The organism is Rhizobium sp. 05N430 (assembly GCF_056396985.1).
Genome location: NZ_JBFTMO010000011.1, coordinates 1 through 57,003, shown reverse-complemented (window position 1 = coordinate 57,003; position 57,003 = coordinate 1). Strand labels below are relative to the sequence as shown.

The window sequence follows — 57,003 nt, the reverse complement described above, 5'->3', positions numbered from 1 at the left end:
CGGATCGCGTTAGTGAACGCCAGCACGAAGGGGCACAGGAAGAGGATGAGCGCGAAGGAAATGGCGGCAAGCACCCACCAGCGCGATGATCCGTACATCGACCCGGTCGATGCCGCATGCGCCGGCCGGCTGGCCGTGTCGAGGGAGATCGCTGCTTCGCTCATCGATCGTTCTCCGTGTGACGCGACTGGATGCGGATGAAAATGAAGCAGATGACGAGGGTCATCAGCATCTGCGCCGTGGTGATGGCCGCACCATATCCAACGCGGTTGGTGGCGAAGAATTCGTGGTAGGACATCTGCGACGGCACCATCGTCGCGTTATCGGGCCCGCCCGAAGTCAGCACGAAGATCGGCGCGAAGACCTTGAGCGCAGCGATGGTCGTGGTCAGGCCGACGACGAAGATCTCAGGTTTCAAGAGAGGCACGGTGATCGTCCAGAAGCGCTGCAGCCAGGCAGCGCCATCGAGTTCTGCCGCCTCTTGCAGCGAAGGATCGACACGGGCCAGGCCCGACATGAAGACGACGAGGCAATAACCAAGCTGCAGCCAAACCATGACGACCATGATCGCCCAGAGCGCCAGCTGCGGTTCGCCGAGCCAGTTTTGCTTGAGGCTGCCCATGCCGGTTGCGTCGAGGATGGCGTTGATGATGCCGAACGGGTTCAGCATCCAGCCCCAGAGAATGCCGGCGGCCGAGACCGGCAGGATCTGCGGCAGATAGAAGCCGGCCCGGAAGAAGCTGGCAAGCGCGTTGGAAAAGCGCGAACTGATGTAATCGAACAGAAGCGCGGCAAGAAGAACGCCGATGGCGGTCGGGATGATGGCCATGGCGAAGACGAAGGCGGCGGTGTTGACCAGCGAATGCCAGAACGTATCGTCCGTCAGCAGCCGTTCGTAGTTGCGCAGGCCGGCGAATTTCGGAATGCCGATGCCCTTCCAGGTCGTGAAGCTGATCATCAGATTCATGACGAACGGGATGAGAATGATGGTCACGAAACCAAGCATTCCGGGTATCAGGTAAAACCAATAGACCCTGCCCGGCTGTGCGTCCGCGGATGCGCCCGACATATTTCCTCCGGCTTCATTTGAGAGGGGAAGCAGGGCGCCGGGGCGCCCTGCCGGTCAGGAGACTTACTGGTCGCCCTGCACTTCGTCGTAAGGCTCCTTCAGGCGCTCGGCGAACTCCTCGGGAGTGACCGAGCCGCCGATGACCGCCTGCGTGGCCTTCAGCATGACATCGTAGTAGCCGGGAACCGGCCAGTCCGGATAGAAGCCGAGGCCATTCTGGGCGACGAGCTTGTTGAAGAGCTCGACCTCGATCTTGCCGACCGGATCGGTGACCATGGCCGGATCTGCGGCGATCGGCAGACCGCCGGAATTGCCGAACAGCGCCTGGTTATCCTTCGACAGCGTGATGTCGATGAAGTCGTAGGCGAGATTCTTGTTCTTGGCGTTCTTCGGCACGACCCAGATATTGCCGGTCGAGGCGGGCGAAATGACATTGCCCGGGAACAGGAACTGGCTGGCCTTGAAGTTCTTGATGGCGCCGAACTGGGCACCGTACCACGTACCGGTCACAACCATCGGAGACTTGCCGGTTTCGAAGAGGTTCGCCATGTCAGGCGCCTTGAGGCCGGTCGAATCCTTGGAAATATAGCCCTTCTTGACCCATTCCTGCAGTTTCTGGCCAGCATAGACGAAGGGGGCCGTATCGAGTGGCGTACGGATCGCCTGGAAGTCGTTGACCCACTTCGGATCGGCCTTCGACAGCGCGAAGAGATACATCAGATGCTGGGCCGGGTAATCGTTGGCAGCCTCTGCGATCGGCGTGACGCCCTTCTTGACGAAGACGTCCATCACCTTTTCCATCTCTTCGAGGGTCTTGGGAACCTCGACGCCGGCTTCCTTGAACATGTTCTCGTTGTAGAACACCGAGACGAATTCGCCGTAATTGGCAACGCCGATCAGCGGACCGTTGCCGTAAATGCCCTTCTCGTCATAACGGCTCAGCTGGTTGCTGGCATCGGAGAGAACCTTGTCCCAGCCGCGCTGCTTGGCAACGTCGCCGAGATCGGTCAGCAGGCCCTGCGATGCGGCGAGACCGGCAACGGCATTGCCCTTGTTATATTCCATCAGATCCGGCGCTTCGGCCGAATTCAGGATCATGGTGCCGGATTTGGTGATCTGGTCAAACGTCTTCAGCTCGAACTGAACTTTGACGTCGGGATGCTTTTCCTGGAAGGTTTCAAGCGCCTTCTTCCAGGTGATACCGGCAGCACTTGCCGCGTCTTCATACCACCAGATCTTGAAGGTCTTGTCCTCGGCATGGACGGTCGTGGACAGCAGCATCGAAACGCCGAGCGCCAACGCAAGTTTTGATATCGCTTTCATACTTTCCTCCCAAAAGCGGCCATGCCGCGAAAGCTTAAATGATCGCGTTGCACGCCTGGCCTCCTCCGCCCGCGCACGCCGCACGATAGGTCAGTCAAACCGGATCGGCAACAAAATCACCGCCCCGGGCATGCTTTAGGTGGTTCAGCGCATGAACCTGGCCGGTCATCTCCAGCGCATCACGATAGACCGGGTCATGCCAGCCTTCGATATCGATCGAACCGGACCATCCGGCGAGGCGCAGTTCGGAGATGATATCGGTCCAGTTGCTGTCGCCGAAGCCCGGCGTGCGCATGAAGACGAACTTCTCCTTGCCGAAAATGCCGTGCTCCTTGATCACATCCCAGCGGATCGTCGCGTCCTTGCCGTGAACGTGGAAGATCTTCGAGGCCCATTTGCGGATCTGCGGCAGCGGCTCGATCAGATAAACCATCTGATGGCAGGGTTCCCATTCGAGGCCGATATTGTCATCGGGTGTCTCGTTGAACATCAGTTCCCAGGCATCGGGGTTATGAGCGATGTTCCAGTCGCCGGTCGCCCAGTTGCCGTCCATTGCGCAGTTTTCGAAGGCGATCTTGACGCCCTTGTCGGCTGCCCGCTTGGCGAGCTCGCTCCAGATTTGCTTGTAGCGCGGCAGGCTGTCGGTCAGCACCTTGCCGCGGATACGGCCAGTAAAGCCGGCAACGCAGGTAGCGCCGAAATGATGGGCGTTGTCGATGCAATCCTTCCAGCCCTGCAGCGTCTGCAGGTCCATGTCGGTTTCTTCAAGCGGATTGCCGAACATGCCGAGCGTCGAAATGGTGATGTCGCGATCGCCAATCGCATCCAGCGAGCGCTTGCCGAGTTCGGCGAGATCTTGGCCGTTGGTCGTCTGCCAGAAGAACGGCTCAAAACTTTCGAAACCCATATCGGCGATCTGGCCGATGCGCTTGTCGGCGCCGCCCTTCGAAGCGCTGATCATGGTGCCGATACGGATGGACTTTGCGGGGTTGCTCACGATCTCATTCCCTATGCTGAAATTTCAATGCGCTTGCCTGTTTTGGCGCTTTCAATGGCGCCGAAAACCATGGCAAGACTTCTGATATTGTCGGAACTGACGGTCTCCGGCCGCTTGCCGGAGCGGATGGCCTCAACGAAACTGGCGATCACGCTGGCATGGCCATGCGTCTCGTCGTCATGCTCGGGCTGCGGAACCTCGACAGCGCTGAAGCCATGAAGCAGGCCCGGCTCCGCGCCGGAAACGGCGGCGCTGAAATTCTCCGCGCCGTCCCAGGTCAGCATGCCCTTCGAGCCGACCAGCCGCCACTCGCTTTCCCAGCTGGTGCGCTCGCCTTCGGCGCACCACGAGCCGCGATAGGTGAAGATCACATCATCGGCGAATTCGAATGTGGCATTGGCTGAGGCGCCATGACGGTACCACGAGCCCTTCGGGTTCTTCTCGACGCAATAGACGGCCAGCGGCTTCTTGCCTGCCACATAGCGGGCGGCGTCGAAGGTATGGATCGCCATATCGAGCAAAAGGACATTGTCCATCTCCTCGCGGAAGCCGCCGAAATGCGGGGCGATGAAGAAGTCGCAATGGATGCCGGTCAGATCGCCGATCGCCCCGCTCTCGACGAAGCGGCGCATGCGGCGCACGCCCGAGATGAAGCGGCGGTTCTGGATGATGGCGTGGATCTTGCCGGTATCGGCGGCCAGATCGATCAGCGCGGCACCTTCGGCAAGCGAGGTCGCCATCGGCTTTTCACTGAGCACGTGGCAACCAGCCTTCAGGGCCGTGGAGACCACATTGAAACGGGCGGCGGGAACGACGACGTCGAAGACGATGTCGGCCTTCGCCTGCTTGATCACATCGCCAAGGTCGGTGCCGATGACAGCATCGCTCAAGCCGAACTCGGCAGCGAGCGCTTCGGCGACAGCAGGGTTCAGGTCCACGAGGCCCTTGACCTCGATAGTACCAGCAAGCGCCGGCGTGTCCTTGATCGCTCGCAGCCAGCCTTTCGACATGGCTCCGCACCCGCATAAAACGGCATTCAATGTCACGATTTCCTCCCGTGGCGCGCTTCCCGTATTCCTCCGGAAACGCATCCCGTAAACGTTTACGATACTATTCGGAAACGTTTCCTGCTGTCAAGACGCCGATAAATTAGAAAAAATGCTGCGGAAAACATCAGCGAAAGCGAGCCCTTAGGCAGATTTGCGCCGCAGTGCAGCACAGAAATATCGAGGGTGTCATCTGGCTGTTAAGCAAACATTCTACTAAGCTCCAGATCGGATTGCACAGCCGTGCAATGGGAGGAGACATGATGAACCAGGACGCGTTTCTGGAACTGAGTTCTGTTGCCTGCAGATATGGCAGCACAAAGGTTCTGAACGATATCAACCTCAGCATTCAGCGCGGCGAATTCGTGGCCCTTCTCGGCTCTTCCGGCTGTGGAAAGACGACGCTGCTGCGGGTGCTGGCTGGTTTCATCGCGCCCTCCTCCGGCACGGTTTCCGTGCGCCATCGCGACGTTACTCACCTGCCGCCCGACAAGCGCGGCATGGCACTGGTCTTCCAATCCTATGCGCTCTGGCCGCATATGACGGTTGCGCAGAATATCGGCTACGGCCTGAAGCTGCGCGGCGTTGCGAAGGCGGAGATCGCCACGCGCGTCGCCGCCATGCAGAGCCTGCTCGGCCTCGACGGGCTTGGCGCGCGCAAACCGGCGGCACTGTCAGGCGGCCAGCGCCAGCGTGTCGCCCTCGGCCGCGCATTGGCCATCGACCCTGAGATCCTGCTGCTCGATGAGCCGCTTTCCAATCTCGACGCCCGCATTCGCCTCACGGTCCGCCACGAGCTGCGCGCGCTGCAGAAGCGCCTCGGCATCACCGCCGTCCACGTCACCCACGATCGCGAGGAGGCCATGGTGATGGCCGATCGCATCGTCATCCTCAATGCCGGAGAGATCGCCCAGCAGGGAACGCCCGAGGATGTCTACAACCGCCCGGCATCCGCCTTCGTCGCTGCCTTCATGGGCGCCGAGAACGTGCTGCCGCTGGAAGGCGTGCCGCAGGGCGACAGTTTCCACATCGCCGCAGGTCCTGCCAATGCCGCAGGCAGCGTGCCGCTGCTCGGCCGCAAGCTTACGCCCGGCGCCATCGAGGCGCGGTTCCGGCCGGAAGCCGCCCAGCTGCTGCCGATGGACACGCCGATCGCGGCACCCGGCATGACCTTCGAGGGCGAGGTGACCGCCGTCAGCTATCCAGGCGGCCATTGGCGCCATTCCGTCAGGCTCGGCGAGCGCGACATCATGGCCGATGCGCCACGCGCCTTCGAGCCCGGTGACCGCGTGCAGGTCCATATCGGACCGGACGCGCTGTTTCTTTTCAATTCGCCGGAGTCCACCCCGGCCATTGCCATTTCCCGGTCCGCGGCCGGGAAAGCTCACGCATGACTTTATCTTTTTGAACCCATGGAGACATACTCATGAAGAGACTGACCTATGCAGCTTTCGCCGTCGCTCTCGCCGCCTTTCCGCTGAAGGCCGAAGAACTGACCGTTGCGACCGCTGGCGACCAGAACATGGTCGATTACATCAACCAGTATCTCGGACCGCTTTTTGAAAAGGCCTATCCGGGCAACACGGTTCGCGCCGTCGGCACCGGCCCCGGCGACGCCGGTTCACAGAAAATCCTCGAGCGCTTCGACGCCCAGCAGGCTGCCAACACGGCAAACTGGGATATCGACGTTGCCGTCGTCCACGAGAAGTTCGCTGGCCCGATGGTCCAGAAGGGTTATCTCGAAAAGTATCGCGGCGCGATCGACACCGGCAAGCTGGTCTCGCGCGACAACGCCAAGAACGCCCTCGGCTCCGACGTCGACGGCTATGTCATGCCGATGTTCAACAGCCAGACGGCAATCGCATACAACCCGGCTCTCGTTCCGAACCCGCCAAAGAGCTACACCGAGCTCGCAGCTTGGGCCAAGGAACATCCGAAGCAGTTCGGCTATAACGGCATCAAGGGCGGCGCTTCGGGCGTCAGCTTCGTCATGGGCTGGATCTACGCCTTCGGCGGCGGCGATGCTGCCAACCTGATGACCGGCCCGTTCAAGCAGGACGAGACCACCAAGTGGGGCGATGCCTTCAAGAGCCTCGCCGACTTCACCAAGAACGCAACGCTGACGCCTGGCAACGCCGGCACGCTTGACCTCCTGTCGCGCGGCGAAATCGCGATGGGTCCGGTCTGGGTCGACATGTTCTACTCCTGGCAGGCCAATGGCCAGCTGCCGCCGGAACTGAAGCTGGTTCTGCCGGCTCCGGGCATGCCGGGCCAGCCAATGCACTATGTCGTTCCGGCCAAGGCATCGCATAAGGACCTCGCCGAGAAGTTCATCGCGCTCGCCACCAGCCCTGAAGTTCAGGCCGACGGCATCGTGAAGAAGTTCAACTGGTATCCGGGCATCGACGCCCAGTTCGTCAAGCCGAAGCTCGACGACGCCACCTGGAACAAGCTGTTCGTCGACATCACGCCTGAAGACCTCGCCACCAAGGGCAAGCCTTTCCCGATCGCGCCTTACAACACCGCGATCCTCGAAGCCTACGAGCAGTCTGTGAAGTAAGCCAAACCGCTCCCTGCCGGAAACGGCGGGGAGCATCTTTCCGAAGCGAGGTCAAACGATGTCCAGACGCCTGCTCGGTCTCTTGCTCGTGCTTCCGGCACTTGCGGTGATTGCCTTTCTCTTCATCCTGCCGCTGGTGATGTCGGCGGTTGGCGCCTTTCGTATCGAAGGCGGCGGGTTCGGCTGGGACAATTTCTACAAGACCTTCGATCTCTACACCAAGGACATCATCTTTTCGGTGGTGATCATCACCATCTCGACCATCCTGATCGGCCTCGCCTCGATCGCCATCGGCGGCTATCTGACGCTCGGCGAACATCCGGTCGCCGTTGCCATTTTGCGCTGGCTCTATCGCTGGCCGATGTTCATTCCCTTCATCGTCGTCGGCCAGATCCTGCGCACCTTCCTTGCCAAGAGCGGGCTGATGAACAGCACGCTGATCAGCCTCGGGCTGCTGACGCCGATCGACGCCCAAAGCTATCTTGACTGGCGCGGCATCGTCATTGCCTTCGTCTGGAAACAGACGCCGTTCGTGACGCTGCTGGTTGCCGGCGCCATGGCCTCGGTCAACCGCGATACGATCGAGGCCGCCCGCAATCTCGGCGCTTCGCGTCTGCGCCTGCTCTTCGAAATCTTGGTGCCGCAGGTGTCGGTGACGCTGACCGTCGGCCTGATCCTGTCTTTCGTCACCATGATGTCCGTTCTCTCGGTACCGCTGATGATCAACGCGCAGTCGCCGACGATGCTGACGGCCGACATCGCCTTCCGCGTCAACGCCTATGGTGATTATGGCGTCGCCAACGCCCTCGGCCTCGTCTCGCTGGTGCTCGCCTCGTCGGTCGCCTGGATCTACCTGCGCCAGAGCCTGAAGGAGCGCGCATGACCCTCGCCACGCTTTCCCCTTCGCAATCGCAAGCGAGCCCGCTCTCTGCACTCTGGTGGATCCCGCGCGGCATCATCTTCGGCCTGATGGCCTTCTTCATCTTCGGGCCGCTGGCAAACCTGCTGCTCTGGACCGTCGCCGAGAAATGGTACTTCCCGCACAGCCTGCCGCTGCAATATGGCTTCAGCAGCTGGGCCAAGGTGTTCGCGCCGCGCGGCGGAGCGCTGGAATCGCTGACCAATTCGCTCATCGTCGCGGTGTTGACCGTCGTCGTTTCGCTGCTGCTGGCGATCCCTGCCGGTTACGCGCTGGCGCGGCTGAAACTACCTTTCCGGGCTCTGATCCTGCTGGCCTTCCTCATTCCTCAGGCGTTTCCGAACCTGACAGTCTATGTGAACGTCGCCCGCATCTTCTACGAGATCCGCCTCAATGGCACGATCCTTGGCGTCGTTCTCGTCCATGCCTCGCATGGTCTGGTCTACGCCGTCTGGATTGCCACGGCCGCCTTCTCGGCGATCGACGAGGAGCTGGAACAGGCGGCGCGCTCGGCCGGCGCGAGTGCCATGCGTGCCTTCATGGATATCACCTTGCCGCTCGCCGCACCCGGCCTGATGGCCAGCGCCATCTTCGTCTTCCTCGAAAGTCTCGATGAATTTACCGGAAGCTATTTCGTCGGCGCACCGGATGTGAACATGCTGCCGCTTCTGCTGTATACTGCAGGTTCGGGCGGTAATTATCAGATCGCCTCGATCACTGCCCTCTTGCTGCTCATTCCTTCCTTGGTCTTTATGTTTATCGTCGAGCGATTCCTGAAGGCAGACGTCCTTTCACGCGTGGGGCATTGAGAGATTGTCATGAATGACGGCCCGATCAACGACACCAAGAACCAGCGCAAGGAGCGGATGCGCTTCGTCAGCGCCGAGCAAGTGGCACAGCTTGCCGGCGTTTCGCGGTCGGCGGTCTCGCGCACCTTCACGCCGGGCGCCAGCGTCGCACCGCTGACGCGCGAGAAGGTGCTGAAGGCTGCCGACGAGCTCGGTTATCAGGTCAACGATCTGGCGCGCGGCGTGCTTGCCAACCAGAGCCGGCTTGTCGGCATCGTCGCGACACGGCCGGAAGTCGGCTTCCGGGCCCACCTTGCGGCAGCCCTGTCGAAGGCGCTGATCCAGCGCGGCAGCATTCCGATCCTTATCAACACCGGTCAGACCGAGGAGGAAATGCTTGCCGCCCAGAAGATGCTGATCGGCCACCGCGCCGAGGCGACGATCATCCTCTCCGGCTCGCCGCCGGCCAATTTCGTCGAGCTGGCGCATCGCAACGGCCAGCCACTGGTGGTGATCGGCCGCTCCGAGCCGGATGCCGACCACGTGCGCGCCGGCAACTCCGAAGCATCGCGAAAAGCGGCCAACGCCTTCTTCGAAAAGGGCCGCCGGAAGCTTGCCGTCGCCGCATCCTTCTCCGCGACCTCGAGCATCGCCGAACGCGAGAACGCCTTCAAAACCGCCGCCGAAGCGCTGGGGGCGACTGTCACCATCGGCCGCGGCAAGGATTCCGACTATGACAGCGGCATCGCCGCCGCCAGTCAGCTTTTCGCTCGTCCGGACGACCATCCCGACGCCGTTTATTGCGCCAACGACCAGATCGCCTTCGGGCTGATGGACTATGTGCGCACCACACTCGGCCTGCGCATCCCCGAAGACGTCGCCGTCATCGGCTTCGACGATGTTCCCGAAGCCGCCTGGCTGAGCTACCGGCTGACGACCTTCCGCCAGGACCCTGTCGTCATGGCGCAGCGCGCTGTCGAGCTGGTGGAAAAACGGCTGGCCAATCCCGACCTTCCCCCCGCCTATGAGCGGGTCATTCCGGAGCTGATCGTCCGCGACAGCTTCGTTCCCTGACCCAGAAAGATCCCCATGCTCTGCGAATTCCCTGATGATCCGCGCTTCGTGCTGGCGCGGGAGGTGATCCTCGAAGCCGCGGCAAAGGCGCTCGCCTACTTTGCCGACCTCGCTTCGCTGGAAAGCAGCCAGAAGCTCAACGGCCAGGATATCGTCAGCGAGGCCGACAAGGCGGTCGAAGCGCTGATCCGCACACGCATCGCCGCCGCCTTTGCCGATGATGGCGTGCTCGGCGAGGAAGAGGGCCTGAGCGAAGGCCCATCGGGCTATCTCTGGGTGGTCGATCCGATCGACGGCACCAGCTGTTTCGTCAACGGCCTGGACCAGTGGTGCATCTCGATCGCCGTCATGAAGGGCGCCGAGACAGTGCTCGGACTGATCTGCCAGCCATCGACAGGCGATCTATTCACTGCCAAGCAAGGCGCAGGCGCGCAGCTCAACGGGCGGTCCATGCAAGTGACCGGTACCTGCAGCATCTCGACTGGCCTGCTCGGCGTCGGCGCCAATTTCCGCATTCCGCTCCGGCAGGTGTCCGCTTTCATCGAACTGCTTCTGGAAGCGGGCGGCATGTTCATCCGCAATGGTTCGGGTGCGCTCATGCTGGCGCAGGTCGCCAGCGGGCGGCTGGCTGGCTATTACGAGCCGCATATCAACGCCTGGGACTGCGCAGCCGGCCTATTGATGATCCGCGAAGCCGGTGGCTGGACCGCGGACTTTCCGGGGGAAGGCGGAACGCTGCTGACCGGCGGCCCGGTCATCGCCGCAGCGCCGCAGATGCGCGACGAACTGCTTTCGCTTATCGCCCATTCGCTTGCAAATGCCGAGGCTGCCGCATGAAGCTCATCCACATTTCCGATTTCCACCTGGTTTCCGCCGGTGAGACATTGCTCGGACTCGATCCGGCCGCCCGCATGGATGCGTGTCTTTCCGACGTCGAACAGTTTCACCCGGACGCCTCGCTCGTCGTCGTATCAGGCGATCTTTCGGAGACCGGTGGCGCCGATACCTACGAAATCCTGAAGGCCCGCGTTCAGCGCTCGCCGCTGACCATCCGGCTGATGCTCGGCAATCACGATATCCGGGAGAATTTTGCTGCAGCTTTCCCGGATCAGATGGTCGAAAACGGCTTTGCCCAGGCAGCGATCGATCTCCCCGAGGGCCGGGTGATCACGCTTGATACACTCGACGACGGCAAGGTGACCGGCAGGCTCTGCGCTGCTAGACTGGCCTGGCTCAAGGACAAGCTCGACGAAGCCCGCGGCCGGCCGGTCTATCTCTTCATGCACCATCCGCCGGCCAAGGTGCATCTGCCTGCCCTCGACCTTTTCGGACTTGCCGAACCGGAGCCGTTCTTCGATCTCCTGAAGAGCCATGGCAATGTGCGCCACATCTTTGCAGGCCACCTGCACCGGCTGATCACCGGCAACTGGCAGGGCATCCCTTTCACCATCCTGCGCAGTACCAACCACCAGACGGCGCTCGACTTCGTTTCACCGAAGACGACGAACTGCTTCGAGCCGCCTGTCTATTCGATCATCCTCGCCGACCCGGATTCGCTCATTATTCATATCCACCAATTCGCCGATTGACGGCGGTAACGCTTTCCGGAAACGTTTTCCTGTGGCAAGAAGAGGGCTCTACGGGCTTTGATCGAGGAGGAAGATCGCCTGATATGAAAGGGATCCGACAACTTGCAAAGCATCTCGACATTTCGATCGGAACGGTTTCCCGCGCGCTGAACGGCAAGCCCGATGTGAACGAGGAAACCCGCAAGCGCGTGCTCGCCGCCGCCGAGGAGCTTGGCTATGTCGCCAACCAGTCCGGCCGCAGCCTGCGTCAGGGAACGACCAACGCGATCGGCTTGATGATCGAATCCAGCAAGGAGACCGTCGAAAATAGCGACGACTTCTTCCTCGGCGTCACCGGCGGTCTGCAGAGCGTCCTGGCACGGCACAAGCTCGACCTCGTCATGCTGCCCTGCCCCAATGACGAAGACCCCTACGAATATCTGAAGCGCATGGTGGCGCGCCGCGTCGTCGATGCAATGATCATCTCGGCAACACAGCGGATCGACAAGCGCATCGATTTGYTGGTCAAGGCCAAGATCCCCTTTGTCAGCCTCGGGCGCAGCTCGTCGGGCGGCAACTACCCGTGGATCGACCTTGATTTCGAGGGCGTCGCGACGTCGGCCGTCGACCGGCTTGTTGCCAAGGGTCACCGCAAGATCGCTATCGCCGCACCGTCGAACGACATCAACCTCGGCTACATCTTCGTCGATTCCTACCGGCGGGCGCTGGAGCGGCATGGCATCAAATACGATCCGAACCTCGTCATCCGGGTGAAATCGAGCGAACAGGGCGGCTATCAGGCGGGCCATGAGCTCTTGCTGCTCGACAGCAAACCGACAGCCATCATCCTGATCTATGAGCTAATGGCATTCGGGCTCTATCGCCGGCTGGTCGAAGCGGGTGTGATTCCCGGCCGCAACCTCGCCATCATCGGCTTCCGCGAAGAGCCGCGCGGACGGTTCCTGCAGCCGTCGCTGACCTGCTTCCGCATGTCGCTGCGCGATCTCGGCGTCGAACTCGCCGAGACCCTGCTTGCGACCATGCCGGCCTATGCGGAATCCTATCCGGAGGGAGCCCGCAACACGATCTGGCCACTGGAGCTGGTGCCCGGCGAAAGTGACGCGTTCTCGCTCACGTCCTGACCGTAGCCTGCGTATTCTCGTGGTCCTTGCGGGCGATCAGCTGCGTCACGAGGAAGACGAGCAGACCGCCTGCCGCCAGGCAGATCGCGAGGAAAATCATCGGTGCGATCGTGCTGCCCGTGCTGTCCTTGATCCAGGGCACGACGTTCTGGGCCACGAAGCCGCCGAGATTGCCGACCGAGTTAATCGCGGCGAGGCCTGCCGCAGCTCCCGCTCCCTTCAGGAAGCGCGACGGCAGGCTCCAGAATACCGGCTGCGGCGCAAAGATACCGGCTGCGGCAACGCATAGGAAGGCGAATTGCAGCGTGTTGTTGGGGATCAGCGCCGAGAGCAGCAGGCAGGCCGCACCGATAAAGGCCGGGATGACGATATAGGGCGTTTTCGAGGACGCCTTGTCGGCCATCGCAGGCACGGCATAAAGCGCGACCGCAACCAGGATCCACGGGATGACATTGATGAAACCGTTGACCGTGTTGGTGACGCCGAAACCATGGACGATGGTCGGCAGCCAGTAGCTGAGACCATAGGCGGCCAGCGGGAACGCCACGTAGCAGAGCGACATCAACAGCACGCGCGGATCGATCAGCGCCTTGAAGCCGTTCTCGGCATTCTTGTCCATGCCGGCATTTTCGCTGTCGAGCCGGTTCTGCAGCCAGCTCTTTTCGTCGTTGCTCAGGAACGTCGCGGTCTGCGGGTTACCCGGCAGGTAAAAGAAGGTGACGATACCGGCGATCACGGCCGGAATGCCTGTCGCCAGGAACACCCATTCCCAGCCCGCATAGCCATAGAGGCCATCGAGATCGAGCAGCATGCCGCCGAGCGGCGCGCCGACGGCGTTTGCCAGCGCACTGAAGATCATGAACAGACCAACCATGCGGCCGCGATAATCCGCCGGGAACCAAAGCGTCAGTAGATAGAGCACGCCCGGGAAGAAGCCCGCCTCGCAGACGCCGAGCAGAAAGCGCAGGATGTAGAACATCGTCGCGTTCTGCGTATAGGCGAGCGCGATGGTGACGATACCCCAGGAAACAAGAATGCGCGCGAACCAGATGCGGGCGCCGAGCTTGTTCAGAAACAGGTTGCTGGGAACTTCGAACAGGAAATAGCCGATGAAGAACAGCGAGGCACCGAGGCCATAGGCATATTCGCTCATGCCGAGATCGCCGACCATCTGCAGCTTGGCGAAACTGACATTCTGYCGGTCGATATAGGCGATGAGATAGAGGATGCCGAGGAACGGCATCAGGCGCCAGGTGATCTTGGAGATCAATTCCCGTTCGCTGACCATGCTTGCTTCTCCGAAATGATATTGCTCAGCAGGTACTTATGGCCCGGCCTGGGATTATCAATCGAACGTTGCACATATCGGTGCTGCCGCGCCGCCGGAGCGTCGCGGCAATGGTTCATTCGGCGGCCGCGACCGCGGCACGGCGGCCGATGGTTGCCTGCGTCACGGCAAAAGCCAGGAAAGCACAGATGGCGATACCGCCGGCCATCGGCAGCGCGGTGCCATCGGCAACCACGCTTGAGAAGACCATGGCGACCGCCGAGATGACGAAATGCAGTGTGCCCATCAGTGACGACGCGGTGCCGGCGATCTCGCCGTGATCCTCCAGCGCCAGGACGGCGCTGGTCGGAATGACGAGGCCGAGGAAGCCGTATCCGGCGAACAGGAATACCGCCATGACAGGAAGCTGGTCGAGGCCGGCCGCCATGACGGCGACCATGGCGATCATGACAAGCGCGTAGGAGGTGACGGCGATGCGCATAACGCGGACAAGGCCGAACTTCTCACCGAGCCAGCCGGTTGCCTGCGACACGGCGAAGAACGACACGGCGTTGATCGAGAAGGCGAAGCTGTATTGCGTCGGCGTCAGCCCGTAATGCTCGATGAGCACGAAGGGTGAATTGGCGAGATAGACGAGGAAGCTCGAGATGCCCAGGCCGCCGATGAAAGTCAGCGTTATGAAGTTGCGGTCGCGCAAAAGCATGCCGTAGGCGCGCATGGCGCCGGCGATGCTGCTTTCCTTGCGCTGGTGGGCAGGCCGCGTTTCGTCGAGCTGGGTTGCCAGCAGAAGGATACCGATGAAAGCCGCAATGGTGACGGCCCAGAACACGCCCCGCCAGCCGTAAAAGGCGATGACGGCGCTGCCGGTCAGCGGCGCAAGGATCGGCGAGATCGAGAAAACCAGCATCAGCAGCGACATAAGCCGCGCGGCCTGGACGCCGGTATGCATGTCGCGGACGACTGCGCGCGGAATGACCATGCCGGCAGCACCACCGATGCCCTGGATAAAGCGGAAGGCGATCAGCGTTTCGATATTCTGTGCCAGCGCGCAGCCGACACTGGCGACGACGAAGACGCTGATACCAATATAGAGCGGCAGCTTTCTGCCCCACATGTCGGACAGCGGCCCATAGAGAAGCTGTGCCAGGGCAAACGAGATGAAGAAGGCAAGCAGGCTCAGCTGTGTCACGCTGTTATCGGAGTGAAGGTCCGCCCCGATGGACGGCAGCGCCGGCAGATACATGTCGATGGCAAACGGCCCGATGGCCGACAGCAGGCCGAGAATGAGCGCAGTGCGAAAGAATGGAGCGTTCATGGCGGTGATCTTTCATAAAAACGCAGCGGAAGAGGCGGAAATTCACACCACCGCTTTGCTTTCGAAGGGGTTCAATTTGGGTGTCCGGAGCGGTCCGTCGGCGCCTTGGGAGAAGCTTCAACGAATACGCATCGGTATGTCAATTATTTTGGACACTGGTGTAAAATTAGACAGCATTGTCTAAAACGTCAAGACGCATTACATTTACGAATATGAAAAATTCCGCGACACCCGAAAAGCGATCCGAAGGACCGACCCAGCGCGGCCAGTTCAAGAAGCGTGCATCGATCCTGGAGGCCGCGGCCGAGGTTTTCTGCCGCGAGGGTTTCGCCGGAGCGAGTGTCGACGAGATCGCCATCGAGGCCAATGTCTCGCGACAGACTGTCTATAATCACTACTGCGAGAAGGAAACGCTGTTCGTCGCCGTCGTCGAGGACGTCATGAGCCGCGCGGACCAGATGCTGTTCTCGATGCTTTCGACCTTCCCGGTCAATGCCGACAATCTGGAAGACGATCTCGTTGCCTTTTCAATTCGCATCAACAAGAACTGCTTCTGCAATCAGGACGGAAAATTCCTGCGCCGTCTGATCCAGAACGAAGGCGAGCGCTATCCGCATCTCTTCGAGACCTGGCGCCAGCAGGGGCCGGGCCGGATCATCTCGGCGCTCGGGGCGCTGTTTGCGCGGCTGAGTGCCGGAGGGGCTCTGAAGATCGATGATTTCGATGTGGCAGCCCGCCAGTTTCTGGCGCTCGGCAATGCCGATCTGCAATTGATGCTGCTCTTCGGACAATTGCCGACGGAATCACAACTCGAAAGCGCAGCACGCAACGCGGTGCGGACGTTCCTTCGTGCCTACGGCACCGAAAAGCTAGCCGAACGGCCGCAACTTGCGGCCGTCAGCGGCTAATTCAGGCAAACACCATCATCTGCGGCGGCACCGACGCCAACATGCCTGCGCGGCGCGCGACGGCATATTTCAGCGACTGTTCGACCACCGCAGGCATGACGGGCTTGCTGACGACACCTAGCGCACCCTTGACGCCGTTTGCGACGGCCTCCGGGTTGCCGGTCATGAAAACGACCGTGATGCCATGCTCTTCGGCAAGGCGGCGGCCGATTTCCGGACCTGTCGCGCCATCGGACAGGTTGATGTCGACGAAAGCCACGTCCGCCAAGTGCGCAAGCTGCAACGCCTGCTCCTTGTTGGTCGCAAGTCCCGCGACTTCCATTCCCAAGTTTTCGACTGTCGCCTCGAGGTCGAGGGCGATCAGAAACTCGTCTTCTACAATCAATACTCTCTGGTTCATAACGTTATCCCGCAGCCATTTACGCACAACATTGATGGCCATGACGCCCTCTTCCGTTAACCCAAGCACGCGAAAGAACTTCATTCCGGAAGGTTGTGAGCCTCTGGAACTTGAGCAGATAACGGTGCTGAACAGGATATGTTCCGGGCCGGGACGTATTTTTTTGAGTTTAACCCGTTGTTAACATTGATAAAATGTTAAAATTAGCTAAGCCTTTGAAATGATAGGCGGCTCAGGATGCCGCCTGCGTGGTTATCCACAGGGCGGGATAATAAATAGGCGCCTTACATTTGTCCACTGGGCCAGAGATTTGTCAGTTTGGCCTAATGATTGACGTCCACGCAGATTTTTCCACGCAGATTTTCAATGCAGAAGCATTAACTCGTTCCCAGGTTTCTTCCGATTTGTTAGAAAGTTAGTTGATCTCTCTAACGCTACTAGATGTGGTCTAAGAGCGGTCGCCTCCCTCAGCGATTTGGCCTGACATGGGCACCCATATCATCCAGTATATAACATCTGAAATCGTCGTCTGTTCGTTGAGGCACACCACAGCCATTCGTTCCAGTTAGCACCCTTCCCGTGGAGTTGCCCCATAAAAACCGGACAGGATCAGATTTCTGTTTGACGGTCTAAGAACTCGCGCGGTGAGCGATATCCCAAAGCTTTATGCGGGTGAAGCGTGTTGTAGTGCTCGAACCACAATGGCAGTTGGGCGATGACAGTTTTAGCGTCCGGAATGGAATTGACCGAGACATAATYGCGCTTGAACGTCTTTACGAAGGCTTCGGCCATTCCGTTGGACTGAGGGCTGCGGACCGGGGTCGTACGAGGCTCCATCCCGATGTCCAGCAGCAGCGATCTCGTGTCTGACGCAATAAAGCACGATCCATTGTCAGTCAGCCATTCGATGGGCTTAGGAAGGATATTGATGCGGCCGAAGCGGTTTTCGACGGCCGTGATGACAAGGTCCTGAACATCGTCGCTTTTGATGCCTTCCGTAGTGGCGACATGGGCAATTGCCTCGCGATCACAGCAGTCGAGCGCAAAGGCAACGCGGACCTTTTCTTTGTTATCGCAGCCGATTTCGAAACCGTCCGAGCACCAACGCAAATTCGATTGAGCGACAGCGACACGACCATCGTGGCGACGGCTATCAATGGCTCCAGTATGGCGTTCGAGAAGCAGGCCATGCACCTTCATCACCCGATAAACGCGTTTGACGTTCGGCCATGAGCGGCTTTCGTTACGGGCTTTACGGCGTAAGAGCGCATGAACCCGGCGGTATCCATAGGTTGGCATCTCGGAGATGATCGCTTTGATTTCGTCGACGAGATCATCATCCGCGAASGGCGGCCGACCACGGGCTTTTGGAAGGACGCTGTCTCACTYGCTCCSCCATGTTTGACCGGGCAACACCAAAAGTCTCGCACACAGCCGTCATCGGGAACTTCCCTTCGGCAATGACATCGAGCGCAACAGGTGTTTTTTTGGGCCGGTGGCGATCTCAAGCGCCGGCAAGCTTCTCTGCCGTCGACCAGCGACGGCGGCGCTCAGGGCCGGACAGGACTTCTATCTTAGGACTGTGACTGGTCATAATGGGCACATTACCTCGCACACTTGTTAAGTGGGAGATCGTGTCCGGATATTTATGGGGCCATTACATTACCTCAGGTGGCCTAGAGATGATCGATTGTCAGGGTGATGCAATTGCTAAGGCAGAATTCTTGCTCGCCGTCGCCAGTCCGCACCGACTTAGGATCCTCCAAGCACTTGAGACCGGCGAGTTGCCAGCAGGAGGCCTTGCCGACCTTCTTGGGCTGAGCAAGGCTGCAATATCGCAACATCTTGCCCGATTGAAACTCGCAGGATTGGTGAAGGCGCGACGGGACGCCCAGAACATCTTCTACTCGATCAAGGCGGATAGCGCGTATGTTATCCTAGAGATGCTGTCCAACCTCTTTGCGGGTCGCGAGGCTGGTACCGTCACATCGCTCAAGACGCGCGACCATCCTTAAGCGGTACAGTGGCCGCAGGCACGGGTGGAACCTTGCGCGTGTGCGGCTGTCGCTCCTGTAGGCTGTCATATACCGCTTGCTTGGGCAAAAAGGGCCCGCCAAGCAAATCGAAACAGCGAGCCCTCCTCAAGCGCGGCAGGGCCGCTGTCCACTACAAATCACCTCAAGGAGCCTTATTCAATGGAACTCTAATATTAACGTTACCTGCTGAGGGTAAGGACCGATACTAGAGCAACCTGCAGAGCACCAGCTTCAAACTTCCAAAGCGGACCTGCACTGAAACGTCGACTAACGGCTTAACTCGCAACGACGTTTCAATTGAAAGCTGACGGGTAGGCCAGTCGTGCCTTAGCCACCTTGGAAAGGTAGGCTTGAAAGAAGCCGCCCGCAACCGCATCTAGATCTGAGCAACTCAGCTCTGAGCTGTCGGCCCTCGCCACGGTGCTCGTCGCCGCCCCTGAGGATGTGTCTGCGGCCAAGGAGATTTTAAACATGGGATTCATAGATCGGGAGATCCAACCCGGAAGTGAAGCATTGCTTCTGGATGCGTACTCGAACTCCGTCGCAACTGCGGTTGATGCGGTTGGGCCGGCGGTCAACCGCATCGAACGAGTCGGAGAACGGACAGGTCATGGGTCGGGCTTTGCCATTTCGCCCGACGGTATCGTCGTCACGAACAATCACGTCGTCGATGATGCCAAACGCGTTCGAATTACGACACCGGACGGTGTTGAGGTGGAGGGGAGGGTGCTAGGGCGAGATCCTGATACTGACCTCGCCTTGATCCGAGCCAACCATTGGTCAGGTGCCTGGGCGAAGCTCGGGGACTCCAAAAGTTTGAAGAGGGGCCACATTGCGATCGCTATAGGGAACCCGCTTGGCTTCGAGTGGACGGTGACGGCGGGAATAGTATCGGCCCTTGGTCGCTCGATGCGTGCCGCAAGCGGCCGCCTCATTGAGGACGTTATTCAGACAGACGCAGCGCTGAATCCGGGGAACTCGGGCGGGCCGCTCGTTTCTTCAGCAGGAGAGGTAATCGGCGTCAATACGGCTGTCATTCAGGGTGCGCAGAGCATCGCGTTCGCAGTAGCATCCAACACAGCTCAGTACGTGGTATCGGAACTCTTGCAGTTTGGTCACGTGCGACGTGCAGCCATTGGCATAGCCGCGGATACGGTGGAGTTGCACCGCAGAATTGCCCTAGAAGCCGGACTAACACAGAGCACTGCTGTGCGGCTGCGGCGAGTGGAACGATCGAGCCCTGCAGACCACGCGAACTTGCAAGAGGGAGACTACCTGCTTTCGATCGACGGAAGTCCCGTTACCGGTATCGACGATATCGTTCGTTTGCTCGACGCTAGTAGAATCGGCGTGGAGGTCGAGGTTCTGATTTACTCTGTGGCACGGAAGCTCGAACGGCGAACATTGACCCCGATCAGTCGCGTTCATTAGTATGCTACCGTTCAACTTTCCCAATTCGCACATCGACGCAAGAAATCTGACAGGTATAGGCCGCGATCGTCGACCGCGGCCTGGTGGCGTTAGAGCGCCCTGATGTTCTCCGCCGCAGCCTTACCGGAACGGCGGTCCTGGACAATCTCGTAGCTGACTTTCTGCCCCTCGCGAAGAGTGCTCAAGCCTGATCGCTCGACCGCCGAGATATGGACAAAGGTGTCAGTACCGCCGCCGTCGGGGCTGATGAAACCAAAGCCTTTGTCGCTATTGAAGAATTTTACGGTTCCGTTCGGCAATGTCATTTCCCTTGCTAAAAAACACCCCAGCTTGCCCACTTGTAATTCGGCGTTCTTAGAATGCAACCAGCAAGACGCAAATTTGAGCGCACCTGAGCTCTATGCCTCTGCAGGCGTAGCGTCCCGCCGCTGTGACTACTTGGTCCGAACAGACTTGGATCTCTCGTCGGTGGCGGCCTGGAATGTCTGCCGGGCGCGGCGAAGGCCCGACCCTCGCGGGATCGGACCTTCCCTTGCGCCGCCTCGTAACTTTTGAGCGCAGCGCCGGGTGGATATGCAGTTGCTGGGACAGCGGTCAACCTGAAATCCGACGTACCTCGTTCCTCCTCGTTGGCAGCTTCTGTTGAGACCATCTGGGACGACCATCAGCTATGCAGTCTGGGGAGGCTTGCTGGATGGCATCCGCGTAGCCATCTAAGCGTCAAATGTACTGCAGGCGAATCGTGTTACCGTTTAGACGTAAGCGAGTTCGCGCGTCTAATCGCACTCTGAACGAACAGGATTTCCTTTGGAAAACTTCGCTATGCCCACTTTGGGTCTTATCGTCGGCTTCATCACCGGCGCATCATTAGCGGCCGCCACTTTACTTAGCCTAATTGCCTGGAGCGGGACACGGGGACAGCAGCGATCTGCCGTGGGGCGCACCGCGCTCAGAGCCCTCCTTATCCTCGATGACTTTGCGACAGCATGCCACGCCGCGGCCTTCGATATTCCGGAATACGACGAGGATGACCCGGGGCACTACTTTATGCATACGGATGAGCCCATCTTCGCACTTCCGGACGATGTCGATTGGTCGGTCCTTGGCGCGGATGTCGAAGAGGCTCTTGTAAGGATGCCCGGTGCCAGCCGGAACGTCAGTCGAGCTTTGGAGCATCTGGATTCTGCCCCCAAATTAGACAACTCATTCTTCGAGAAGCGAAGTGCAGAGTACGTTCGGCTTGGACTCCAGGCCTTCGAACTGGCAGATCGCATTGAGCGCGAGTTCGCGATAGCTTCGGTGGATAGGCCAGACTTCTATCAGCCTCGAGAGAGTTTGCTGCGGGAGCAACGTGATCGTCTTTCTGCTGATCTGGGGCGGCAGGCAGCCTTACGCGCTCAGGTATCAGGCGGGTCCAACGTGACGTCAATCTTCGCTGCTCGAACAGTTAGGCAGCCCGACTGATCAGCGAGACAGCATCGACAACCAGCTATGTTGTGACTGTAGTCGGTTGCGCTGAGGCTAGCGGCAATCGACCGAAGAACGAGACCCAGACTGCAAGGAACGGTTATCGATTGTGGTTCGTCACCACAAACTTCAGGTAGCTGCCGGCATCGGAAACGTCGCGAAAGAGGTGCCTCGCAGAGCCTTTAGGTTCCGTCGTCCAGCCTCCCACTGGATAGTCGCGGAACAAGTGCCCAGTTGCCGGATCGCGCTTGACCCAGCCATGATCGATGGGGCCGCCGTCCAAGCGGCAACAGACGACCAGAGCTGGTTCCGGACCCGAGAACGTCTTCACGAGGTAATGCTCGGCGAAGCCATCAATGCCGTGCAGCACCTCGGTGATTGCTCCGAAGACGTCTGTCGGGGATGTTGCCTTGGCTGGGGAATGGGCGGTTCGTCGCGAACGGTACGTATTCATCTGCATGCCATTGAATCTCAACACCGGTCATGTCGATGCAAGTCTTGGATGTCAACAGCGAACAGTGAGTTAGGGTTCTTCATCGCCACTGGCACTGTCGCGGGTCTCCATCGCAAGGTCGTGGAGCGCTTGTGTGTCCTCGGGATCGAACTCCGCCGACAAGATCACAGTCAGGAAGGCCGCGCGAGCAATCTCCTTCTTGGAAGCTTTCGGGTGACGTTCCTTGACGGCGTCTATTAGCGCCCTTGGCATCATACCGGGCACCGCGAGTTCCCGGATTGTCGCGGCAATCGCCTCCATCTCACGGAGCTTCTTTTCGCGCATGGATGCCTGCCAGCGCAGAAGACTTCCACATAAATATAATAGTTTTGTGATCGGGTTAGGCGAATGCAGTTACTCAGTTGAAGCGTCGGAGCTTCGTTAGAAATGGGCAAAACGCCTCGAAGGCGACCTTTCTCCTGACCTGCAGGACAGCAAGCGGCCCGTGACTGCCGCTTAGAGCTCGATATCTTCGGCTATCGGGGATTTGTCTGGAATGGCGCTGTTGAGACGCACTTCCACATTGCGTAAAACGCCGAACTACTGCGTCCGGCTTCCCGGCCGCAATTGGTCGGAACACGAGGCTGCCTTTGCAGCGCCCTTGAGGCATCACCTTGGCGTCATGGAGCCTCTGAACCTCATACGTGGTTGGCACCTATACCAATGTATGGTGTTGGATGCCTTCGAGCCGCTGATCGCGTGAAACGCCTGAGTGGGGTCTGCTAACAGTGTCAAGGGCGAGCGTGTCTTATGAGAGAAGCTTCGTTCAAGGGGCGAACTTAAGTATCTGTAATGTCGACACAATTACCTCACGCACCAGATGGTGCAACCGCAGTAAAAGCGTCGCCATGACTTGCAGTGGAGAGACATTCCTCGCGCTTGGACATCTCCGATAGCAGGCCGATGGACGGGCGTGTCCGAAAAACCAGTCATTTATGACATATCTAGGCACTATTGCCGCTGATAGTTTTTCCGCTGTTGCGAGCTAATGTTCGGAATATAGCGAAGAATGCACAATGAGGGAGCCGCAATGGCCTCCGGGTTCCTTACCGATGACGATGTTCGCTTCGAGCAAAAGTTCAGGCCTGTCTTTCCGGGTAGTCCGGCGCGTCCACTCCATCCATTATCGCGCCGTGTCGCTTATTTCCTCGTTGGGTGCGTGCTTGGGCTAGCTGCTGGTTTCGGCAACGCCCTGGTCTTAACGAACACGGTATATCTACAGGGGGCTCTCGGAGCCGACGCCTCAGAGGCTGCGTGGATACCGACCGTCTACGTTATGACGTTCATAACGATGAACCTTGTCGCAGTGAAGTTTCGTCAGCAGTTTGGACTTCGCCTATTTACGATGCTTGGCATAAGCGCATTCTGTGTCGTCATGGCGATCCATTTGGTCGCTCGTGACTTTGTGGGAGCGGTTTGGGTTCATGCGCTGGCAGGTGTCGCTTCTGCCCCGCTTTTGACGTTGACGCTATATTATTTTATGTCAGCTTTCCCGCCAGCAAAAGTGCTGAACGCAAGCGCGTTTGCGCTAGCTATCTCGCAGGTCGGGACCCCGCTCGCTCGCCTTTTTCCTGGAGACGACTTCATCCACGATCAGTGGGTTTCGATCTACTATTTCGAGCTCGGCCTGGCTCTTATTTGTCTCGTGCTCGTTGGCCTTGTGAGGCTACCTCCTAGCGAGAAAGATCGCGGGTTCGAGTATCTGGACATGTTGTCCTATCCACTGCTCGCGGTCGGGTTCGGATTGTTGACCATTGTCATTGGCCTTGGTCGCTTCGAGTGGTGGACCGATCGGGACTGGCTTGGATGGTGCCTCGCCGGAGCGATACCTTTGATCGCTTTCGGCTTTCTCCTGGAGTCCTCCCGAAATCGCCCTTTGCTAGAGGTAAGGTGGCTGGGAGCCGAGGGCTTGTTTAGGTTCTTGTTGGTCGTGGTTTGTATTCGCGTCGTGTTGGCGCAACAGCAGACCGTTGCGTTCGGCCTGCTGGGGAACGTTGGCGTCTTGAGCACCAACGTGCGCATGTTCTCTGTGGTTTTGGTTGCGGCCTCCGTCCTTGGGTGTCTCACAGTCGCCTGGATCGTGAAGCCGACCAATATCCTCTTTCTCGGAGCGGTTGCTATGGCCCTTGCCGGCGCGGCGGCACTTTACGAGTCGTTTTCTTCCAATCTAACCCGTGCGCCCGAACTACTCGTCACGGAAGCAATCATATCGTTTGCGACGACGCTTGCGGTAGGCCCGACAATCGGTGTTGGTCTTGGGAAGGTCGTGAAATCGGGAGGGCGATACCTGGCGTCCTTTCTTGTAATCCTCTCAATCGCGCAGAACCTGGGAGGCCTTTCTGGATCAAGTATTCTAGGCACTATCCAGATATTGCAGGAAAAGGCGAATTCGGTCGCATTGATTGAACGTACACCCGCCTTCGATGCTGCGGTCCAGGCCCGCATAAACCAGGGCGGCGGGGGAGCAGCAGGCGTCGCCAGCCTTCAAAAGGCGATGACGCGGGAGGCGAATGTGCTCGCTTACAACAACGTGTCCTTCATTGTCGCCGTCATCGCATTCATAACCGCAATCTATCTCGTCGCCAGGGGCTTGTATGAAAGCCGATTGGCTCGACGAACCAAACTTGATGTTGGAGGTCCAAGTGTCCGTAGCTAATGACGAAGTCCATCAATGGACAATAAGATCTCCAGGCTGGTTAGCATTCCTAATTTACCTATTGGTCGCTGTCGCCGGCGTGCTTTTGGTGCTGTATGCGTGGAATCTACCCCCCTTCAACGGGCCAGTACAGCGAACGGAAGACGCCTACATCCAAGGGCACACTACTCTTTTGGCTCCGCAGGTAAACGGCTATGTCGAGAAAGTTGCCGTGAATGACTTTTCCAGCGTCAAAGAAGGTGATCTGCTCTTCACGATAGACTCGCGGCGCCTGAAGCAGGCTGTCGCTCAGTCAGAGGCGAACCTTGACGCTAAGAAAGCAGCCCTTGCCAACAATAAACAGAAGCTCGCTCAAACACTTGCAGACGTGGATCTTCAGAACGCGATGATCGCGCGAGCGCAGGCGTCGCAGGTGAAAGCGGCTGCGGATGAAGTGCGATCACAACGTCTTGTCAGAACCGGCAGTGTGTCGCAAAGTGAAGACGACGCCGCGGTTGCGGCTCTCAAAGAGGCTGCAGCCGAAGTGGCGCAAGCGCAGGCTGCCTTGCAAAGTTCACTTCAAGCTGTTGAAGCGGTCCGCGTGAATCAGCAGGTCCTTGAGGCCGATGTCGAGGCTGCGAATGCCCAACTTAGCGCAGCGCAGATAGATCTCGGCTACGCTACGATAACCGCGCCCGCAACTGGAAAGTTGAGCGAGATCGGCGTCCGGCGCGGCCAATACGTCGTGCCCGGAGCTACTCTGGCGTACATCGTGCCTGCAGAGCGCTGGGTGATTGCGAATTTCAAAGAAGCGCAGACCCGAGACATGCGGCCTGGGCAACGTGCTTGGTTTACCGTAGATGCTTTGGCAAGTACGCCAGTATGCGCAAAGGTCGAAAACATCGCTCCCGCGACCGGCGCACAGTTCAGTGCCCTTAAACCGGACAACGCAACCGGCAACTTCACGAAAGTCCCACAGAGGATACCGGTGCGAATTGCCATTGACGAAGGCGAGGAGCAGTTCGCACGATTGGGGCCAGGGATGTCCGTCGTGTTGTACGTGGACACTTCTGGCGGCAACGGTAAGTGCCGCTGATGTCACGTCAAATGTGTTGCCTGTGCCGTGAACGCCGCGAGGGCATGCCAACCATCGATGACATGGTCATCTAGGATGGCGTCATATCGTCGCAAGATCAGCTCGGCTTCGGTCGCTGTCAAGCCAGTGGAGAGCGGAGTTTTTGACTGTGTAATCGCTTGTCTGAAGGATGTTGACGGCTTTGATCAACGCTTTGTGTTGAAGGTCGTTTTCGGGCCGCAGACCACGTTGGTCGTCTGTCGTCGTTCGGATGGCGAGCCTTTCGCGCACGGGTCCGTCAAATGCGACGAGTATAACGGAAGGTTTTTTGTGAGCTATGGCGTCGAAGGTTGGAGCCGCGATAATCAGGTCACAGCAAGGCATTATTTTCGTGACATTGAGGACGTCGCAAACTACCTCAAATTCATCGTTGCATCCCAGACCTAATGCACAATTGCTCACGAGAGCTTGAGCTTGTGACTAAAACCGTTACTCTTCCAAGTATCTTCGCGGCTGAACGCCAGACATTAGGTCCGCGCAGCGTCGCACGCGGACCTTGAGCGCCTCATTAATAACGTTACCGCGCCGATAGCCAAGCGAGGATGTTCTTGACGGTGTCGCCATAGAAGACTTCATACTGATCGCGGGAAATGTAACCTACATGCGGCGTGGCGAGCACATTTGGCAAGGATCTGTAAGGATGATCTGCAGGCAGGGGTTCGACATCGAACACGTCCAGTGCCGCACCACCGATCCCGCGACCTTCGAGCACCTTTATCAGGGCTGTCTCGTCCACAATCGGGCCGCGTGATGTGTTGATGAGCCACGCAGTGCGCTTCATCAGATTCAGTTCATTGATCCCGACCATACCTGCCGTGCTGTCGTTGAGGACAAGGTGAACGCTCAAGTAATCTGATTGTGCGAAAAGCTGTTCCTTCGAAACCGCTTCAACGCCGACTTCGGCAGCGGTTTCACTGGTCAAACTCTTGCTCCACGTAATCACATTCATCCCAAAGGCTTGCCCTACCTTCGCCACCGCAGAGCCAAGGTTGCCGAAGCCCAGGATGCCCAGGGTCTTTCCGTAGAGTCCGCCCCCCACGCTGACCTGCCATCCTCCAGATCGCAACGAGTTGACCTCTTCGGTAAGGTTTCGCGCCGCACCCAGGATGAGAGCCCACGCAAGTTCCACTGCTGGTGTCGGGAGATATCCTGTGTGCAGCACTTCGATACCGTGCTTTGCAGCCGCTGCGGTATCGATCGATGCGTTCCGTGGTCCAGTTGAGACGATTAGCTTCAACTTCGGGAGTCGCTCGAGCACATACGATGACATCGGGCTGCGTTCTCGCATTACGCACACGACGTCATAATCCGCCAGGCTGGCTACGAGCTTGTCGGGGTGGCCGATTGCTTCGTTGAAGACCGTGATATCGGCTTGTTCTTTTACGGCTGACCAGTCGGCCATGCTCAGCGCTACATTCTGATAGTCATCGAGGACTGCAATTTTCATTTCGATAGTCTCCATATTTTCCCGGCAATGAACCGGGCCGCTTTTCTGGATGGTGTCATTCGCCGCGATCGTTGCTTTTAATCCTTGTCACGAACTCGTCGACCGTGAGCGCCTCAAAGCCGAAAGTAGGGAATGAGAATTTTAGAGCTGCTTCATGAGTCTCGCGGTTGAACTCAGCTACTGCGTCCGTCAGAAAAGTGACGTGATAGCCGGCTTCGATCGCATGTCGTCCCGTACCCTCGACACATGTGTGCGTGGTCAGGCCCGCTAGAACCAGTCTTTCGATACCCTTCTCCTTGAGCTTTTCATCGAGGTCAGTTCCGATGAAGGCGTCGAAGACACGGTGGTGCCCTGCAACAATGTCTCCATCCTGTGGCTGCAGCGGCTCAAAAAAATCGTCTCCGCGTTCGCCGATCCAAAACACCTTGTTCTTTACTGCTGCAGCGAGCCGCGGATGCACATGAGGAAACTCATCAAAGCTATGATCATGAAGGCCGTGCGGCGCATAGACGATTTGAAGACCCGCTTCCCTTGCTCCCGCTACAAGCCTGATCAGGTTAGGTATCAGGTTCACCCTCTCCAATTCAGATTGGATCTCTGGGAACACCTTGCCGTCCTCTGAGAGAAAATCGTTGAGGACATCTATCAATACGAGAGCAGACAGGTTCGTCGAGTTGCTTGAAGAGCTCATGAGTTCGTGTCCGTTTGCGTTGCGCAAGATCTTCTCCGTGCTCACCCGAGCACCAACCGGCGCTCAGACGAGAGACGCCAATTTGTGAGTTGTTGCAGAAGGACTACGCGGCTGTTGGATGGGCGTAAACTATACGATGATATGGAAAGATGACCGCCACAGGAGTGACCTACGTATGTTATGCGGTCTTGTCGCCAGATCCCTCTCCGGAGACGCCAGCCTGAAGAAATCTGGCTGCCCTTCCTCGATTTAAGACGAGGACAACAGACGCAAAGGCAAGCGCGGTGACAATAGCCGAGGCAACTTCAATGGCAGTCAGAAGCCCATATGCGGTGGCTACTTGGCCAAGAACGATAACAGCGATGCCTTGTGTCAGGTATGCAACCAGAAACAGCGCGGACAGCGTACCTCCACGGTGATGAACCGGCGCTTTTGCATTGATCAGGTTCAAGCCCCCCGCGAAGATGAAGCTGTAGGCCACTCCCGAAAGGACCGCGGAAGCGAAGAAGAGGAGGAGTGAATGATCGATACCCGAGGCCGTTAAGAGCCCAACAGCGGCGATCGAGAGGATGCCCCCCAGCGCAATCGATATCGATGCTTCCATTGTTTTGGCCTTCAGCGCTACGACACCGACGGCAATCGCGAAGATCGCAAATGTCGCGCCGTTCACCAGCACATTGGTTGACCCGACTACATCGCGAGCGATCTGCGCTCCGAGAGACAGAGTTATCGACCCGAGAACGTAGGAGGCTGTCACGGCCATGGTGGCGGTAATGAATATGAGCCTGATTGAGCTTGGGATTGCGATCGCTCTAGGCCTCCACTTCCCATTGCTCTCGGCCGAAGTGTGACGGGGAAGTAGCCAGGTGGCTGCGAACAAGGCGATCAACGCGATTAGCAGGACAATGAAATTGAGTCTTGTCGGGAAGGGGGCATATTGAATGAGAGCTCCGCCAACCAATCCTGCCAAAATAAGGCCGCCAGCTTGAGCCGCTGTTGTTACCGCTCCAGCTTTCTGACTTTCGCCCGGCTTGCTGAACTCAAGCACTGCTGCGGCCGAAGGCCCCGCTGAGAGCCCTACGCCAACGCCCATGAAAGCCCTGCCAGCGAATAGCCACATCACATTGGGCGCAAGCGCGAAAAGCAAGACGCCCAAAATTGAGAAGCCTAGACCGGCGAGCATAGCGCTTCTGCGACCGATGTAGTCCGAGAGGTTTCCAAACAGCACTAGGACCGCAACCACAACTATCGGATAAATCGCAAACACCAATGTGGTGGTCGAAGGGGTCAGATCCCAGTTATGAGCGTACAAGGGATATGACATGGAGGGCGCGGCGCTGGTCCAGAGCGTGTGACCGACCACGGCGGCCGACACCCAGAAGTTGGCCGCTCTGCTCAGTGAAAATCTGTGACTTCTCATCTCTTATTCCTGCCTGTGATCGGGCGACATCTCCGTTCGATTTGGATTTTCGGGAGCGACGCATTATATGTTAGGTAACATCTAAGCGACAGATAGATGTTGGGCAACATATATTCAAGAGGTTGGCATGGGCCGAGTTTCGAAAAAGCAGGCAGATCAAAACAGGAAAGACGTCGTCAGCGCGGCGTCCCGACTGTTTAAGGAGCGCGGTTTGGGCAACGCGGGCATCGACGACCTAATGGCTGAGGTCGGGCTAACCCGCGGCAGTTTCTACAAGATGTTCGGTACGAAAGAGCAGTTGGCAGCCGAGGCCTGCGGCGTGGCGTTCGAGAATGCAGAAAATGCGTGGTCTTCACTGAAGGAGGGTGATCATCTTAAACTGGAGGCGCTGGCTCGCTATTACTTGGAGCCAAAGGCACCTGCGCAGGACTGCCCGATGGTGACCATTAGCGAAGACGTTGCCAGACTTCCACATGATGATCCTCAGAGGGACGCGTTTACCAATGGCTTCAAACGATTGGCCGGTTTGGTAGAGGGCGAGAAGCCGGGCTTGCAGCACCTGACTTCCATGGCGACACTCGTAGGTGCACGGATCCTCGCCCGATCGATTAATGACGACGACTTGTCTAAGGCGCTGGTTTCCGCGGTTATTAGAGACCTTACGGACAAAACCTAGCTACCGCGATTGTCCCTTAAGTCGCACTCTGTCCGCCGTCGACAACAATCGCCTGGGCATTCACGAAAGATGATCTGTCGGAGAGAAGAAACAAGGCGACTTCAGCAATTTCTTCCGGCTGAGCAAACCGGCCTAGAGGGATGCCTGCTGACAGCGGATGCGACTCGTTACCCGCGTCGTCGACTTTAAATCCGGCTGCGGTCATAGGCGTCTTGGTGATCGACGGATTTACAGAGTTTACACGGATACCGTAAGGACCGAGTTCGACGCCGGCTGCGCGGGCGAGTGAAATGACGCCCGCTTTGCCAGCGCTATAGACTGAGAACCCCGATTGTCCGATCACCCCGAGCACCGATCCATTGAAGACGATTGCTCCGCCTGTTCCTTGCGCCTTCATCTGTTCTGCTTCCGCTCGAAGAAGGAAGAATGCAGCCTTCAGATTCGTGTCGACGACGTTGTCCCACGACGCTTCGCTTTGTGCTTCGATGAGGCCGCGCCCGCTGATCCCAGCGTTGTTGAACGCGCAGTCCAACCTTCCCCACTTCTCGACTGTCTTCGCGACAATCCCCGGTATCCCGGCAATGTCGGTCAGATCTGCCTGAATAAATATGGCGTCGCCGCCACCATCCAAGATGCCTTTGACGACCTCGCCACCTTCACTAGCTCGCCGGCCGGTGATAGCGACCTTAGCGCCCTCCTTGGCAAAGAGCAGGGCGCTCGCCCTCCCGATCCCAGATGTTCCTCCTGTAACCAAAACGACTTTCCCGTCAAGCATACCCATGCAACACCTTTTGGTTTGTGGTTGTAAGATTTGTGGCCAGTGATCGTGAATCCGATACGCCGCGCTGCTTGGAGTTGCCTTCGCCGGTTTGAAACGTAGTCGCAACAACGAGCCAAGCGCCCCATGCGGTTGGTTGTAAGCGAAGCATCTTCGTCTCGGTGCGAAGGTGCAATTATACGAAAGGTTAGTTGGTCCCGCGAACTTGGTGGTCGCGGTTTGAGGAGCACAGCAAACCTGCTACCGTGAAAAGGGATCAACTGTAGGAAGACTGGCTGCAGCTCGTAATCAAAGTCTCGAAAGTGCCCTTTCGAGGTCGTCAATCAGATCTTGCTCGTCCTCGATACCCGCGGAAAACCGTAGAACTCCTGCCGAAATGCCAAGCTCGACACGCGCCTCTTCCGATATACTTTTGTGGGTTGTCGTAGCGGGATGAGTGATGAGGCTACGAGAGTCCCCAAGGTTGTTTGAAATCAGGATCGTCTTCAGCTCGTTCTGAAACTTGAACGCAGCCTCCTTGCCTCCGGCGAGTTCGAGGCAGACCATCGTTGAGCCACCGCTCATCTGCTTAGCCACAATTTCGGCTTGCGGATGGTCTGCCCTCCCAGGATAAATCACCCGCTTTACTCGCGGGTGGTCCGCAAGAAAGTCTGCAATCTTGGCCGCGTTGGACGATTGCTGTCGTACGCGAAGAGGCAGGGTCTCAAGGCCCTTCAATAAGGTCCAGGCATTGAACGGCGACATCGCTGGTCCGGTATGCCGGAAGTAATCGTGAAGGTGTTCTTTTATCCATTCGCTGGATGAAAGAACAACACCGCCCATTACACGACCCTGTCCGTCTATGTGTTTTGTCGCCGAGTAGACAACGATGTCAGCGCCGAGCTCCAAGGGCTTCTGGAGCAGGGGCGTGGCGAACACGTTGTCAACGATGAGTTTTGCACCGATGGCTTTAGCCAGCCTCGCTACTGCCGCTATATCGACGACCTCAAGCATCGGATTGGTAGGGGACTCGAGAAAGAACACTTTGGTGTTCGAGCGGACGGCCTTTTCCCAGTTCTCGATATCGCGCCCATCGACGAAAGTGTAGGAGATCCCGTAGCGCGGCGCCAAGCTCTCAATGATCCAGCGGCAGGAACCGAATAGTGCTCTCGCCGCGACGATATGATCGCCTGACCTGAGCTGACAGAGCAAGGCCGCACTTATTGCTGCCATACCGGACGCGGTTGCTCGTGCATCTTCCGCGCCCTCCATAAGTGCCATTCTTTTTTCGAGCATGTCGTTGGTGGGGCTGGCATAACGTGCGTAGACAAAGCCTTCCGCATCGCCGTTGAAGCGTGCTTCCGCCGATTCTGAACTCTTATAAACGAAGCCCTGCGTCAGGAAGATGGCTTCCGATGCCTCGCCAAACTGCGAGCGTGTTGTGCCGCCGTGGACAAGGTTCGTTGCTATGCGACGTCCGCTGCTCATGTCATTTCCTTCGCTTCGTTGAATCCAATTGGAGACAGAGACAGCGTCATCCAATAATAGTTGCATATACACCTATATTTTTTGCTGCGTCAATTAGGCCTTCACTAGGTCAGCTATGTTCCGATCGATCAATTGCGCCCGTCGCGATAGGTTCCGCTTCCTCGATAGCAATGCCAATGGTGGCGGTGCATGAGGCAACCTCCATCCCAGGTCCGCGGAGGGCTGTAAGCCCACACTCTGACGGAACAGCCCAAAATATACGGCTCTCAGCGCTTCAACACGAACACCGGCCGCCCATTCTGCGAGGCGACGATACCCTCTTTGCCTTTGGTCAGGACCAAGCATTTCTCGAAAGCTTTTGGATCGGGCTTTATACATATGCCGCGATCTACGGCTCGCCACGTTGGATGAATACTAACCAGGCTGTCGCTGTCGGGTTCAAGTCGAAGAAGTCAAAGTACAGCAAGTCGACGAAACAGTCGAACGGGTTGAAGACATTTCCACGGCGAACCTGGCGCGAGTGTTCCATGCAGCTGAAGATAGACCGGCTACGGGGCGTCGTCAGCGGCTACCTGGAGCCATGCGCTCAGCGGTTCAACACGAGGCCGGCAAGACGAGCTCTGGTGTGTCGCGGATGGCCACCGACGGCGAGCTTTCGGCCGACGACCTCGCGATCCTTGTCGAGGAGAACAAGCGATTGCTGATGCTGCTCCAAAAGAAGTTGAAGGATGAAAATCAGACGCTCCGGAAACTTATTGCACGGTTTCAATAAGATGCGTCAAATCTCTCACTCAGCGGATTCAGTATCCGCCGCTAGCACTCTCACCAACTGTATGATCGCTTTGCGGGTGCTGGGATCTGAGATTTTGATGAAAGCCTTGTTCAGAGCAGCGCCGTCTGTTGATCCAAGGTGACGTTCGATCACGTGCTTTTCGGGTAGATCAGAAAGCGGGCTCCCCTCTTCCCCAAAAAGTGCGGCAGGCGTCGTGCCAAGGATCAACGCGATGTTCTGCAAGCGGCTCGATCCCACACGATTGCTTCCCTTTTCGTATTTTTGGACCTGCTGAAAAGTGATCCCCAGCTGTTGTCCAAGCGCACTTTGAGATAGGCCCAACAGCTTTCGTCTTGAGCGGATTCTGGCCCCGACTTCGACGTCGATGTTGGATTTCACAATGGGCGTGCGCGACATGTTCTGACCTTTTTAGAAAACACAACTTTTGAATAGGCATAATGCTATAGATTGTCGACTATGAGTGGAGCACTTTAAATCCGAATGAACATGTCCTCACCAGGTTTTGGCTGGCTTCAATCGGGACGCGAAGGATGAGACTATCTTAGCGTTTTGGCGCTTGATGGTGCCGCAGATCGCGACTCCTCTTCGTTTTCTTGATGGTCCGTCTGCACTCGCTTTACCGCAACTGCGCCTACGCCAAGCGCTTTAATGACAGATAGCTCACTCCCCTGAGAAGCAACCCTCTTCTGCAAAGCTGCAAAGTCGCCGCAGAATTCTGTCTCTGCTGCGACGTCAGCATTCCTGTCAGTAGGACTAGCTGCGTCAACAAAACCAACGGTTCGGAGTTGCATGTTAGTTCCTGGGTTGCCCCCTAGTTCTATGCCGTAGCTCGAAGACTTGCTGCTCCTAAGCACAATTCTACCGTTCTCAACCCAGGCGGTCTCCATTCCTGGGTTCACCTGATAGCCCAGCTCCGCTAAGCCGTCGAGAACGACACGTCGTCTGTCCGCCTCGGTGCGGTCCTTCACGAACTGCTCCAGCGCGGCCCGCGCTGTGGCTGTAACTTCGCTCAGGGCTGCGGCGCTCGCGTTTGCCTCTCGCAGCGCGGTAATCTCAGACAACAGCGCCAAAAAAGTATCGCCGGCTGTTGAAGCATGCAACTGTGCTTCTAGCGAATTAAGTTCCTCCCAAGCGTTGGCGTCGGCGACCGCTGCCCATCGAGCGTCAGCGATATCGGCGGCCAAACTATCGAGGATTAGCGATCGACGAGCCGAGTAATCGGAAACTGCAAGATTGAACCTTTCCTGGAGGCCGTTGGCCCGGGATGGGTCTATAGCTCGTAATTCTTCTAACCTGCGCTCAACGTTCAGCAGAGCGGGGTCGTGATCGGCGGAGATATCGTTCAACTCCATCCACTGCGCGAGAGTAGTGTCGTCCGAGCCATCGCTCAGTTTCTTTGCAAGGTCAAGTTGGTTTGCAGTCGGCCCCGTCGTAGCACTTTGCGGTGCCAAGAGCGCGAGTGCAGAGTTCGCCACAGCTTGTAGAGCGTCCTGAGACAGATTCTTTGCATCGGCCATACCAGCAAGCAATGGAATACCCCGCTGCTGCAGGGTCGCCGTTAACGCTTCAACAGCTCTCAGACGTCGACGATCCTGCCGCCGACCTTCGGCGGCCTTCTCTGCCGCGCGTTCAATGCGTTTTGCCATGTCCATCTTGAGGAAGCCAACTTCCAGGGGCACTTGCCGCCGGATCTCGCCAAATTCATCGCGAGCCAGCAGCTCATGCATTGTGGCGACGCGTCGCTCAGCCAGGCGAATGTCCTCGGCCTCGATCACGTCATTGCGATTGCCAACCCGCTTCCAGTTTTCGAGCGCAGCGGCGAGGGAGGCTATTTGACCTTGCGCTATCACCTTTAGCTCCTCGCGGGTGACAACGCGTACGACCTTAGGCCCACTCATTCAGCTGCCTCCCGAAAAATCGTGGATTGAACGACCTGGCGCAGACGCTCTTTCTCCTCGCTTCGATTGTGGTACCAACCTTGCGAGGAGATCCGGTGTATAACCGGAATGGAGCGACCAAGAACGGACGGCCGCCAGATTTCACGAGCCCTAGCGCTTTCCAGGATTGGATGGCGGGGCGCATCACACTCAATAGCCAATCCATAGAGTCCAGTCTTCGGATCTTGGATAGCGAAGTCCAAACTGAACGCACTTCCATCGCTGACTTGGTCGACTGAAACGCCAAGCTGCTTCAGGTAGTCAGCAACCGATGCTGCGAAGCCATCGAGATCGCCAGCTTCCCTGTTCCGGGAGCTGCCGCGTTCGGTCTGCATCCGGTCCAAAAGCGTCCGTCCGTTCTGGAAATCGCCGTCCGACATAGACCTGGCGTATTCCAGATAACCTTGCAGATAATCTCTGGGAATGGCTGGCTTTCGCCTCGCGCTGAGCATGTCTGATACATCGCCGATGGGCATCGATGTGACCATGATCACCTTCTGCCTTGCGCGAGTAACAGCGACATTGAGGCGGCGCTCGCCTCCGCGTTGACCAAGAACGCCGAAGTTTCTTCGGAAGCTCCCTTGAGCATTCTTTCCGAACGTAGATGAAAATACTATGTAATCGCGCTCGTCGCCCTGGACATTTTCGACGTTCTTAACGAAGAAGCCAACGTCTTCTCCTCGCTCAACACGATCGCGCTCTCGAGCCACTGTCGTCCGAAACCACTCATCCGTCTCAGCACGTGCTTCGATGATTTCTTCGATAAGGTCGGCTTGCTTTCGGTTGAAGGTGACGACGCCAACCGTTGGCACAGGTCCTGGTTTTGCCCAGATCTCCGCCAGAACATCAACGACCTTCCGAGCCTCAATGTCATTCGTTTGATCGGTGTAGATGCCGTCCGCCCGAACGACCTCGATGGGCTTTTTGCGAAGTATCTCTTCATCGGGGTGACGAACCGGCACGCTGAGGCGGTTGCCATAGAATGAGCTGTTGGAAAAGCCGATCAGCTCACGATACGCGGATCGATAATGGATTTGCAGCGTTGTCGTGGGTAGAACGGACTTGCCAAGTTGTAGGAGGTCTGGGCAGTCCTTGATCTCCCTACGGTTCCAGTTCTCATTGTAGGTTTCGCGCTCCACCTCCGTTGCATCTTCGTCTAACTCATCGCCGTCGAAGATATCGGCTTCATCATTCTCAACTCGGCTGGCGAAAAACGCTGTAGGCGGCATTTGTTTTTCATCGCCGCTGATAATCACGATCTCGCCGCGGAAGAGGGTCGGCAATGCGTATTCGACGGGCATCTGCGATGCTTCGTCGTATATGACCGTATCGAACAGGTTCTTTCGCAGCGGCAATACGCGGCTTGCCACATCCGGGTTCATCAACCATACCGGCCGGAGTTCCATGAGGCCGAGATCCGGGCCCTTTTCAAGAAATTCGCGAAGCCTCTGCGCTCTCTGTCCGCGCAGCCTCGTGATCGCTTCCCACTCCCGCGCCGATGCAAGCCGCGTGGGATCAATACCTGACGTCAGCAATTGACGGTTAGCACGACGCATCCCTTGCTCAGCTTCTCCGACGGAACGAACCTTAGCCTCAAGCTCGGCAGCTTCGTAGAGCAGGCGAGGATCTGTACCCTCAAGCCGTGTCTTCCACGCCAACAACGCTTCTCGCTTGATAACGCGCCGCACTTCGCCGTCCAAGTCGGCGGGGGACATTGTGTCGAGAACGTCTTGCCGTTGGCGCAGCAGGCTAAAGAATTCTAACGCGTGTGGAGGCAGGCCTCCCAACCTGGTGCGGAAGCGCTGGAAAGCTTCTAAGGTGGGACGCATTGCGAGGATAGCGGCTATGGCGCCCCCGTTTTGACCGTCTGCTTCGATGGTCCGGAGACGTTCCTCGGCCCACTTGGCGTCACACCATTGCGAAAGGTTCGCAAGCGCAGCGCGGCTGAACTGTTTTGCCTCGTGACGCTCGAAGCCCTGGAAAACGGTCGACCGGAACTCGTCGTACTTATCGCTTCTAGCAGTAGCGATCGCCTGGAAGACGTAAGCTTGCATCGGAAATTGCGAAAGACGTCGAACAAGCGCCTGAACATTGCTCACGGCGTCCGCGCGATATTGTGCTATCGCAGCGAGGTCCACCGCCGCAAGGTCGTCGGAGATCACATGAGCTTCGCCAAAAGGATCCAATGCTGCGGTCAGACCGCGCCGAAGTGGTCGTAGTTGATGCTCCCAGTTGAGCGCGGTCTCGAATGCTGGGAAATCAACAGGCAGGTTATGGGAGAGGAGGAAGTCTCTGGCCCTACGAGAACGCAACCATTGGAACGGATTGATCTTTGCCAGGAATGATTGCGTCCCTGTCAGGTGCGCGATCGCTTCAATCCATTGAAGAAGCTCAGCGTCAGAAAGGCCAATTGCGTGTACGCGAAATGCTTCCGTCGGAGCAGCCCCCCGGATCTCAGCTATCCCCGAAACAATACGGCGTAACTCACGTTCGCCTTTAGCTGCTGGGCTGGTTGTCGGGTCCCCAAAGCATAATTTGTACCATCTCGCCAGTTCGTTTCTGTCTTCCTGCCCTAGATCGGTGAAATGACCGTCATGCTCGTTGAACCAGGCGCGATAAGGATTGGGATCGTCAATGGCGAGGGCCGCAGTCGTGCGATCAAAGACCAGATGCCGCTCGGTCTCGCTTGCAACGAACGCATTCCAGTCATCATCGAATGCTGCAACGTTGGCCGCGTCGGCATTAAATTGCTTCAGGGCGGCGAGGGCATTTCCCTCAAACCTCGCTGGTAGCCAGTACCTCGCTTGCGGGCCACAAGCTTCGGCAAGATCAGAAATCTCATGGGGCGATCGAGGTCCAAGGATCCTTCGTGCTGAAGGCAGATCGAGCGGTGCATTCGGCGTCTCCAGCTCGATAAGGTCGCCGAGCATCCCGCGATAGCTTAAGCCACTGTGTTCGTCGATCGTGTGAAGCGCGGAATGATGGCCATTCAAATCGTTTTCGACGGTTTCGATCCGTGTTGCGAGCGTCTGGCGGTCGCGCATCCAATGGGTGCTTGATCTGTATGTATGAAGTGACTCCAATTGCTCTCGCACAGCCTGGATGATTGGCTCACGGTCGCGATTGATGTCTGTCACCATGAATATTCGGTCTTCGAGGCCTTCCGCCTCAAGACGCTTCTTGACGACCTCCAATGCAGCCTGCTTTTGGCAAACAAGGAGTAGGCTCTTCTTCCGCCCAATGGCGTCGGCAACCATGTTGACGATTGTCTGGCTCTTGCCAGTACCTGGAGGACCCTCGATCAGCAAGCCAGGGCCATGCCGGGCTTCGATGACCGCAGCTTCTTGCGACGGGTCGCTGGCAACGGTGAAATAGCGATCGAGTTCCGTCGGCTGTTCTCGCTGTTCGGCAACTGGGGGCTCGTCCGAAACCTTCAATGCGGTTTCGAGGGCGGTTCCACTGAGTTGCTTCCCCTTGAGCTGCCTTAGGTCTTCAACGATTGCCTGCCCCATGTACGCAAGGTGGAACAGCACAGCCGAGCAGCTGATGAGATCCTGGTTGAATTCGGCGTCAGTGTCCTTGCCTGGTAGTTTTGAGAGCGACCGGCTTTCAATCTTCTTGGCCAAGCCGCCGAAGCCGTCGACCACATCTGCCGCAGTCAGCGTCGAGCGGCCTAGCAGATCGTTTGCTGCCTCCTGCCAACGCCGCGTAGCATCGATACCGATCATGCCTTCGAAGGCAGGGTTCAACCTGACCTCATCGCGATCTCTGTCAAACGATATTGTCGCGTGGCCCCGATTGCCGACTTCTGGCATGACCTTAACCGGCCAAAGGAGGATGGGCGCAATCTTAGGCTTTCGTCGGTCGTCACCGTGGACCAAGAACGGAAAGCCCAAATACAATCCGTCGATGCCGGTGTCGCGCTTGTAGAGCGTCGCGTGTGCGTATAGCGATCTTATGCGGCGCTCGAGCGTCTCAGACCCCATAAAGGCCGCAGGATCAAGGTCTTCGCCCCGATCCGTGCGAGCAAGGATCAAGTCAAGCAGCGCCGCGGCTGGCTTTCGCTCAGTTCCGAGCTCGGTGAGGTCTACCCGTGGAGTGGTTTTTCCGATTACCATGCGGGTGAGCGGACCACGCAAGATGCTTCCGGAAATCTTCTTCGAAAAATATTCGAGCAGCGTCGAGACATAATTTTGCTTCGGCGGCTCCAACCAATGTTCCGGGGGGACCGATAGAAGGACTAGAGACCGATCGAGGCTGATGCGACGATCCAAGCGAAATTGGTCAGCCCATTCATCGACACGTTCGATACCACACCGGGCAAATCCTTGGAGGCGCTGGTCGATCAGCGCTTGGAGGTCTCGGCGTGAACGGTTCAATAGTTCCCGCGCCTGGTGGTCATCAAAGGAAACGACGCCGGCACGTTCTGCTGTGGCAGATGCTTCCTCGATAATTTCGTCAACGGTCCTGAACTGACCGACGTCCGCCGACAGCAAAAGGATAAAGTCTTCGTCAGTTGTCTGGCGCCGCTCGACAAGTGAATTTAGACCGGGATGGTCGGTGTCAGGCAGAATACGCCGCTTCTCCGCCCATAGCGCTGCAAGCCTAGCCTTCGAGCTAGATAGGAGTTGGATCTGCAGATCTTCCTCGTTGAGCGTGATAGAGAATTGACGAGCCTTCTCTCGGACCGATATTCCGCGCTGCTTAAGTCTTTGAAGCCACTCCTCGGCGCCAAGTCGGGACAGGATGTCTCCAGATGGACCGAAAATTAGATCGGTGCCTTCTGCTGGGTGATCAAGCAACCAGCCTGGCGTAACGATGTTCCCTTTCACAATAAGGGGCATTGCTGGGTAGAGGATTTTCAGCGCCATCGACAATCGCAGATCGTCCGACAAGGCTTCAGTGTGGGCAAGGCGTCGCAGGGCCGCTTGCACCGCGTCATCAAATCCGGAATCCTCGGCCCAAGCTGCGATCACTCCCCGCGCAGCCTGATTGCGTGCTTCGTCCCAGTTGCCCGGTTCTGCCGCAGCCAGGGCATATGTTGACGCGCGAGTGAACTGTCGGCCTGAAAGCGATATAAAAGCTTTGCCGGCAGCGTCCGTCTCAAGAAGCGCTTCAGCGGGGAGATCGACATGTTCACCGGCCCACCATGCCCGGACCTCATTCCACTGCCAACGCTCACGATGGTCGCGAGCCAGCAAGCCCTTCAGCAAGCGGTCGATCGCTGGATCAAGACCTTCCGGTATTGTGACTCCTTTAGTCAGAACGTGGATGAGAAACGCCTGCTGGTTTATGCCTTCGAAACAGGCCCCACCGGTAGCGATCTCCAACGCGATCATGCCAAGGCTCCACCAATCCGATGCTGCGGCGACGCCTCCCGCGATCGCTTCGGGAGCCATGTACCGGGTCGTCTCAAGTGGGGCGACGATATCAAGGTCGTAGTCCGACAAGCGGGCCGAGCCAAACCCTGTGACGACTAGGTCCAACGGCTGCAAGGTCCTGACTAGAATGTTTGCCGGCGTTATGTCTCGGTGGCGAAGTCCAGCTTGYGCGAAGGAACCAAGCGCCTTGCCAATCTCGAAGACAACTGTTCTCAATAGTTCCAGGTTAGAGCCGTCAAACCGTGCGTCGGCAACCGTCCCGCCAGTGATCTGTTCACTGATTTCATATGCCCGCTCGCTCCAACGGCCGACATCATAAATCCGTGGCAAGTGGTCCTCTGGCATGTTGCGGATCGCATCATAGACCGCCGGGTCCGGCTCAGAGCCGTCGGCATAAATAGTTGCGACGGCTTGCGTCCCATCACCGCTTCTGATTGCTAAGTACCGCTGCCTTACCGCACTCGTAGACGGCAATTGGCTTTCGAGGCTCCATCCATCGATGACGGTAACGTCTACCAAGGGTGGCTCTGACGTCTCAGGGACAGGGCGAGTAGCAGCACCCGGCATCTCGGCATCGACTTCCGCGCCGCAAACCATGCAGATAAGATCACCGTCATCCACATCATGGCCGTTTGGGCAAAACCTTGTGGTACTGGCGTCATCGGCCTGCACGGCAGTCGAAGGCAAGGGTACAGAAGGGTTGCCAGCCTCCCGCACCGCGACCGAGCTTAGATCCCAGTTGCAGGTCGATCCGTCATCGAGAGTACCTTCGCAATAGAATTCGCTGAGGGGGCGCTCGGTTTGGCAATTTGGGCAAAATCTGATCATCGTCTTGTCTCGTCGCCATGAGAGCGATCTTGGGTCGTAGTGATTTTGTGATGTTTCAAGGACAGCAGCGATTTTAATTTTTCGAAGTCGCCTTTACCAGGGATCCCCGCCAGCCACACGTCGCCGGAAGGCTCGACCATAATATCGAACCACCGGTCGTTGTCGTCGTATTCTCGCTCAAAGCTAGCGAAGCGACTGTGACCTAGCGCTGTCAGCAAAGTCAGCCGCTGATTGTCGCTGCCCCGAAGCGCTTTCGTTTGCGGAGCCTCGATCAGGTACGGGTCGCTAATGATCGCGTCAATGAGGTCAGGAAGGCGCGAAAGAATAGGCTGAACGCGCTCGAGTGGATGACCTGTGTAAACCAGGATGTCCGCATCGCTCCCGGCTTTCAGCCCAGTCACCAGCTCCACCAACGCGTCAGGCTGGTCGAACGGCTCGCCGCCTGAGATCGTCACACCATTTGCGTCACTCAGCCAACCTTTGGCGGCGTCCAGGACCTCTGCCACCGATGTGGTCCCTCGCCCAGGCGCCCAAGTGTCGGCTGATATGCATGCGGGGCAGCGTATCGAGCAGCCTTGAAACCAGATCCCAACCCGCTTCCCCGGCCCAAGTGTGGTGATTGGATAGTGAAGACGAGATATCGAGATCGCTGTCATAGCGGCTACTCGCGCGACAACGCGAGGGTTGTAACCGCGCCCGCTGAGACCGAGTCAATCCGAAAGGAACCAGCAATTGCTCCGGTATCGAACAACGCACGCGAAAGGGGATTAGCAAGGTGGGCTTCAACCATGTTTCGAACGCCGCGGCCGCCGTTCGAGAGATCACGCAAGCAGAGGATTTTAAGAGCTGATCGAGCTTCGTCGGTGATCGAAATGGAAAAACCAATCGTCTTCGTGCTCTCCAGCAGATTTGCTACCATTCCCTCAAAGATTTCTTCAGCGATGGGGGGCCGAATGAAATCGAACACAATGACGTTCTCACCGATGCGGTTCAGAATCTCGGGTCGATTGAGGTTTAGCTTAAAGTGCCGCTCGATTTCGTCGCGAACCTTCGTGACCACGACTCCGTGGGGCTCGTCCTGCGAAACATTTTGGATTCGAGCCCCGGCCGCGTCTGTCCGGTAAATCCCAAGGTTTGATGTGAAAAGGATGACTGCCTCCGAAAAATAGACCCGATCCCCGCGGCCAGAGGTTAGAACACCGTCGTCCAGAACCTGCAGGAACTTGTCCAAAATGCGGGGATGAGCCTTCTCAATCTCGTCAAAAAGCACGACACTGAAAGGCTTCTCGCGGATAGCGTTGGTCAACTCACCGCCGGCATCGTAACCAACATAACCGGGTGGCGCACCAATCAAGCGCTGGTCTGCATGCTCGGCGCTGAATTCAGACATGTCGAACCGAATGTAGGCTGACTCGTCGCCAAAAAGCAGGCTGGTGATGGTCTTTGCGAGTTCGGTCTTGCCAACGCCGGTTGGTCCAGCGAGGAAAGCCACTCCGCGAGGTCGGCCGTTGGTCGAAGAACGCCCGATGCCTGTCACTGCTCGCTTGACGATATCGAGCATGTGGACGATCGCATGATCCTGACCTTTGACGCGAGATCGAACATAGGCCTCGGCGCCCACGATCTTTTCGCGGTCAATCGATCGCCATGGATCGTCGGTAACCCCAACTTTGTACCGGCGGATCGCGTCAGCAATCTCTCCGACTTTCAGCCCTTCGTTTCGACCGAGCTGGGCTATCGCGTTCATATCCGAAAGCAACAGCCCTTCGGTCAGGTTTACGAAGGCTGACGCTGATTTTGCCGCGACCTCTTCTGAGGCCGTCGAGGCATCAGGGAGAGCCTTGAGGAGAGTTCGAGCAAGCGATTTCCGCGTGACGCTGTCAGGGACCGCTACGGGAATATTGCGTAGCTTTGGGTTGTCCACTGTCAACCAGTCCGGAAGATCAGACTCTCGCTCGGCTATCCAAATAATCGTGTTGAAAAAAGGCTTCCGCGATGGTCCAAACGGTCTAGCCTGGGCGTTGTGGCAAGCAATCTGAGCCTGTGTGAACATGGCGTGTTCGGCGGCTGTCAATGCATCCGGGCGGTTGATAAGTCTGGACGCGAAATCGACGATCAGAGCAGCAGGCTCGCCGGCCGAGGCCACAAAGCTGCCCAACGTACTGCCCAGCACCTCAAGACCCAGGTTTCGAGGGTTCTCGGTGCCGAGCCCATTTCTAGACATCACATCCGCGACGCTACCCCCATCGCCAAGCAGGCTGAAGCCGGAGACCGGCGCAAACTGGATGACGTCTTTGTATCCTTGATCAAGCAACTCACGCTGGAGGCAAAGTGCGAGGGGGAGGGGTGCTACTCGGCCTGGCGATAGTTCGTAAGCTTGCAAGTCTTTGACGTTGCCCGACAGGACAAACTGGCTTTTGAGAGGAAGAAAGCGAACCAGGTCGCGAAGCCATCGAGGTTTTGTGGACACTGAACCGTTCAATCACATGCAGGGGGCGTTGCTTCGAACTTAGATCACAGGTTGAGTGTCAAGAGAATAAAAAGTTCAGGAAACCACATAAAAAGTCCGCCAGTTGCCACTGCGTCGAAGTTATCGTTGGCAGGCGCAATCAGATTGGAGTGCAAGGAAGACAGATCATCGAAATGTGGCTAATAGGCGAGCCATGATCAGTAAGATTCCATCTTGGGTTTTTGGCCTGGCAGCCGGCGCCATTGCGTTAATCGTCGTTCTTCCGCTGCAAGGTGCGGCTACGTGTGAGGACGGCTCAAGTTCGTCTTCGATTGGACGATCAGGCGCATGCTCCCATCACGGGGGCGTGGACAGGCCTTTTCCCTGGCCGTTCTTATTCGCGGTTGGTACGGGCATCTGGGTTGGCACCAAGATATCGTCGCGAAGAGGGCAAGCAAAAAACGACGCAAAATTTCGGGCATCTGTGGCACGGCCGGCCGAGCCCACTTCGACAAAGGGGAGAGCGACCCCGGCCGAATCCGCGGTCAATGAGGATCTCGTAGCCAAGACAGCCGAAGGCGAGGCAAATACCAAGGCGTACCTCGCGCGTTATTTTGCGTCTAACCACAGGCGCGTGACCGAAAAGCGGCCGCCGCCTAAGTTCTGACAGCGCGGCTACGGTCTGCCAGAGAAACCTGAATACGATTAGGCAATCCTAGTGTGACGCCACCGCTTTAGCTTCGTGATCGCGCTCTCCAACACCTCCAAGGGCCCTGTCGCACTGAATACTATCCTCCTCGCTTCGCCTGGCTCCAGCTTCAGCATCCCGCCTCCCAACGGATGACCCTCCAATTCGCAACTGAGTTTGGTGATGGGCGAGGACCACGCTTTCAGCGCCCGCGCCGCAGTCTGGTAATCCTGGACATGTACCGCAAGCAGACTGTTGGTGCAGGAGGCACCCAACTCGTTCTTAGCTAATTGAACGGTTGCCCCGGACATATACTGCAAGAAGAAGTCGGGGCGCGTTACGCCCGGGACCGTGAACCAAGACTGGCGAATGCGGCATTTGTAGCGTGCGCGAGCCAGCAGTCCCGCATCGGAGGCCAGGTAATCCGCTACGCCTTGGGGGAGGGGACACGCTGGCGGGATACGAAGCAGGAAACAGGGTTGGTCGGCTTGAACCCACTGATCGAAGAGAAAGCTGTCTACAGTACCGTCTATGAGGTTTTGGCCACGTCTTACGGTGGGAACGAGGAAGTCTTCAGGGATGCCAAGCTCTTTTATCTCAGAGGGGCGGAGGTGAAAAAAGTCGTTGTCGCCCGTAACGTAACCGATACCAACCGTTGCGAAATCACCGAGCCGAACCGCGTCAGCTTCGCGCGTTGCGCTTAAGTAAGCCTCTTGACCCTCCAAAGATAGAATTAGTGGCCTGAGCCGGCCGCGCCAGTTTGCCAGTATTTCTTTCCAATCGACGGCCTGATCGGCAGGTGGGGGTATCAAACAGGCTTCGAAGCGTTCCAACGCGGTGAAATGAACACGACCAGTGTGTCCTCCTCGTCCATCGCAATATAATAGCCAACAATCCTCCGAGAGGCGCGGGAATAGTTTTTCGCGGATGGCAACAACGTGCACATGCGCGAAGCTTCGTAGCAGATACTCAATCATCAATGTGGCGTAGGGTGCATGCCCGATTTCCGCTGGCACCACAAATGCCATCCGACCACCGCGCTCCAGCAGGGAGGCGGTTGCGATAACAAACGAAGCCCATGACGAGCTTAGTCCCACGAGCTGAACACCCTCTCTTTCGCATATGGATTGCGCCGACTGCTTCTCGATACCCTTAAAATTCTGGTAGCGGATGAAAGGAGGATTTCCAGCGGCACATGGAAAACGCTCGACGGTCGTGGAGGCCCAGCTGAAAAACTCGCAATTGTCGATCTCGGCGTTCGGTAGCGTCTGTTTTGCCTGCCAAGCAGCGTAAGGTTCTCGCTCAATTCCGCGACAGCGCGTGTGGTGTTTGAGAATTGAACCGTCGCCACATGACGGTTCCAGCAGTTTATCGCCAGGGCTGCGAATAACCCAATTTACGAGAGAGCGTGCGACGTGGTCAGGCGTGAAGAATTGGCCAGCCGCTTTTCCAACAGGGGCCGAAGGCAGAATGAAATTCATGAGAGATCATCGAATGCGATAATCTTATTGTTCAGGCGGCATCAGCTGAGCGCAAGCGGAAAAAGGACGCGGGGTGGACCCATCGTAAGTGGAGCTGCGGAGTGCTGTCCGGCAGTAAACGAAACCAAGCTTGGAATTTTATCCTTGGGCGAGTGACGAACCTGATGGACCCACAGAAGCAAGAATGGCCATTGAGGGGCTGCAAGCATTTCGGCTTGGTCCGTTGGTAGGCTCAAGCGAACTGACGAGCGTCGTCGAGTTGTCGAGTTTTTTGGCTTCGGCCAAGATAGTCGCGGACAGGTGTGAAAAGCGCTCGCGGGCTCTTTTCAGCACGGCGGCGTTGGCGATGGGCTGCTCTATGACGGCATCTAGCGATCGCGTCACGCGTCGAGCAGCGTGTCGCAATTTGCTTGGCGCTGCCTCTTCGAAAGTAATTGCTGCGGCCAGCGCAAACATGGCGCGATAGCTGCTAGCTGCGCGGGCGCGTTCGAGCCAATCGGCGTAAAGCTCTCTCATGTTCAGTAAATGGTCGAGCTACCGAAAAAGTCTCAATTTGTTTCGCGGTGAGCTCGTTCAACGTTAATGTGTTGTTAACACTACATTAGGTGCTGCTGTTTAAAGATGACTTTCGGGAGTGGGGGTTGCTGGTTCCGTATCTTCGATCTCGGCTTCCAACTCGTACTTCTCGATCTCAGCTATTTGCTCGTCGATCCGGCCCGACCGCAGGAGAACATCAATGCAGCTTTGCCACACGAAGCGGAATCCCTCTCCCTGGGGCGTGAGGACGCCTCTCTTCGAAACAAATTCGCCGCTCGTCAGCGACGCGATCGCGCACTGCAACACCATCATCGCTGCCAAATCGTCCACCGACCACCCAAGTTCTCGACAATAGCGCTTGGCAATGGCGGGGTTTTGCTCAGCACTCCAACGCGCCGTCTCAACGTTGGCACGCAAAGCGCTGACCTCATATTCCGTCCGGCCGATGCAGCCATTTTGGAAGCTCTTAAGTGCCTCGACCAACTGAGGACCTGGGTCTATGGCGTCGAGCTTTTCGAACAGGTTATCTAGCGACATTACAAGCATCCTGCTGTTGAGACGGCGCAAGGTGCGTACCTCACCGCAAATGCGCGAACAATAGGTCGAGGTATCTGGTTTCGCGATGCAGTCTCACGCTGCGACATCTTGACCGGCCTCTGCCGCATGCGTCGGTTGACCGCAATATGCAACTATACGTGAGTATAGTTGGTTCGAAAACTTGCGGCGAGCTAGTCGGTTATGTTCGGAGCTGGATAACGAGGCTAGGAGCATATTCTCCTGATGGCGGGGTATCTGGAGATGTGCTCGAAATGCCGTCGGCCGCGACAACAGTATCGCGATACAACTTCCTCCCCTCTTTTTGATCGGTTTTCCGTGCATCTTATGATTGTTTTTTAAATGCGGTATAGTAGTCTTACTTTTGGAGGGGCGAATGAACTACAAGACCGTTTATCTCACCGGTGCGCCCGCGGCCGGCAAAAGCACAACGACACGCCTGATATCAGAGCGAATCCCGGGCCTCCTTATTTGGGAATACGGGAAGCGCCTAACTGACTACGTCCGAGATCGTGGAATCGTCGAGGATCAATCCGATGTCCGGCGACTCTCTAGTGGCGTGATCACTCCGGAAGATGTCGCCGAAATGGACCGACAGCTTTTGCAGTTCGTCTCCGACAATCGCGCAACGGCGCCAATAATTATCGACAGCCACCCGGTAACGAAGGAGGCGTTTGGCTTCCGGATAACCGCGTTTTCCCAGGACCAGATCCGCACGCTCGCTCCTGATGAGATCTGGGTTCTCTACACTGCTCCCGAAATTGCTGTGCAACGGATTGGAAATGATCCAGCTGGCCGACCGCAGATCGACGAAGAGCAAGCTCGAATGCACACTTCGCTGCAAGCGTCCGTCGCGGCCAACTACGGGATAATTGTCGGCAAGCCGGTCTATCTGTTCGACTCTTCGGGCGAGCAAGAGCAACTCGTTGATCGGTTAGCGGCGCGTCTAGCATAATATCCCATCGTTGCAATTTGAGGCCCAAATGCGTGAGCGTGTAGATCTCCATAAAGCCATAAACGCGGTATCTGACGTTGTCCAAAACCGCCCTCGACCACTTAGAGACTTCGATCAAATTCACATGAAAACCGGGGATATGGTTGTCCAGAGCGAAATTGTAGCGGACTGGGCCGATGGCAAGCGGTTGGCATTCATTGGAGATGGTGACGCCGTAAGCGTCGCGGTGGCGTATCTGAAGATTCGCGAGGTCCTGGCATTTGGACCATCTCGAATTATGGTTTTTGATTTTGACGAGCGGACCGTAAACGCAGTCAAGCGCTTCGCTGACAAAGAGCGCTTAACTCATCTCGACGCGCAGCTATACAATGTCCTGGATCCGTTTCCGGAGCCCGGAGCGTACGACTGCTTCTACACCAACCCTCCGTGGGGAGCCTCGAACAATGGTGAGAGCGTGAATGTTTTCGTGGAACGAGGAATCGAAGCAGTCGGTTATCAGGGGGACGGCCTGATTGTAATTGCGGACGATGACGATCGCGATTGGGCAAAAAACGTCCTCGCCAACGTACAAGCATTCTCTTCTCGGAGCGGCTTTTACGTATCCCGGATGCAAAGGAAATTGCATGAGTATCATCTTGATGATGACCCGCTGCTAAGATCCTGCAACCTTTTTGTCAGCGCGGTTCCTGGTAACGGTGATCGCGTAACACCCAGCGTAGCCACCGACAAATCTCGTTTTCAGAATTTCTATGGAAATGCGCAGGAGCCGAAGGTTAAATACGTCCGCGAGCTCAAGCGACCGGACTACGGCAAAGCACCAGATGATGAATACAGGCTCGAACTTCTAGGGGATCAGAATGGATAATATCATCAAGCCAGGCGCCGGCATACTGTACATGAAAGTTGGTACCCACGCGCAGGAGACGCTTGAAGATATTATCAAGCGCAAAGCCGAAGAAATTAAGCAAGAAGGCTTCGGTATGTGGGGGTACGGTGGAAACACCTGCCATCCGACCTCTATGGTCCAACCGTTCGCCAACGAGTTCGCAACTGCCGGTCAACCAATTCATCTTTGCATGGAGGCGATGGAGTCCAAACACTTCGCGGAGCCGCTCTGTGCAAAAGAGTATTCCTCGGATGGCATAAACTGGAAGGAAATTCCTCCAAAAATCGAGGTCCGGGGGTCAAGATTTGCGCTCATGATCGATGAGATCCTCGAATGCGAGCTCAAGCTTCCCCTCAACCAAACCAAAGTCCAGGTAGGGAGGAGCATTGGTCGCCTGGGCACCCGCTACATCAAAGGTCGGGTTGATAAGGCATGTTTGAAAGTCTTGGATACGCCGGAATTGTTGAACGAAGACGAACCTTCTAAGGAACGTCCAATTAGCCTTGTTGCTGAGCTGAAATCGCCTTACGCCGTGTTCCTGCGCGGCTTTAGAGGGCAACCGTAATTTCGTATTCCGGGCAGAGCAAATCCGGGATCCAAACTCTTATGGCGTCGGTGTAGCTCTTCAACCCTTCAACTACGGAAGCTAGCGGTGGGCTAGTAGTGTTTGAGCAGGAAAAGCACACCGCAACGGATTTGTCGATTTTGGGCTCCCGACAAACCCTGTGGCGAAACTTTGACAGCCCAACAATCGATAGGACAGAATGAACCAGCTGCTCCAAGCAAGCGATGGAGCGCGGAGGCAAGACAAGGTTCATTTCTCCGATGGCGCGAAGCGCTCGTTTATCACCAGTGATCATCAGACTGGCGCCACGATAATGCAAAATAGCCAGGAGCTGACTTTCGCCGCTGTCGAGATCTAAGGAACGTTCGACTGCCATCTCTTCGAGCTGGGCAGCAAATTCGATCTCTTCCGGCGTCGGTTCAATTTCCGAGACGACTGGGTGGAGTTTTTCCCATTCTTGCCTCAACTGATCAGGATAGTTGATATCTCTAGCACGCTGGACCCGTCTCGATACAGCAAACTTCGAAACCCTCAACATAGAAGGCGTGGTCTGAAGGGCATCAAGGATTCCCGCGAACTCGCGGACCGAGCTGTACGCGCATGTCTTCAGCGCGATGTCGTTGTCGACCAAGACGATATCAGTCATCGCCGCCAAACATTACGTTCTGAAGAAATTCCGCCGATTCTTCCGTGAGAGCGTCAAAATTCAGCTGATTTCGAGCTATCATGTTCACTTCTTGCCAGACCGGCTTGCTCGTTGTGTAAATATATCGAAGCGATGCCATTGCTACAGGCCAACGGTCGGTGCGATGTGCTAGGCAGAGCGCCAGGCTTCCTGGCTCAATTCGATGACGCTGGCCGGCATCAAGCGCCGCGTTAGCGAGCATTGGCGCGTTGTAACTCTCCGTACTTGTGGTGATTTGCGGATCTGGCGTCCCCGTGAGAAGCGTAATCGCATACTCATCGGCCTGTTCCTCCTGCGGATCGACCGTTTCTCGATCTTCGTCGTCGTCCATATCAACGAGAGCCACTGAGTTTGCGAGGTGACCCAACATGACATGCCCGAGTTCGTGTGCCAGCGTAAATGCTACCGGAGCAGGGTACGTGGCATCGCGGCCCAATAGGATGGCGTATCGTCCCTTGTCTTCAACCACCATCGCATGCATCGATTTCTGCTCAAGCGGAAAAACGCGCAGGTGGATGGTCGGTATGCCTATCGCCCAGCCGAACGAAATCAGGGATTGGAGATCAACATAGTTCGAGGCTTTCAGCACGGCGCTGCGAAGTGTAAGCGGATCGACGCTCGGCGGCGGTCCTCCTTGAATTGCCTGCAGCAGCAGCCGGCCGACAGTTACTCCAAACGAGGACAAAGCATCCTGTCGAAGCTGATCCTTCGTAGCGAGATGTTTGAAGCGAGCCCTGTCCTTCCAGACAAACTCGACGCGTTCGCCCAACAACGGGCGAGGACTGAGCCCAAGCTTGCGAGCCAATGTGAACCGAAGCTCAGTTCGCCCGGACGGGCTGCTATCCAGATCATCCGACCACCACGATGGCCACGCGGCATCAATGGCACTGTCACTGATACCAGCGCCTTTTAGCTCCTGCCGAAGTCGCTTCGCCTCTGACGTCATTTCCGCCTTTCGACCATATGCAAAACCCTAGAACAGGCCGAGTTGCCGATTGGTGTCCGGAATGCGCACGGTTTTTTCTCGGATATCAGAAACGTAGTCTGCCCAGTCCGACACTGAAAGTGAACCTGATCTAGCATAAAGCTTCAGCTGGCTATCGGAAAGCTGGACAGGGTCCGTCAGGCGAACCCAATATCCGTCGGTGAGCGTCGCCTCCACATTCGCTTCGTACTCGGCAACCGGATTGTCGGCTACCGACGGTGTCAGCAGGGCCGTAACCTGTGAAGCGCCAATAGCGCCCCCGTTGACGCCCGCGTTCCGATAACCACGATGGTTGAATGGTTTCCCCTTCACGATCGCCAGCGGCTCATGAGACTGACACATCAACGCAAAATGCTTGGACTTGCGAACCCCGCTGCCACTGTCGCCACGGCTGGTAACCAGAATAGAAGGGGGGATAGGTCGCTCGTTGCCGTGCTGGTCCACATACTTGCGCCAAGCAACAACGCTAGCCGGGGCAGCGTCATGCGCCTTCGGCTTGCCTTTCATGATGGAGAAGACCATGGGAACAGCCACTTCCATGCGAGCTAGTGGAGCGATCATTGTAGACGGCGCATTGCCCACTCCCCAGAAGAACAGGCCTCCGTTGGCGAGGCGCTCATTTTCCTTACGGGCGATAATATGATCGAGCGGTTGACCAGCTTCGCTTTGCATCCGTGACCAACAGACATATTTTCCGATCATTGGTCGCTCCTTGGCAGACGGGGAGGGAGACTCTAAGCTCTTCGCTATGCATTCTCTCACCTGCCGAACTTGCACGGGCCTGATCCCAACTCAACCACTCATCGAACACAACCAGGATGTAGGCGTGGAAAACCAGACAAACTTGTGGAGGAACAGTTCCCTGACTCGACAAATCAATTATAGAACAAATAGAGAACATAGCAAGGGTGGCTGCGCTTTCCATTGACGAAGAGAAAGCGTTGCCTTCTTCGTCAGGGGCTGGGAGCTGTAAAATTTGACCTTTGGCCGCAAAGCTCCGCATCGACTTGGCGAAGAGCTTGCTTGGCATGAACAGCGTTGAGATCGGCTCCGACGCGAAAGTCCATCGCCTTTTCGACACGGGCTTCCAGAGCGGGTTCGTGATCGAAACCTATAGTTCGGTTACGATGCATGCTTTCGAGCTCTTCTACTTCCACGCAGAAATCAATTGCCGGATCAGGGTGGTGGCCGAAGCGGCCAAGCCGTTCCTCTGAGTGTTCCATTCCAAGTCTCAATGGGGACGCAGTAGAGTAAGGGTTGCCGAGAACTCCATCGGCGTCAACCGGTCAGTAGACAAACTGGAAACTGGCGCAACGGCGGGCGATCTGGAGATCGTGATCCTGCCTAGCGATGGTCTCCCCGGCTTCATCCGCGCGAATTCAGCCAGGCGGTGGGTCCGACAGCCTTATGGCTCAGGATTGCGGAAGGTTGGCCATTGACGGCGTAGCGCGTACTGTTCTTAAATCCCACGGGGCTACACAGATAACTTAAAGGCGAACGGTCTTCAAACCTTGGGGACGGCAAGCGGCATAGACAGCCCCTTATAAATCAGTATCAACGGCTGGATGAAGCTGCCTCTGAAAGCGACACGCCTTTCGCGGCCTACGAGGGCTTTCGATCTGCGATGGTCACGTCGCTCACCCAAGACTTGTCATCCAGGAGCGACGTAATCGCATTTGCCGAGCGGGCAAAAAGCCGTTTCGCCGAGATTTTGGCAGTCGGCGGGAACTGAGGAAGTCCTCGTTGACTGCCACTTGTTTTTTAAGTCGCACTTGCAGTTGAACTGTCACGCCATATCCGGTCACTTTCGAAATGGCGGCCTTGATCCCCTCATGCGCATCGGACACGACGAGTTTGACGCCGCGCAGGCCACGCCTAGTCAGCTTTCGCAGAAACTCGACCCAGATCGCCTCGGCTTCGGATGTGCCGATCTTCATGCCGAGCACCTCGCGTCGGCCGTCAGTGTTGACGCCGACGGCGATGATCACGGCGACGGAAACGATGCGCCCGCCGCGCCCGACCTTGAGGTTTGAGTGCCAAGCCACAGGCTTTCAGACACTTTCTGCTGCGCATTCTACTCAAACAAAAGTAGCAGTATGTTTAGCGGCCCACGCGCCATCCCAAAATTATGACCTCGTGATCTTAGGTCCGAGGTATAGGATTTTAAGTTGATCCGCCGGTGCAGGAACGGGCCATTCGAAATGCAAGCGGAAATATCGGTGGCTTATCTTACCGTGCCAATGGGCAAAAATAGATCGGGTCGGATCGAGTGGGTCTGGGAACGTCATATCGGCCGAAAAGGCCTCCCGATTGGTAGCAGATTCCCCAGTGAATAGGGCTCGTTCTCCATGGAACGTCTGTTTTACAATCTCTTTTGCACGGTCACCTTCTTGGCCGTTTCGCCGATCTGCCATGTATTCATTCAAAAATTGCAGAAGTACGTAGAAACGGTCCCTTATGATGCTGTCGAACGGTTCACGGGCAAGCATGGGGTTCAAAAAAATTGAATCGGGGACAATGAGATGCGGAAAGCGAGATCGCGCTTGAGAGACCATCTCGGCCCAGTTTGTTGCAAGCGGCGCAACCCGCGCTATCCCGTCAACCAGATCCGATACACCGACGTAATTGTCGATGTGGTATTCTGCAAACGGAGCATCAGCAAACCCATGCAAAACCGCTAGCGGCGAGCCTGAGAAGTCGGTCATGCCTCCCGGAATACTCAGTGAGGCGACATCTTCGCCTGCCTTCGATCGTCGTGCTGCTTCTCCAAGCCCGCCGTCAGTGACGTCAATCTCCCTGCAATAGAAAAGGTCGTCGATTTCGGCTTGGCGATCACTTTCGATAAAGGGACCCTGATTTGCGACCCATGACATGACCGCCGTGCGAAGTGGGTGCCGCCCCCAAGCGAGTACAGCATTCCTGAACGTTATAGCGTTCGAGACGTGGCGTTCTGGTAGCCCCTGCGTCGTTCTCATTTGCGCAATGATTGGTGATCGAGCGCGAGCTCGCATCAGTTCTTCAATCCAGCTACGAAAGCCGTCAACGTGTTCAAACTGACCCTGGACTGATGCATCGTTAAGAAACAGTCTCATACCGGTCAATTCCATCCAGCGAGCCGTGCGAGGTCTTTCTCACCTTGGTCGAAGAAGCCGTCCGGCCACTCGTGGATCGCTCCATCCTGACCAATTGCGGGCGACGTGACGCCGTGCTGTTCGCGTGTGGCGCCCGCAAAGAAGTGGATAGCCGCGTCGGAGGCAGGCATAAGTTGGTCCTTGATTGCGAGTCGAAGACCATTGAGCAAATGATCGCTATGGGATTCAATGATGATCTGCACCCCCTTGCTTGCGAAATAAGCAAGCATACGCCCCATCGCCGACTGGGCAGATGGATGAAGATGAGACTCGGGACTATCGATGATCAGAACTTGATTTGCGGTTGCGGCCAATAGCGCCACGATAATAGGAAATGCATATGTGAAGCCGTATCCAATATTCGCGGGTCGTCGCCATTCGCCCAGATCCGACAGGCTAAATTCGAGATGATTTCTTGAGAACGACGCAGACGATTGGACGTTTGCCCGTGCTCCCGGAAAAAGAGACGCAAGCCACCAATCCACTTGGCGACGGAATGTCTCTCCGGCCTCGTCGATCTTACGGCCCTCTGGCGCGGGCTGGTCGGCGAGCTGGTCGAACCAATAGGGAGCGAAACGACCGTCATATCCGACGTCGATCTGCGTGGCACTGTCAGGCATAGGGAAACTATCTTCCGGTCCAGCCCTGACCGCGCCAAGATATGCAACGTGTCGCAACACATCTGCGCTCGTCGCACTAAGTTCCGGAGTGTCTCGCTTCCTCAAATCGACCGTACGTTCCCCGGACCGCAGTCCGATATCCCATTCGACCGTCTCGGAAAGAACCTTCAGAGAAAAACTCATTGCCCGCGCCTGATCCAGGTGAGCAATTTCGCCCGCAGTGCCGACTTTGACCAATCCCCCATTCAGCTGAAGCTTTTTGGGCTGGACAGATTCCCGATAGCTCTGAGCGAGCAGAAGAAGCGGTTGAAGAGCGCTAGACTTGCCTGCACCATTGAACCCCGTCAGCACTGTCAGCTTGCGAAATTCAAGGCGAAGTGCAGAGAAGCATTTGAAGCCCTCCAGACCGATGGCTCCAACGGGCAGGGGGGCCGAACTAAGAACACTCATGCTTGTACTTTCTGAATCGCCTTCAACATCATGCTGAAGCGTGTTCTCACCTGCTGGCTGCTGTTGGTGGAATACGTAATAGCGTGTGCAAAAGCGCTGTTGTTCACTAGACTAATGATTGAATTGCGGAGTTGATCCTTGTCCGCGCGGACGAGGCCCGTCAGGCCCATCATCGACACCGCGCAAACCTCAAACAGCGAGATGTTGATGACACTACGAGCCGCGCCCGGCCCGTTTGCGAGGGATTTTCGAAATGCATGATCGCCAAATAAATCTTTGTTTAGCTTCATCATCGCATCGAATCCTGTCCGGAGATCAGATCTCTCCGCCTCTGTTTTTGAGGCAAGAGCTGATAGACCTTGGGCAAGGAAGCTATCCATATCACTATTGTATTTCTCAGGCCCGAGAAGCGCGAAGGCAACAAAACGGTTGATCGCTTCTCTATCGCGCATAGTCCGAGTGTTGAGCGAGAAACCGGTAGCACTTTTGAACACGCTAGCCTCAGAGGCGTTTTTAAGCCAAGCGGTCGCCGGCCCATTGTAGAGCGCGTTACGCATTTGCTGCCGGGTGAGGGGCTCTCCGCTGTTAACGCGCTCGAAAATGTCGAGCTTCGCTCGTTCCGGAGCCTTGGCGTCCAGAATGTACATCGTTAGTGGGGTGTCCGCGATCCGCTCCTGTAGTGCTATGGGCAGTTCGCTATAAAGCTTCCCCTCCATGGGGTGCGGCTTGCTCGGGTCGCTAGAGCCGAGGCCTGTTATCCGAAATTGGTCTTTCAGGTAGCGAAAGAAGCTCGTCAGGCGCTGGAGGCCATCGACAACGATAATGCGTCCATCTTTCGCTTCCGCAACATAGAACACCGGGAGCGGGATCCTCATGATGCAGCTTTCGATCAGCTTCGATTGTTTTCCAAGAGGCCACACAAAGTCGCGCTGAAAATCAGGGTCTAGGATGTATCGCTTTTTTTCGATGCGATCCACAACGTCACCGACCGTTCGTGGCTCTGTTCGCACGAAAACGGCGTCGAGCGGATATTCGCCCCAACCGTCATCCAGAGGGTCATCCAAGCCTTCGGGGTTCTCAAAATCAGCGGTCATTGATATTGTATTCCGATACAACGTGCGGTTAGATGGATGGATATCAAATCGAGTTGCTAGAGTAAACGTTTCTAAATGCTCGCAATCCAATTTCGGCTATCCGGGTTTTTGTGTGGAATGGTGCTGTTAAGAAGCACTCCCACATTGTGCAAAATTCCGAACTACTGCGTCCGGCTTCGCGGCCGCCATCGGTCGGAATACCATACTGGTCTATGACCTGTGCGAAGGCGGACAACCGCATGCCCTGGCGCGACCGCGGGGGCATCGGTATCCGCCCTCGGGGCCGGTCGGGATGCGGGCGGCTATAGCCAATCTTTGCCGCTTTATGGGCCGCCGTGCTTTCATGGGGAGAGCGGTGTCATCTCCAGCTGCTTTGAGCGTCGCGAGATACCATGAGTTCGGCGGCGAGCGTCCGGAGCATCACTTTTCATGTCTTACATCATGAAGGCGTTCGACGGCTTTCAGGCGGAGCAAGCCTTCAGGCTGCATGCGGGGATGGTGCGTTGCCCGTGCATGAGTTCGACCGAAGCCAGTGGACTGCGAGTTCGAACGGTATCGCGGCGGCGTGCCGATCCGCGGCCATCTGCCGGGGTACGATAGGCAAGGCCATTGTTGCCGATAGGGTTATTGTGTCCGGGGCCAACGTTCAGCTTCCGCAGGACGGGGTGCTCGAAGAAGATCGTGGAGGCTACAATGTGAAGAAGCCGTTTGAAGCGTTCCCAGCCGGGTTGGCGGGAGCACACCCGGTTCTCTTTCGGTTTCTGAACTGCCCCCACTTTCGACCGGACACTCAGCATAAGCAGGAAGGCTCAAGCACAGGCTTGAGGATAAGCTTATGTCTAACGAGTTTCGACAGGTTGATCTGATGATCGGTGACGTCCGGCGGCGACGCTGGACAACGGAGCGCAAA

At 57.1% G+C, this 57,003-nt stretch carries 51 protein-coding genes and 2 pseudogenes (1 of these 53 only partly in view); 21 read left to right on the top strand and 32 right to left on the bottom strand.

Going from position 1 to position 57,003, the window contains the following annotated elements:
* The 5 genes from AC1DJO_RS20815 to AC1DJO_RS20795 form a co-directional block, all read right to left on the bottom strand.
* Positions 1–164 carry the beginning of a carbohydrate ABC transporter permease gene (locus tag AC1DJO_RS20815; protein WP_477831177.1) on the bottom strand. 724 nt of this gene lie to the left of the window's left edge, so 164 of the gene's 888 nt are visible here — the first part of the coding sequence; it begins with the start codon at positions 162–164; its stop codon lies off the left edge, out of view.
* A complete protein-coding gene (locus tag AC1DJO_RS20810) occupies positions 161–1,069 on the bottom strand; it encodes a carbohydrate ABC transporter permease (protein WP_112388935.1) in 909 nt (302 codons plus the stop codon). The genes AC1DJO_RS20815 and AC1DJO_RS20810 overlap by 4 nt, the downstream gene beginning before the upstream one ends.
* Positions 1,070–1,132: 63 nt before the next feature.
* Positions 1,133–2,392, bottom strand: coding sequence for an extracellular solute-binding protein (locus AC1DJO_RS20805; RefSeq protein ID WP_112388934.1), 1,260 nt, complete (start codon positions 2,390–2,392; stop codon positions 1,133–1,135).
* 94 nt (positions 2,393–2,486) lie between these two features.
* On the bottom strand, positions 2,487–3,389 hold the full coding sequence (locus AC1DJO_RS20800) for a sugar phosphate isomerase/epimerase family protein (RefSeq protein WP_477972803.1): 903 nt from the start codon (positions 3,387–3,389) through the stop codon (positions 2,487–2,489).
* Positions 3,390–3,400: 11 nt separating this feature from the next.
* Positions 3,401–4,480: a Gfo/Idh/MocA family protein gene (locus AC1DJO_RS20795; RefSeq protein ID WP_477972801.1), complete on the bottom strand. Its 1,080-nt coding sequence runs from the start codon at positions 4,478–4,480 to the stop codon at positions 3,401–3,403.
* Between the two features lie 218 nt (positions 4,481–4,698).
* On the opposite strand from AC1DJO_RS20795, the gene AC1DJO_RS20790 reads away from it, so the two are divergent.
* From AC1DJO_RS20790 to AC1DJO_RS20755, 8 genes are all read left to right on the top strand, one after another.
* Positions 4,699–5,829: an ABC transporter ATP-binding protein gene (locus AC1DJO_RS20790; RefSeq protein ID WP_477972799.1), complete on the top strand. Its 1,131-nt coding sequence runs from the start codon at positions 4,699–4,701 to the stop codon at positions 5,827–5,829.
* A gap of 32 nt (positions 5,830–5,861) precedes the next feature.
* Positions 5,862–6,995: an ABC transporter substrate-binding protein gene (locus AC1DJO_RS20785; RefSeq protein ID WP_112388930.1), complete on the top strand. Its 1,134-nt coding sequence runs from the start codon at positions 5,862–5,864 to the stop codon at positions 6,993–6,995.
* Positions 6,996–7,053: 58 nt separating this feature from the next.
* Positions 7,054–7,878 carry an ABC transporter permease gene (locus AC1DJO_RS20780; protein WP_112388929.1) on the top strand — a complete coding sequence of 275 codons (825 nt, stop codon included), beginning with the start codon at positions 7,054–7,056 and terminating at the stop codon, positions 7,876–7,878.
* Positions 7,875–8,723, top strand: coding sequence for an ABC transporter permease (locus AC1DJO_RS20775; protein ID WP_310290242.1), 849 nt, complete (start codon positions 7,875–7,877; stop codon positions 8,721–8,723). The genes AC1DJO_RS20780 and AC1DJO_RS20775 overlap by 4 nt, the downstream gene beginning before the upstream one ends.
* A gap of 9 nt (positions 8,724–8,732) precedes the next feature.
* Entirely contained in the window at positions 8,733–9,776 is a 1,044-nt protein-coding gene (locus tag AC1DJO_RS20770; protein WP_477972797.1) for a LacI family DNA-binding transcriptional regulator, read from the top strand.
* Between the two features lie 15 nt (positions 9,777–9,791).
* Complete coding sequence (locus AC1DJO_RS20765; protein ID WP_477972795.1) at positions 9,792–10,613, top strand: inositol monophosphatase family protein; 822 nt, start codon at positions 9,792–9,794, stop codon at positions 10,611–10,613.
* The gene (locus tag AC1DJO_RS20760; RefSeq protein WP_477972793.1) at positions 10,610–11,365 is read left to right on the top strand and encodes a phosphodiesterase; all 756 of its coding nucleotides are present in this window, start codon (positions 10,610–10,612) and stop codon (positions 11,363–11,365) included. Before AC1DJO_RS20765 ends, AC1DJO_RS20760 begins: the two co-directional genes overlap by 4 nt.
* Positions 11,366–11,448: 83 nt before the next feature.
* A complete protein-coding gene (locus AC1DJO_RS20755; protein WP_112388925.1) occupies positions 11,449–12,486 on the top strand; it encodes a substrate-binding domain-containing protein in 1,038 nt (345 codons plus the stop codon).
* Here AC1DJO_RS20755 and AC1DJO_RS20750 read toward each other — a convergent pair.
* Positions 12,476–13,774, bottom strand: a complete 1,299-nt coding sequence (locus AC1DJO_RS20750; protein WP_477972791.1) for an MFS transporter — start codon at positions 13,772–13,774, stop codon at positions 12,476–12,478. The two genes, AC1DJO_RS20755 and AC1DJO_RS20750, sit on opposite strands and share 11 nt — an antisense overlap.
* 115 nt (positions 13,775–13,889) lie before the next feature.
* The gene (locus tag AC1DJO_RS20745) at positions 13,890–15,089 is read right to left on the bottom strand and encodes a multidrug effflux MFS transporter (protein WP_477972789.1); all 1,200 of its coding nucleotides are present in this window, start codon (positions 15,087–15,089) and stop codon (positions 13,890–13,892) included.
* On the opposite strand from AC1DJO_RS20745, the gene AC1DJO_RS20740 reads away from it, so the two are divergent.
* Both AC1DJO_RS20740 and AC1DJO_RS20735 read left to right on the top strand, forming a co-directional pair.
* Positions 15,088–15,273, top strand: coding sequence for a hypothetical protein (locus AC1DJO_RS20740; RefSeq protein WP_477972787.1), 186 nt, complete (start codon positions 15,088–15,090; stop codon positions 15,271–15,273). The genes AC1DJO_RS20745 and AC1DJO_RS20740 overlap by 2 nt on opposite strands.
* Positions 15,266–15,997 carry a TetR/AcrR family transcriptional regulator gene (locus AC1DJO_RS20735; RefSeq protein ID WP_477972785.1) on the top strand — a complete coding sequence of 244 codons (732 nt, stop codon included), beginning with the start codon at positions 15,266–15,268 and terminating at the stop codon, positions 15,995–15,997. Before AC1DJO_RS20740 ends, AC1DJO_RS20735 begins: the two co-directional genes overlap by 8 nt.
* A 1-nt stretch (position 15,998) precedes the next feature.
* On the opposite strand, the gene AC1DJO_RS20730 is transcribed toward AC1DJO_RS20735, so the two are convergent.
* Together AC1DJO_RS20730 and AC1DJO_RS20725 are read right to left on the bottom strand one after the other, a co-directional pair.
* Positions 15,999–16,439 carry a response regulator gene (locus AC1DJO_RS20730; RefSeq protein ID WP_112388921.1) on the bottom strand — a complete coding sequence of 147 codons (441 nt, stop codon included), beginning with the start codon at positions 16,437–16,439 and terminating at the stop codon, positions 15,999–16,001.
* A 567-nt stretch (positions 16,440–17,006) separates the two neighbouring features.
* A pseudogene (locus tag AC1DJO_RS20725) lies at positions 17,007–17,889 on the bottom strand (IS3 family transposase); the annotation flags it as partial.
* A 190-nt stretch (positions 17,890–18,079) separates the two neighbouring features.
* On the opposite strand from AC1DJO_RS20725, the gene AC1DJO_RS20720 reads away from it, so the two are divergent.
* Both AC1DJO_RS20720 and AC1DJO_RS20715 read left to right on the top strand, forming a co-directional pair.
* Positions 18,080–18,412: an ArsR/SmtB family transcription factor gene (locus AC1DJO_RS20720; protein WP_477972783.1), complete on the top strand. Its 333-nt coding sequence runs from the start codon at positions 18,080–18,082 to the stop codon at positions 18,410–18,412.
* 492 nt (positions 18,413–18,904) lie between these two features.
* On the top strand, positions 18,905–19,864 hold the full coding sequence (locus AC1DJO_RS20715; RefSeq protein ID WP_477972781.1) for a S1C family serine protease: 960 nt from the start codon (positions 18,905–18,907) through the stop codon (positions 19,862–19,864).
* Between the two features lie 89 nt (positions 19,865–19,953).
* Here the strand turns inward: AC1DJO_RS20715 and AC1DJO_RS20710 are convergent, their stop codons facing one another.
* Positions 19,954–20,163: a cold-shock protein gene (locus AC1DJO_RS20710; RefSeq protein WP_477972827.1), complete on the bottom strand. Its 210-nt coding sequence runs from the start codon at positions 20,161–20,163 to the stop codon at positions 19,954–19,956.
* A gap of 508 nt (positions 20,164–20,671) precedes the next feature.
* On the opposite strand from AC1DJO_RS20710, the gene AC1DJO_RS20705 reads away from it, so the two are divergent.
* Positions 20,672–21,328, top strand: a complete 657-nt coding sequence (locus tag AC1DJO_RS20705) for a hypothetical protein (protein ID WP_477972779.1) — start codon at positions 20,672–20,674, stop codon at positions 21,326–21,328.
* A gap of 103 nt (positions 21,329–21,431) precedes the next feature.
* Here AC1DJO_RS20705 and AC1DJO_RS20700 read toward each other — a convergent pair whose 3' ends face one another.
* Together AC1DJO_RS20700 and AC1DJO_RS20695 are read right to left on the bottom strand one after the other, a co-directional pair.
* A complete protein-coding gene (locus AC1DJO_RS20700; RefSeq protein WP_477972777.1) occupies positions 21,432–21,791 on the bottom strand; it encodes a hypothetical protein in 360 nt (119 codons plus the stop codon).
* Positions 21,792–21,854: 63 nt separating this feature from the next.
* Positions 21,855–22,109 (bottom strand): hypothetical protein, encoded by a 255-nt coding sequence (locus tag AC1DJO_RS20695; RefSeq protein ID WP_477972775.1) that lies wholly within the window; start codon positions 22,107–22,109, stop codon positions 21,855–21,857.
* Positions 22,110–22,833: 724 nt separating this feature from the next.
* On the opposite strand from AC1DJO_RS20695, the gene AC1DJO_RS20690 reads away from it, so the two are divergent.
* On the top strand, positions 22,834–24,480 hold the full coding sequence (locus AC1DJO_RS20690; protein ID WP_477972773.1) for an MFS transporter: 1,647 nt from the start codon (positions 22,834–22,836) through the stop codon (positions 24,478–24,480).
* A complete protein-coding gene (locus tag AC1DJO_RS20685) occupies positions 24,419–25,555 on the top strand; it encodes an HlyD family secretion protein (RefSeq protein ID WP_477972771.1) in 1,137 nt (378 codons plus the stop codon). The genes AC1DJO_RS20690 and AC1DJO_RS20685 overlap by 62 nt, the downstream gene beginning before the upstream one ends.
* Before the next feature lie 556 nt (positions 25,556–26,111).
* Here the strand turns inward: AC1DJO_RS20685 and AC1DJO_RS20680 are convergent.
* The 3 genes from AC1DJO_RS20680 to AC1DJO_RS20670 all read right to left on the bottom strand — a co-directional run bounded on the left by AC1DJO_RS20680 (position 26,112) and on the right by AC1DJO_RS20670 (position 29,152).
* Positions 26,112–27,041, bottom strand: a complete 930-nt coding sequence (locus AC1DJO_RS20680) for a D-2-hydroxyacid dehydrogenase family protein (protein ID WP_477972769.1) — start codon at positions 27,039–27,041, stop codon at positions 26,112–26,114.
* Between the two features lie 55 nt (positions 27,042–27,096).
* Complete coding sequence (locus AC1DJO_RS20675) at positions 27,097–27,759, bottom strand: cysteine hydrolase family protein (RefSeq protein WP_477972767.1); 663 nt, start codon at positions 27,757–27,759, stop codon at positions 27,097–27,099.
* Positions 27,760–27,910: 151 nt separating this feature from the next.
* Positions 27,911–29,152, bottom strand: coding sequence for an MFS transporter (locus AC1DJO_RS20670; protein WP_477972765.1), 1,242 nt, complete (start codon positions 29,150–29,152; stop codon positions 27,911–27,913).
* Between the two features lie 127 nt (positions 29,153–29,279).
* On the opposite strand from AC1DJO_RS20670, the gene AC1DJO_RS20665 reads away from it, so the two are divergent.
* Positions 29,280–29,828, top strand: coding sequence for a TetR/AcrR family transcriptional regulator (locus AC1DJO_RS20665; protein WP_477972763.1), 549 nt, complete (start codon positions 29,280–29,282; stop codon positions 29,826–29,828).
* 16 nt (positions 29,829–29,844) lie between these two features.
* On the opposite strand, the gene AC1DJO_RS20660 is transcribed toward AC1DJO_RS20665, so the two are convergent.
* Complete coding sequence (locus AC1DJO_RS20660; RefSeq protein ID WP_477972761.1) at positions 29,845–30,609, bottom strand: SDR family NAD(P)-dependent oxidoreductase; 765 nt, start codon at positions 30,607–30,609, stop codon at positions 29,845–29,847.
* A 285-nt stretch (positions 30,610–30,894) separates the two neighbouring features.
* Positions 30,895–32,073, bottom strand: coding sequence for an O-succinylhomoserine sulfhydrylase (locus AC1DJO_RS20655; RefSeq protein ID WP_477972759.1), 1,179 nt, complete (start codon positions 32,071–32,073; stop codon positions 30,895–30,897).
* 580 nt (positions 32,074–32,653) lie between these two features.
* Between AC1DJO_RS20655 and AC1DJO_RS20650 the strand changes: the two genes are divergently transcribed.
* A complete protein-coding gene (locus tag AC1DJO_RS20650; RefSeq protein ID WP_477972757.1) occupies positions 32,654–32,845 on the top strand; it encodes a hypothetical protein in 192 nt (63 codons plus the stop codon).
* 15 nt (positions 32,846–32,860) lie between these two features.
* On the opposite strand, the gene AC1DJO_RS20645 is transcribed toward AC1DJO_RS20650, so the two are convergent.
* The 8 genes from AC1DJO_RS20645 to AC1DJO_RS20610 form a co-directional block, all read right to left on the bottom strand.
* Positions 32,861–33,262: a helix-turn-helix domain-containing protein gene (locus tag AC1DJO_RS20645; protein ID WP_477972755.1), complete on the bottom strand. Its 402-nt coding sequence runs from the start codon at positions 33,260–33,262 to the stop codon at positions 32,861–32,863.
* Positions 33,263–33,402: 140 nt separating this feature from the next.
* Positions 33,403–34,764 (bottom strand): hypothetical protein, encoded by a 1,362-nt coding sequence (locus AC1DJO_RS20640; protein ID WP_477972753.1) that lies wholly within the window; start codon positions 34,762–34,764, stop codon positions 33,403–33,405.
* Complete coding sequence (locus tag AC1DJO_RS20635; RefSeq protein WP_477972751.1) at positions 34,761–41,012, bottom strand: AAA domain-containing protein; 6,252 nt, start codon at positions 41,010–41,012, stop codon at positions 34,761–34,763. The genes AC1DJO_RS20640 and AC1DJO_RS20635 overlap by 4 nt, the downstream gene beginning before the upstream one ends.
* The gene (locus AC1DJO_RS20630; protein WP_477972749.1) at positions 41,009–41,668 is read right to left on the bottom strand and encodes a 4Fe-4S single cluster domain-containing protein; all 660 of its coding nucleotides are present in this window, start codon (positions 41,666–41,668) and stop codon (positions 41,009–41,011) included. The genes AC1DJO_RS20635 and AC1DJO_RS20630 overlap by 4 nt, the downstream gene beginning before the upstream one ends.
* A gap of 5 nt (positions 41,669–41,673) precedes the next feature.
* A complete protein-coding gene (locus tag AC1DJO_RS20625; RefSeq protein WP_477972747.1) occupies positions 41,674–43,482 on the bottom strand; it encodes an AAA family ATPase in 1,809 nt (602 codons plus the stop codon).
* Positions 43,483–44,166: 684 nt separating this feature from the next.
* Complete coding sequence (locus AC1DJO_RS20620; protein WP_477972745.1) at positions 44,167–45,630, bottom strand: N-6 DNA methylase; 1,464 nt, start codon at positions 45,628–45,630, stop codon at positions 44,167–44,169.
* 138 nt (positions 45,631–45,768) lie between these two features.
* Positions 45,769–46,146: a hypothetical protein gene (locus tag AC1DJO_RS20615; protein WP_477972743.1), complete on the bottom strand. Its 378-nt coding sequence runs from the start codon at positions 46,144–46,146 to the stop codon at positions 45,769–45,771.
* 99 nt (positions 46,147–46,245) lie between these two features.
* Complete coding sequence (locus AC1DJO_RS20610) at positions 46,246–46,704, bottom strand: hypothetical protein (RefSeq protein ID WP_477972741.1); 459 nt, start codon at positions 46,702–46,704, stop codon at positions 46,246–46,248.
* Positions 46,705–47,098: 394 nt separating this feature from the next.
* On the opposite strand from AC1DJO_RS20610, the gene AC1DJO_RS20605 reads away from it, so the two are divergent.
* The 3 genes from AC1DJO_RS20605 to AC1DJO_RS20595 are packed head-to-tail and all read left to right on the top strand — an operon-like array spanning position 47,099 to position 49,128.
* Positions 47,099–47,677, top strand: coding sequence for an AAA family ATPase (locus AC1DJO_RS20605; protein WP_477972739.1), 579 nt, complete (start codon positions 47,099–47,101; stop codon positions 47,675–47,677).
* Positions 47,678–47,705: 28 nt separating this feature from the next.
* Complete coding sequence (locus AC1DJO_RS20600) at positions 47,706–48,542, top strand: bis-aminopropyl spermidine synthase family protein (protein ID WP_477972737.1); 837 nt, start codon at positions 47,706–47,708, stop codon at positions 48,540–48,542.
* Entirely contained in the window at positions 48,535–49,128 is a 594-nt protein-coding gene (locus tag AC1DJO_RS20595; protein ID WP_477972735.1) for a hypothetical protein, read from the top strand. Before AC1DJO_RS20600 ends, AC1DJO_RS20595 begins: the two co-directional genes overlap by 8 nt.
* On the opposite strand, the gene AC1DJO_RS20590 is transcribed toward AC1DJO_RS20595, so the two are convergent.
* From AC1DJO_RS20590 to AC1DJO_RS20580, 3 genes are read right to left on the bottom strand one after another with little or no spacing between them, the layout of a single operon-like run.
* On the bottom strand, positions 49,112–49,774 hold the full coding sequence (locus AC1DJO_RS20590) for a hypothetical protein (protein ID WP_477972733.1): 663 nt from the start codon (positions 49,772–49,774) through the stop codon (positions 49,112–49,114). The genes AC1DJO_RS20595 and AC1DJO_RS20590 overlap by 17 nt on opposite strands.
* A complete protein-coding gene (locus AC1DJO_RS20585; RefSeq protein WP_477972731.1) occupies positions 49,767–50,759 on the bottom strand; it encodes an ImmA/IrrE family metallo-endopeptidase in 993 nt (330 codons plus the stop codon). The genes AC1DJO_RS20590 and AC1DJO_RS20585 overlap by 8 nt, the downstream gene beginning before the upstream one ends.
* 27 nt (positions 50,760–50,786) lie before the next feature.
* Positions 50,787–51,500: a hypothetical protein gene (locus tag AC1DJO_RS20580; protein WP_477972729.1), complete on the bottom strand. Its 714-nt coding sequence runs from the start codon at positions 51,498–51,500 to the stop codon at positions 50,787–50,789.
* Positions 51,501–51,826: 326 nt separating this feature from the next.
* On the opposite strand from AC1DJO_RS20580, the gene AC1DJO_RS20575 reads away from it, so the two are divergent.
* Positions 51,827–52,012 (top strand): hypothetical protein, encoded by a 186-nt coding sequence (locus tag AC1DJO_RS20575; RefSeq protein ID WP_477972727.1) that lies wholly within the window; start codon positions 51,827–51,829, stop codon positions 52,010–52,012.
* Positions 52,013–52,600: 588 nt separating this feature from the next.
* On the opposite strand, the pseudogene AC1DJO_RS20570 reads toward AC1DJO_RS20575, so the two are convergent.
* The 4 genes and pseudogenes from AC1DJO_RS20570 to AC1DJO_RS20555 all read right to left on the bottom strand — a co-directional run.
* Positions 52,601–52,825, bottom strand: a pseudogene (locus AC1DJO_RS20570) (transposase); the annotation flags it as partial.
* A 99-nt stretch (positions 52,826–52,924) separates the two neighbouring features.
* The gene (locus AC1DJO_RS20565; RefSeq protein WP_477972725.1) at positions 52,925–53,905 is read right to left on the bottom strand and encodes a hypothetical protein; all 981 of its coding nucleotides are present in this window, start codon (positions 53,903–53,905) and stop codon (positions 52,925–52,927) included.
* Entirely contained in the window at positions 53,896–54,999 is a 1,104-nt protein-coding gene (locus tag AC1DJO_RS20560; RefSeq protein WP_477972723.1) for an AAA family ATPase, read from the bottom strand. Before AC1DJO_RS20560 ends, AC1DJO_RS20565 begins: the two co-directional genes overlap by 10 nt.
* Complete coding sequence (locus AC1DJO_RS20555; RefSeq protein WP_477972721.1) at positions 54,996–56,093, bottom strand: DUF262 domain-containing protein; 1,098 nt, start codon at positions 56,091–56,093, stop codon at positions 54,996–54,998. The genes AC1DJO_RS20560 and AC1DJO_RS20555 overlap by 4 nt, the downstream gene beginning before the upstream one ends.
* Positions 56,094–57,003 lie beyond the last annotated feature (910 nt).

Excerpts from the sequence above, each read along its gene's own strand:
- AC1DJO_RS20760 (WP_477972793.1), top strand. The coding sequence starts at position 10,610 with ATGAAGCTCATCCACATTTCCGATTTCCACCTGGTTTCCGCCGGTGAG.
- AC1DJO_RS20580 (WP_477972729.1), bottom strand. The coding sequence starts at position 51,500 with ATGATCGGAAAATATGTCTGTTGGTCACGGATGCAAAGCGAAGCTGGT.
- AC1DJO_RS20630 (WP_477972749.1), bottom strand. The coding sequence starts at position 41,668 with ATGACAGCGATCTCGATATCTCGTCTTCACTATCCAATCACCACACTT.
- AC1DJO_RS20655 (WP_477972759.1), bottom strand. The coding sequence starts at position 32,073 with ATGAGCAGCGGACGTCGCATAGCAACGAACCTTGTCCACGGCGGCACA.
- AC1DJO_RS20790 (WP_477972799.1), top strand. The coding sequence starts at position 4,699 with ATGAACCAGGACGCGTTTCTGGAACTGAGTTCTGTTGCCTGCAGATAT.
- AC1DJO_RS20575 (WP_477972727.1), top strand. The coding sequence starts at position 51,827 with ATGAACAGCGTTGAGATCGGCTCCGACGCGAAAGTCCATCGCCTTTTC.
- AC1DJO_RS20765 (WP_477972795.1), top strand. The coding sequence starts at position 9,792 with ATGCTCTGCGAATTCCCTGATGATCCGCGCTTCGTGCTGGCGCGGGAG.
- AC1DJO_RS20610 (WP_477972741.1), bottom strand. The coding sequence starts at position 46,704 with ATGTCGCTAGATAACCTGTTCGAAAAGCTCGACGCCATAGACCCAGGT.
- AC1DJO_RS20590 (WP_477972733.1), bottom strand. The coding sequence starts at position 49,774 with ATGACTGATATCGTCTTGGTCGACAACGACATCGCGCTGAAGACATGC.
- AC1DJO_RS20770 (WP_477972797.1), top strand. The coding sequence starts at position 8,733 with ATGAATGACGGCCCGATCAACGACACCAAGAACCAGCGCAAGGAGCGG.
- AC1DJO_RS20565 (WP_477972725.1), bottom strand. The coding sequence starts at position 53,905 with ATGGAATTGACCGGTATGAGACTGTTTCTTAACGATGCATCAGTCCAG.
- AC1DJO_RS20780 (WP_112388929.1), top strand. The coding sequence starts at position 7,054 with ATGTCCAGACGCCTGCTCGGTCTCTTGCTCGTGCTTCCGGCACTTGCG.
- AC1DJO_RS20690 (WP_477972773.1), top strand. The coding sequence starts at position 22,834 with ATGCACAATGAGGGAGCCGCAATGGCCTCCGGGTTCCTTACCGATGAC.
- AC1DJO_RS20585 (WP_477972731.1), bottom strand. The coding sequence starts at position 50,759 with ATGACGTCAGAGGCGAAGCGACTTCGGCAGGAGCTAAAAGGCGCTGGT.
- AC1DJO_RS20645 (WP_477972755.1), bottom strand. The coding sequence starts at position 33,262 with ATGTCGCGCACGCCCATTGTGAAATCCAACATCGACGTCGAAGTCGGG.
- AC1DJO_RS20560 (WP_477972723.1), bottom strand. The coding sequence starts at position 54,999 with ATGAGTGTTCTTAGTTCGGCCCCCCTGCCCGTTGGAGCCATCGGTCTG.
- AC1DJO_RS20805 (WP_112388934.1), bottom strand. The coding sequence starts at position 2,392 with ATGAAAGCGATATCAAAACTTGCGTTGGCGCTCGGCGTTTCGATGCTG.
- AC1DJO_RS20745 (WP_477972789.1), bottom strand. The coding sequence starts at position 15,089 with ATGAACGCTCCATTCTTTCGCACTGCGCTCATTCTCGGCCTGCTGTCG.
- AC1DJO_RS20650 (WP_477972757.1), top strand. The coding sequence starts at position 32,654 with ATGCGCTCAGCGGTTCAACACGAGGCCGGCAAGACGAGCTCTGGTGTG.
- AC1DJO_RS20615 (WP_477972743.1), bottom strand. The coding sequence starts at position 46,146 with ATGAGAGAGCTTTACGCCGATTGGCTCGAACGCGCCCGCGCAGCTAGC.
- AC1DJO_RS20680 (WP_477972769.1), bottom strand. The coding sequence starts at position 27,041 with ATGAAAATTGCAGTCCTCGATGACTATCAGAATGTAGCGCTGAGCATG.
- AC1DJO_RS20730 (WP_112388921.1), bottom strand. The coding sequence starts at position 16,439 with ATGGCCATCAATGTTGTGCGTAAATGGCTGCGGGATAACGTTATGAAC.
- AC1DJO_RS20660 (WP_477972761.1), bottom strand. The coding sequence starts at position 30,609 with ATGGGTATGCTTGACGGGAAAGTCGTTTTGGTTACAGGAGGAACATCT.
- AC1DJO_RS20695 (WP_477972775.1), bottom strand. The coding sequence starts at position 22,109 with ATGCGCGAAAAGAAGCTCCGTGAGATGGAGGCGATTGCCGCGACAATC.
- AC1DJO_RS20720 (WP_477972783.1), top strand. The coding sequence starts at position 18,080 with ATGATCGATTGTCAGGGTGATGCAATTGCTAAGGCAGAATTCTTGCTC.
- AC1DJO_RS20715 (WP_477972781.1), top strand. The coding sequence starts at position 18,905 with ATGGGATTCATAGATCGGGAGATCCAACCCGGAAGTGAAGCATTGCTT.
- AC1DJO_RS20555 (WP_477972721.1), bottom strand. The coding sequence starts at position 56,093 with ATGACCGCTGATTTTGAGAACCCCGAAGGCTTGGATGACCCTCTGGAT.
- AC1DJO_RS20640 (WP_477972753.1), bottom strand. The coding sequence starts at position 34,764 with ATGAGTGGGCCTAAGGTCGTACGCGTTGTCACCCGCGAGGAGCTAAAG.
- AC1DJO_RS20700 (WP_477972777.1), bottom strand. The coding sequence starts at position 21,791 with ATGCAGATGAATACGTACCGTTCGCGACGAACCGCCCATTCCCCAGCC.
- AC1DJO_RS20795 (WP_477972801.1), bottom strand. The coding sequence starts at position 4,480 with ATGCGTTTCCGGAGGAATACGGGAAGCGCGCCACGGGAGGAAATCGTG.
- AC1DJO_RS20595 (WP_477972735.1), top strand. The coding sequence starts at position 48,535 with ATGGATAATATCATCAAGCCAGGCGCCGGCATACTGTACATGAAAGTT.
- AC1DJO_RS20785 (WP_112388930.1), top strand. The coding sequence starts at position 5,862 with ATGAAGAGACTGACCTATGCAGCTTTCGCCGTCGCTCTCGCCGCCTTT.
- AC1DJO_RS20670 (WP_477972765.1), bottom strand. The coding sequence starts at position 29,152 with ATGAGAAGTCACAGATTTTCACTGAGCAGAGCGGCCAACTTCTGGGTG.
- AC1DJO_RS20620 (WP_477972745.1), bottom strand. The coding sequence starts at position 45,630 with ATGAATTTCATTCTGCCTTCGGCCCCTGTTGGAAAAGCGGCTGGCCAA.
- AC1DJO_RS20665 (WP_477972763.1), top strand. The coding sequence starts at position 29,280 with ATGGGCCGAGTTTCGAAAAAGCAGGCAGATCAAAACAGGAAAGACGTC.
- AC1DJO_RS20600 (WP_477972737.1), top strand. The coding sequence starts at position 47,706 with ATGCGTGAGCGTGTAGATCTCCATAAAGCCATAAACGCGGTATCTGAC.
- AC1DJO_RS20775 (WP_310290242.1), top strand. The coding sequence starts at position 7,875 with ATGACCCTCGCCACGCTTTCCCCTTCGCAATCGCAAGCGAGCCCGCTC.
- AC1DJO_RS20810 (WP_112388935.1), bottom strand. The coding sequence starts at position 1,069 with ATGTCGGGCGCATCCGCGGACGCACAGCCGGGCAGGGTCTATTGGTTT.
- AC1DJO_RS20605 (WP_477972739.1), top strand. The coding sequence starts at position 47,099 with ATGAACTACAAGACCGTTTATCTCACCGGTGCGCCCGCGGCCGGCAAA.
- AC1DJO_RS20740 (WP_477972787.1), top strand. The coding sequence starts at position 15,088 with ATGGCGGTGATCTTTCATAAAAACGCAGCGGAAGAGGCGGAAATTCAC.
- AC1DJO_RS20685 (WP_477972771.1), top strand. The coding sequence starts at position 24,419 with ATGAAAGCCGATTGGCTCGACGAACCAAACTTGATGTTGGAGGTCCAA.